The organism is Burkholderia sp. GbtcB21, from assembly GCF_019091065.1.
Lineage (GTDB): Bacteria > Pseudomonadota > Gammaproteobacteria > Burkholderiales > Burkholderiaceae > Burkholderia > Burkholderia pyrrocinia_C.
The window spans coordinates 1-55558 of the sequence record NZ_JAGXKA010000018.1 but is presented as its reverse complement, the minus strand read 5'-3'; the positions used below and the strand labels follow the sequence as shown (position 1 = coordinate 55558).

Sequence of the window (55558 nt, the reverse complement as noted above, 5' to 3'; positions counted from 1 at the left end):
GACGTGCCGCGCGTGCGGCTACCGGCCGCCGCCGACGTCGAGCAGGGCGCCCGTCGTGTAGGACGCCGCGTCGCCGAGCAGCCAGACGATCGCTTCGGCGATCTCGTGCGCTTCGCCCGCGCGGCCGAGCGGCGTCTGCGCGCCGAGGCGGGCAGCACGGCCCGGCTGGCCGCCGCTCGCGTGGATTTCGGTCTCGATCAGGCCGGGGCGCACCGCGTTGACGCGCACGCCGTGCGGGCCGAGTTCCTTCGCAAGGCCGATCGTCAGCGAATCGACCGCGCCTTTCGAGCCCGCGTAGTCGACGTATTCGTTCGGCGAGCCGAGCCGCGAGGCGATCGACGAGACGTTGACGATCGCGCCGCCCTGGCCGCCGCGGTCGGTGGACAGCCGGCGCGCGGCTTCGCGCGCGCACAGGTACGCGCCGAGCACGTTGGTGTCGAACATCCGCCGCAGCCGGTCGGCCGGCATGTCGGCGAGCGGCATCGACGGCGCGACGATGCCCGCGTTGTTGACGAGCGCGTCGAGGCGTCCGAACGCGGCCGCGACGGTGTCGAACATCGCGACGACGTCGGCTTCGTTCGCGACGTCGCCTGCGACGACGCACGCACGGCCACCTGCATCGCGGACGGCCTGCGCGGTGCGTTCGGCTGCCGCCGCGTCGCGCGCGTAGTTGATGCCGACGTCCCAGCCGCGTTCGGCCGCGAGCACGGCGGTCGCGCGGCCGATGCCGCGGCTCGCGCCGGTGACGAGGACGGCCTTGCGGCCGGACGGTGCGGTCATCGCGTGCGGCTCCCGGGGGCGGTTACTTCGCTGCGTCGGGCGCCCACTTGTCGCGGGCGGGCGGTTGATAGCGGCGCAGCCGCTCGATCAGTTCGACCGGTTCCGAATCGACGCACAGCGCGTCGAAATAGGCCGGACGCATGAAACCCTCGTCGACCGTATGACGCAGCAGCGCGATCAGCGGGTCGTAGAACGAATCGATGTTGTAGAGCGCGACGGGCTTGCGGTGGTAGCCGAGCTGCGCCCACGTGTAGACCTCGAAGAGTTCCTCGAGCGTGCCGGCGCCGCCGGGCATCGCGACGAACGCGTCCGAGAGGTCGGCCATCATTTTCTTGCGATGGTGCATGTCGGGCACGACGTGCAGTTCCGACAGCCCCGTATGGCCGACTTCCTTGTCGACGAGCAGTTCGGGGATCACGCCGACCGCACGGCCGCCGGCCGCCATCACTTCGTCGGCGATCACGCCCATCAGGCCGACACGGCCGCCGCCGTATACGAGCGTCAGGCCCGCACCGACGAGCGCGCGGCCGAATGCGCGCGCGGCGTCGGCATAGACGGGCCGCACGCCGGACGACGAGCCGCAGTAAACGCAGACTGCCTTCATTGCTTGGAATCCTTGGCGGGGGCCTGCCCACTGACGACCGGGCTGTCAGCGGGGCGGGGCGAACCGTCGCGCGGCGGCAGGTAGTCGGTGAACTGGCGCTTCGGCAGCTTGCCGGAGACCAGGTCGTCGAACAGCTGGCGCGAACGGCCGCGCAGGTACGGCGCCATCACGGAGATCACGTGCATGCTGACCTGGTGCAGTTCCTCGCGAATCGCGTCCTGGTCGTTGTACTTGCGCGGATGCATCACGTACTGATACGACAGCCAGTACGTCGAAATGACGGCCATGTTGGTGGCGATGACTTCGATCTCGGCGGGCGTCGCGACCATCTCGGCGTCGGACACGAGCAGCTCGCACATCTCGCGCGCGAAGCGCACCTTGTGGCTGATGATCTGCTTGAAGTGCGTCTCGAGCGTGCGGTTGCGGGCGAGCAGGTCGTTGAGGTCGCGATACAGGAACCGGTAGGTCCACATGAAATCGGCCATGTACTGCAGGTACGACCAGGTTTCGTCGATCGTCGGACGATGATCTTCGGGAAAGCGCAGTCGCCGTTCGATCTGCTGCTCGAACTGCGCGAAGATGCTGTTGATGATGTCGTCCTTGTTGCGGAAATGGTAGTACAGGTTGCCTGGACTGATTTCCATTTCCTCGGCGATCGTCGTGGTCGTGACGTTCGGCTCGCCGATCTCGTTGAAGAGTTTCAACGACAACTCGAGAATCCGTTCGCGGGTGCGGCGGGGAGGTTTCGCTTCCATGTCGTCCGGCCCTGTGTGTGCCGGACTGGCGGGCGCTGCAATCGATGCTGCGAGATTCGTCCGGCGCGGGTTGCTGTTCTATGTCTGGCGGACGATTATAAACCGGGGTTTCGCCACATCGGGCGCATTTCGTGATCGCGGCCCCGCGCGACGGATGGTGCAGCGCCGCACGCGGGCGATGCGCGACGCGCGCGGCGGGCCGCCGGCTAGAAGCCGAGCCAGTGCGCGACGACCGGGCCGAGCACGAAGCCCCAGGTCGTCACGCACGCGAACAGCGCGACCGTCACGGCCGCGCTGCCGAGATCCTTCGCGCGTTTGGAAAGTTCGTGGCGTTCGAGCGAGATGCGGTCGATCGCGGCCTCGACGCTCGAGTTCAGCAGTTCGACGATCAGCACCAGCAGCACCGACGCGATCAGCAGCGCGCGCGATGCGGCCGGCACCGGCGCGAACGCGCCGATCGGGAGCATCAGCGCGGCGAGCGTGAGCTCCTGGCGAAACGCGCTCTCCTCGCGGATCGCGACACGAAAGCCGTTCAGCGAATGCTTGAGTGCGTACCATGCGCGCGTGATGCCGCGGTGGCGCTTGTACGGATTCGGCGGCAGCGGCGTCAGTTGATCGTCGGGGCCGAGCGGCTCGGACGCGTGCGCGTCCGTGTCGCCATGCGGCTCTTCCTCGTCGAACGGGCGGTGCCGTTGCTGTGTCGCGGCGGGGGGAGGGGTCTTGTCGTTCAGGTCTCGTTTCAAACGGCGGCACCTTCGGCTGGCGAGTACGCGGTTTTCGGCAGCGGCTTCAGATGCGATGCGAACTGCTCGGATGCCGCGCGCCACGAGAAGCGTTCCGCCCACGCGCGCGCAGTCGTGCGTTCGATCTTCAGCGCTTCGAGGCAGGCTTCCTGCAGGTCCTCGTGCATCGAGCCTGCGTCGCCGCCGCCGAGCACGTCGATCGGGCCCGTGACGGGATACGCGGCAACCGGCGTGCCGCACGCGAGCGCCTCGAGCAGCACGAGGCCGAACGTGTCGGTGCGACTCGGGAACACGAACACGTCGGCCGCAGCATACACCTTCGCGAGTTCGGCCTGTGACAGCACCCCGAGATAGTTCGCCTCCGGATAGCGCGACTTCAGCTCCGCGAGCGCGGGGCCTTCGCCCGCGACCCACTTCGAGCCGGGCAGGTCGAGACGCAGGAATGCCTCGACGTTCTTTTCGATCGCGACACGGCCCACGTACAGGAAGATCGGCCGCGCGGTGTTGAGCACCTTCGACTCCATCGGGCGGAAGATGTCGAGATCGACGCCGCGGGTCCACAGCACGACGTTCGTGAAGCCGAACTTCTCGAGGTCTTCCTTGACGACCGGCGTCGGCGCCATCACCGCGAGCGACGGGCCGTGGAACCAGTGCAGGAAGCGGTAGGTCGCGGCCAGCGGAATGCCGAAGCGCGCCTGCACGTATTCCGGAAAGCGCGTGTGGTATGCGGTCGTGAACGGCAGCTTGTGGGTACGCGCATAGCGTCGCGCGGCGAGGCCGAGCGGGCCTTCGGTCGCGATGTGCAGCGCGTCGGGCGCGAACGCGTCGATCCGCGCGCGCAGCTTGCGATACGGCAGGATCGACAGGCGGATCTCGGGGTAGGTCGGGCAGGGCACCGTGCGGAATTCCAGCGGCGTCAGCAGTTCGACGCGGTGGCCGAGCGCCGTGAGTTCGCGCGACGTGCTCTTCAGCGTGCGCACGACGCCGTTGACCTGCGGTTCCCACGCGTCGGTGACGATCATGATCTTCATCGCGGCATTGTCCTGTAAGTAGGGTTGTGTCAGGCAGTGGCCTTGGCCTTGCGCGACGTGGTCTCCGACGGTGCGGTGCGCATCACCGTCCAGTAGACGATCTTCAGTTCGCCTTCCATCGTTTCGACGAGCGCGGACAGGCTTTCGACCCAGTCGCCGTCGTTGCAGTACAGCACGCCGTCGATATCGCGGATCTCTGCCTTGTGGATGTGGCCGCACACGACGCCGTCGCAGCCGCGGCGGCGCGCCTCGTCGGTCATCACGGTCTCGAACTGCGAGATGAAGTTGACCGCGTTCTTGACCTGGTGCTTCAGGTACTGCGACAGCGACCAGTACTGGAAGCCGAGCCGGCTGCGGATCCGGTTGAACCAGCGGTTCAGCACGAGGATCAGCGTGTAGAGCGTGTCGCCGAGGTACGCGAGCCATTTCGCGTGCTGGATCACGCCGTCGAACAGGTCGCCGTGCACGATCCACAAACGTTTGCCTGCGAGCGTCGTGTGGAACGCCTCGCCGCGCACCTGGATGTCGCCGAACGCGAGGTCGCAGAACTGCCGCGCGCCTTCGTCGTGGTTGCCGGGGATGTAGACGACCTGGGTGCCCTTGCGCGCCTTGCGCAGGATCTTCTGCACGACGTCGTTGTGCGCCTGCGGCCAGTACCAGCCTTTCTTCAACTGCCAGCCATCGATGATGTCGCCGACGAGGTACAGGTATTCCGAATCGTTGTGACGCAGGAAGTCGAGCAGGTACGGCGCCTGGCATCCGCTCGAGCCGAGGTGGATGTCGGACAGCCAGATGGTGCGGTAGCGATGCGCGGACGAGTCGGGGGCGTCGTGCCGCGTGGCGTGCGCGGCAGGCGGTTCTTGCGACGCCAGGCCATCGGTTGCGCCCGAGCCGGACAGGAAAGCGGTGGCGGCGCGAGCGCCGAGCGGGTGACGGAACAGGGAGGTCGCGGACGGTTTCTGGCCCATGCATGACTCGCGCCGATTGACATTACCGGCATTCCGCCATGCGGGCGTGACTGTGCCGTGACAGTCACGAGACGTTCTTATTACGACCTATGCAGGGTGTTTAGCAGTGAATGAAAGGCGTTGTGTAATCTGCCGCACCGAACGGTCGACGGTTGTCCGGCATGCGCGTCAGGCGACGCGGGAAAGGCTTGGGCGAACTGATTTCGTCTGGCGAATGCGGCGCGTCAGCGCGGCATGGCGACGACGCGCGTGCGCGCGATCCGGTCGTGCGGAAACTGGCGGCCGGCATGCAGCCGGGCGGCGCCGGCCCACGCGGCGATCCACGCGGCGGTGAGCGCCAGCGTGACCGGCACCGACAGGCCGAGGAGCGGATGCAGCGCGAGCGGCGGCAGGAACCACAGCCAGCCGAGCGCATAACGCACGAGCGCATGGCCGGCGCTCAGCGGCCGGCCGCTCGACGATTCGAGCCGCAGCCGCCAGGTCTTCATCGGCAGCGTCTGGCCGCCGTGGGTCCAGAACCAGACGAAGTACGCGCCGACGACGAGCGCGATCCACGCGGCGAGCAGGTTGTGATGGACGAGGCCGTTGCGCTGCTGCGTCGCGAGGCTGAACGCAAGCCCCGCGAAGAACACGACGCCGAACAGCAGCACGCCTTCGTAGAGCAGCGCGGCGAGGCGCCGCCGCACCGACGGCGCGGTGGCCGGGGTCTCGGGTGCGCGGGCGTTCGCCACGGCCGCTCAGGAGCCCTTGAACAGCGAAGGCGCGTCGGCGGGCGACACCGGTGCCGCCGCAGCGGGCACCGACGCGGCGCCGGCCGTCGACGACGCGGGCACCGGCGGCACGGAGGCGCTGGCCGACGCGGGCGCCGGTGCGGGGGCTGCCCCGCTTGCCGGGTGCTCGTGCGAATTGACGAGGCGGCGGACGTCACGGTCGGCGACGGTCGGCGGCGCGCTGACGACGCTCGGCCGGCGGCGGCGCTCGGCGGCCGCGAGACGTTCCTTCTGCTCCTCGGGGAGTTGCTGGTAGGCCTTCCACGCGCGCTCGCGCGCCTGCGCGGAAAGCTCCTTCGCGCTCTGGTAGTTTTCGCGCGCGACGCGGCGCTGCTCGGGCGTCATCCGCGCCCATTCGGACATCCGGTCCTGCAGGCGCTTTTGATCATCAGGCGTCAACTTCGCGAAACGTGATGCGATCTTCAGCCATTTGCGCTTGCGGGCGTCGCTGAAGCCATCCCACTGGTCGGCGAACGGCGCGAGTGCCGCGTGCTGCGCCGGCGTGAGGCGCGCCCATGACAGCGGGCCGGTGGCGGCCGGCAGCGGCAGTGGCAGCGGCGGGAGGTCGGCGGTCAGCCCGGCGGCCGATGCGGGCGCGGCAGGGCTGGCGGCCGCGACGGTAGTCGTCGCGGGGGGCGGGTGGAATCGCGAATACGTGGCGACGTAGGAAACGGCGATCGCGATCACGCATCCGAAAAATACGGCCAGGCCGCGCTTCTGACTCACCCGTGCGATCCCCTCGTTATTGTCTGTTAGTGAGCGTGCGAAAGATACGCGTTGAACCCGTGATCGAGATACGCGTTGAGCGGCAGGTCGTCGCTGAGCATCGCCGCGTCGATGTCGGCGAGTTCGGCGGTGCGCTGCATGTCTTCCCAGTAGGCGATGCCGATGAGCCCCGCGAGCAGCAGCGCGAGCGGCCACGCGCGCAGCAGGCGGCGCGCGAACGACGTCTGCGGGCGGCTCGTGGGCGCCGGGCCGTAGGCGCCGGCCGCGCCGGCGAAGGCCGGCACGAACACCGGCGCGGTCGCGGGCTCGGGCTTCTTGCGCGCGAGCGCAGCCCGGCGGGCGACGGCCAGCCGATCGGTGGTCGCGGCAGGCAGTGCGGCCGCGCGCTCGTCCAGCGCGCGGCGCACCTTCAGCGCGAATTCGTGTTCTCGGTTTGCGGGAGCGGAGCTCATAGCGTGATTCCTTTGGCCTTGAGCGCTTGCGCCAGGGTGTGGGTGGCTCGTGAGCAGTGCGTCTTGACGCTGCCTTCGGAGCACCCCATTGCGGCGGCAGTCTCGGCGACATCCATATCTTCCCAATAACGCATCAGGAACGCTTCCCGTTGACGCGCCGGAAGTTTCTGGATTTCTTCGTCGATCAGGGCCAGAACCTGCTCTCTTTCGAGGCGGTGCTCGCTGCTCTCGACGCCCGCGTTATTGTCCGCGGATTCGAGCGTTTCGAGCGGGTCGAAGTCTTCGTCGTCGGTGTTGTTCAGCGACGAGAAGAGCGTGACCCAGGTGTTGCGGACCTTCTGCCGGCGGAACCAGTCGTGGATCGCGTTCTGCAGGATCCGCTGAAAAAGCAGCGGCAGCTCGGCCGCCGGCCGGTCGCCGTATTTTTCGGCCAGCTTGATCATCGCGTCCTGCACGATGTCGAGCGACGCATCGTCGTCACGCACCGCGTACGCAGCCTGCTTGAACGCGCGCCTTTCGACGCCCGCCAGAAAGTCGGCGAGTTCCTTGTCTGATGCCATTCCGTGAAGGTATGCGCTGCGGACCGCTGCGTGGTGTAAAAGGTCGAAAAATTTCGTAAAACCCGCGGATGCTAACAAATTTTCGCGCCGCTTGGCACCGGATTGGGCGCCGCGCGTTGCGCGCGAGCCGCGGCGGCGGGGTGCCGGGCGGCGCGCATGATGCGGTGCGGGATATTTTGCTTGACGACCCAATCACGACCCGCTATCGTCAACGATTCGCAACATGAAGTGATGGTCTCATTTGAGGCTGGCCCAAGAAGCCCGCCCTTCAAACTGGACGCGCCGCTTGAACCCGAGCCACAAGCCCGGCAGAGAGCACCCGATCAATTTTTTGCCGAAAATTCGAAAGGTCAAAATGAACATGCCCAGCGCGGAATTCTCCACGTCGGAACCCCTTTCCCCTCCCGATAGCGACTCCATCGGCGCCACCGTGCTCATGAAGGCACTGGCCGACGAGAACGTCGAATTCATCTGGGGCTACCCCGGCGGCTCGGTTCTCTATATCTACGACGAGCTTTACAAGCAGGACAAGATTCAGCACGTGCTGGTGCGCCACGAACAGGCGGCCGTGCACGCAGCCGATGCGTATGCGCGTTCCACCGGCAACGTCGGCGTCTGCCTCGTGACGTCGGGCCCCGGCGTCACCAACGCGGTGACCGGCATCGCGACGGCATACATGGATTCGATCCCGATGGTCGTGATCAGCGGCCAGGTGCCGACTGCCGCGATCGGCCAGGACGCATTCCAGGAGTGCGACACCGTCGGCATCACGCGTCCGTGCGTGAAGCACAACTTCCTCGTGAAGGACGTGCGCGACCTCGCGGAAACCGTCAAGAAGGCGTTCTATATCGCCCGCACGGGCCGTCCGGGCCCGGTGCTGATCGACATCCCGAAGGACATCTCGAAGACGCCGTGCCAGTACGAGCCCGTCAAGAGCGTGTCGCTGCGTTCGTACAACCCCGTCACGAAAGGCCATTCGGGCCAGATCCGCAAGGCCGTGTCACTGCTGCTGACGGCGAAGCGTCCCTACATCTACACGGGTGGCGGCATCATCCTCGCCGACGCGTCGCGCGAACTGAACCAGTTCGCGGACCTGCTCGGCTACCCGGTCACGAACACGCTGATGGGCCTCGGCGGCTATCGCGCGTCGGACAAGAAATTCCTCGGCATGCTCGGCATGCACGGCACCTACGAAGCGAACATGGCGATGCAGCACTGCGACGTGCTGATCGCGATCGGTGCCCGCTTCGACGACCGCGTGATCGGCGACCCGGCGCACTTCGCGTCGCGTCCGCGCAAGATCATCCACATCGACATCGACCCGTCGTCGATCTCGAAGCGCGTGAAGGTCGACATCCCGATCGTCGGCGACGTGAAGGAAGTGCTGAAGGAGCTGATCGAGCAACTGCAGACGGCCGAGCATGGCCCCGACACCGAGGCGCTCGCGCAATGGTGGAAGGACATCGAGGGCTGGCGCTCGAAGGACTGCCTGAAGTTCGACCGCGAAAGCGAGATCATCAAGCCGCAGTACGTGGTCGAGAAGGCGTGGGAGCTGACGGACGGCAATGCGTTCGTGTGCTCGGACGTCGGCCAGCACCAGATGTGGGCCGCGCAGTTCTACCGCTTCAACAAGCCGCGTCGCTGGATCAATTCCGGCGGCCTCGGCACGATGGGCTTCGGCCTGCCGGCGGCGATGGGCGTCAAGATGGCGCACCCGGACGACGACGTGCTGTGCATCACGGGCGAAGGCTCGATCCAGATGTGCATCCAGGAACTGTCGACCTGCCTGCAGTACGACACGCCCGTGAAGATCATTTCGCTGAACAACCGCTACCTCGGCATGGTTCGCCAGTGGCAGCAGATCGAATACAGCAAGCGCTATTCGCATTCGTACATGGATGCGCTGCCCGATTTCGTGAAGCTCGCCGAAGCGTACGGCCATGTCGGCATGCGGATCGAAAAGACCTCGGATGTGGAGCCGGCGCTGAAGGAAGCGCTGCGCCTGAAGGATCGCACCGTGTTTCTCGACTTCCAGACCGATCCGACCGAAAACGTCTGGCCGATGGTACAGGCCGGCAAGGGCATCACCGAGATGCTGCTTGGATCGGAAGATCTGTAACGGCGCGACGCGCGCTTGAGCCCGATGCGGCCGCCTTCACGAAGGGCGGTGCGGCACGCGGCGGCGCGCGGCGCGAGTGAATCGACACGGACACATTCTGGAAGAAGCGAACATGAGACACATCATTTCCGTCCTGCTGGAGAACGAACCGGGCGCGCTGTCGCGCGTGGTCGGTCTGTTTTCCGCACGCGGCTACAACATCGAAACCTTGACGGTGGCGCCGACCGAAGACCAATCGCTGTCGCGGCTCACCATCGTTTCCATTGGCTCCGACGACGTGATCGAACAGATCACGAAGCATCTGAACCGCCTGATCGAGGTGGTGAAAGTGGTGGACCTGACCGACGGTGCACACATCGAACGCGAGCTGATGCTGATCAAGGTACGTGCAGTGGGCAAGGAGCGCGAAGAAATGAAGCGGATGTCGGACATTTTCCGCGGCCGCATCATCGACGTGACCGAAAAGACCTACACGATCGAATTGACGGGCGCGAGCGACAAGCTCGACGCATTCATCCAGGGGCTGGACGCGAGCGCGATCCTCGAGACCGTGCGCACCGGCAGCTCCGGCATCGGACGCGGCGAGCGCATCCTGAAGGTTTGATGCCGAAATTGCCGAAGAGGCACGCCGGGTGCGCCGTCATGTCCCGGCTCGCAGTACTCCATCCGAACGAATTGTTGAATTTTTGAATTAGCGAAGGAACCCATCATGAACGTTTTCTACGACAAAGACGCCGACCTCTCCCTCATCAAGGGCAAGCAAGTCACGATCATCGGCTACGGCTCGCAAGGCCATGCACACGCGCTGAACCTGAAGGAAAGCGGCGTGAACGTGACGGTCGGCCTGCGCAAGGGCGGCGCGTCGTGGAGCAAGGCCGAAAACGCCGGCCTGTCGGTCAAGGAAGTCGCGGAAGCGGTGAAGGGCGCGGACGTCGTCATGATGCTGCTGCCGGACGAGCAGATCGCCGACGTGTACGCGAAGGAAGTGCACGCGAACATCAAGCAGGGCGCGGCGCTCGCGTTCGCACACGGCTTCAACGTTCACTACGGCCAGGTGATCCCGCGCGCCGACCTCGACGTGATCATGATCGCGCCGAAGGCACCGGGCCACACCGTGCGCGGCACGTACTCGCAAGGTGGCGGCGTGCCGCACCTGATCGCGGTTGCGCAGAACAAGTCGGGCGCGGCACGCGACATCGCGCTGTCGTACGCGGCAGCGAACGGCGGCGGCCGTGCGGGCATCATCGAGACGAACTTCCGTGAAGAAACCGAAACCGACCTGTTCGGCGAGCAGGCCGTGCTGTGCGGCGGTACCGTCGAACTGATCAAGGCTGGCTTCGAGACGCTGGTCGAGGCAGGCTACGCGCCGGAAATGGCGTACTTCGAGTGCCTGCACGAACTGAAGCTGATCGTCGACCTGATCTACGAAGGCGGCATCGCGAACATGAACTACTCGATCTCGAACAACGCCGAGTACGGCGAGTACGTGACGGGCCCGCGCGTCGTCACGGAAGAGACGAAGAAGGCGATGAAGCAGTGCCTGACCGACATCCAGACGGGCGAGTACGCAAAGAGCTTCATTCTCGAGAACAAGGCAGGCGCTCCGACGCTGCAGTCGCGCCGCCGCCTGACGGCCGAGCACCAGATCGAGCAGGTCGGCGCGAAGCTGCGCGCGATGATGCCGTGGATCGCGAAGAACAAGCTCGTCGACCAGTCGAAGAACTAAGCACCGCGTGCTGTTCCGGCCCTTCGAGTGGAGGGTCGGCATCAAAAAGCCGTCCGAAGGCAGCAGTGCCCCGGGCGGCTTTTGTTATGCTACGGGCTTTGCAATTCACCGAACACAGAACGAATCCATGAACTATCCTCATCCGATCATCGCGCGCGAAGGCTGGCCGTTCATCGCGATTGCTGCCGTCATCGCGCTGTTGATCCATGCCGTCGGGGGCTTCGGCTTCGCGTGGCCGTTCTGGCTGCTGCTCGCCTTCGTCGTCCAGTTCTTCCGCGATCCGCAGCGCCCGATCCCGGCGCAGCCGAACGCGGTGCTGTGCCCGGCGGACGGCCGCATCGTCGCGGTCGAGACCTCGCAGGATCCGTACGCGAACCGCGAAGCGCTGAAGATCAGCGTGTTCATGAATGTCTTCAACGTCCATTCGCAGCGTTCGCCGGTCGATGGCGCGATCACCAAGGTCGAGTACTTCCCGGGTGCGTTCCTGAACGCGGCGATCGACAAGGCATCGACCGAAAACGAGCGCAACGCGGTCGTGATCCAGACGGCGAGCGGCAAGACCGTCACCGCCGTGCAGATCGCGGGCCTCGTCGCCCGCCGGATTCTCTGCTACGTGCGTGCCGGCGAACCGCTGTCGCGCGGCCAGCGCTACGGTTTCATCCGCTTCGGTTCGCGCGTCGACGTGTACCTGCCGATCGGCAGCCGCGCGAAGGTGTCGATCGGCGAGAAGGTCTACGCGTCGTCGACGATCCTCGCCGAGCTCGAACAGTAAGCGGCGGGGCGCACGATGGCCGCATTCAAACCGCGCCGGTCGCGCAACGGCACCAGCCAGACGCCACGCCCGTTCCGCCGCAACAAGGGGATGGCGCCCGATCCGGTGCCGATCGAGAGCCGCCGCGCTTCGCGCCAGCGGTTCCTGAAGACGCGCGGCATCTACCTGCTGCCGAACGCGTTCACGACCGCCGCGCTGTTCTGCGGTTTCTTCGCGGTCGTGCAGGCGATGAACGTGCGTTTCGAGATCGCCGCGATCGCGATTTTCGTCGCGATGGTGCTTGATGGGATGGACGGGCGCGTCGCGCGCATGACGCATACGCAGAGCGCGTTCGGCGAGCAGTTCGACAGCCTGTCGGACATGGTGTCGTTCGGCGTCGCGCCCGCGCTCGTGATGTACGAGTGGGTGCTGAAGGATCTCGGCCGCTGGGGCTGGCTCGCCGCGTTCGTCTACTGCTCGGGCGCCGCGCTGCGCCTAGCCCGCTTCAATACGAACATCGGCGTCGTCGACAAACGCTTCTTCCAGGGGTTGCCGAGCCCGGCGGCCGCCGCGCTGATTGCGGGCTTCGTGTGGCTCGCGACCGACAACCGCGTGCCGATGAAGCTCGGCTGGCTGCCGTGGGTCGCGTTCGTGCTGACGATCTACGCGGGCGTGACGATGGTGTCGAACGCGCCGTTCTACAGCGGCAAGGCGCTCGACGTGCGGCACCGCGTGCCGTTCGCGGCGATCCTGCTCGTCGTCGTCGCGTTCGTGCTCGTGTCGTCCGACCCGCCGCTGATGCTGTTCTGCCTGTTCGTGCTGTACGGGTTGTCCGGCTACGTGTTCTGGGCCTACATGGCGATCCGCGGGCGCGCGAATCCGGCGCGCTCGTCGCAGCGCGATCACTGACGCGCGATCTGCCCGAAAACGGCGGCCGCGAGGCCGCCGTTTTCATTTGCCCCTTTTTCAAGCCGGACCGCCGGACTCCCGGGGTGTCGTCCGATTGCGCGCCCAACGGAATGTCGCTATAGTCTTCGGCATGACTGCATTTTCCCGCCTCTCCCTCCTTCTAGCCGGTGCGCCGCTACGCGCGCTAGCTTTGGCGCGCCTGCCGCGCTGACCGTTCTCGCCCTCCGTCAAGCCTCGTCTGTTGTTGAGCGTCGCCAGCGGTGGCGCGATCTCATTACGTTTGACTTCCGTATAAAAAGCCCTGGAGCCCCCCATGACAGACAAGCTGATCATTTTCGATACGACGTTGCGTGACGGCGAGCAATCGCCCGGCGCGTCGATGACGAAGGAAGAGAAAATCCGCATCGCGAAGAACCTCGAGCGGATGAAGGTCGACGTGATCGAGGCCGGCTTCGCGGCCAGCTCGAACGGCGATTTCGACGCGATCCACACGATCGCCGGTCTCGTGAAGGACAGCACGATCTGTTCGCTGGCGCGGGCCAACGACAAGGACATCCAGCGCGCGGCCGATGCGCTGAAGCCGGCCAACAGCTTCCGGATCCACACGTTCATCGCGACGTCGCCGCTGCACATGGAGAAGAAACTGCGGATGACGCCCGACCAGGTGTTCGAGCAGGCACGCCTCGCGGTGCGTTTCGCACGCAAGTTCACCGACAACATCGAATTCTCGCCGGAAGACGGCAGCCGCTCCGACCTGGATTTCCTGTGCCGCGTGCTGGAAGCCGTGATCGCCGAAGGCGCGACGACGATCAATATCGCCGACACGGTCGGCTACGGTGTGCCGGAGCTCTACGGCAACCTCGTGAAGACGCTGCGCGAGCGCATCCCGAACTCGGACAAGGCGATTTTCTCGGTGCACTGCCATAACGACCTCGGGATGGCCGTCGCGAACTCGCTCGCGGGCGTGAAGATCGGCGGTGCGCGTCAGGTCGAGTGCACGATCAACGGTCTCGGCGAGCGTGCGGGCAACACGTCGCTCGAAGAGATCGTGATGGCCGTGAAGACGCGCAAGGATTACTTCGGCCTCGACGTCGGCATCGACACCACGCAGATCGTGCCGACGTCGAAGCTCGTGTCGCAGATCACCGGTTTCGTCGTGCAGCCGAACAAGGCGGTGGTCGGCGCGAACGCGTTCGCGCACGCGTCGGGCATCCACCAGGACGGCGTGCTGAAGGCGCGCGACACCTACGAGATCATGCGCGCGGAAGACGTGGGCTGGTCCGCGAACAAGATCGTGCTCGGCAAGCTGTCGGGCCGCAACGCATTCAAGCAGCGCCTGCAGGAGCTCGGCGTGTCGCTCGACAGCGAAGCGGAACTGAACGCCGCGTTCATGCGCTTCAAGGATCTGGCCGACCGCAAGGCCGAGATCTTCGACGAGGACATCATTGCGATCGTGTCCGAGGAATCGGCATTCGCGCACGAGCAGGAACACTTCAAGTTCGTGTCGTTGTCGCAGCGTTCGGAAACCGGCGAGCAGCCGCAGGCGAAGATCGTGTTCGCGGTCGAAGGCAAGGAAGTGACCGGCGAGGCGCGCGGCAACGGTCCGGTCGACGCGACGTTCAACGCGATCGAAGGCGAAGTCGGCAGCGGTTCCGAACTGCTGCTGTACTCGGTGAACGCAATCACGACCGGCACTCAGGCGCAGGGCGAAGTGACCGTCCGGCTCTCGAAGAGCGGGCGGATCGTCAACGGCGTCGGCACCGATCCGGACATCGTCGCCGCGTCCGCCAAGGCGTACATCTCCGCGCTGAACAAGCTGCATTCGAAGGACGACAAGCTCAACCCGCAGCGCTCGTAAGCGCCGCGCGCTGCGCATCACCGAAACGCCCCGTGCGGCCCTGCGCCGCCGGTGCGTTTTTGCATCTGCCGCTTATTCGGCGGCCGGTGCGCGGAACAGCCAGCGGCGCGCGGCCGGGCGGGGCGCCGGGCTGCGTCGGCGGAACTCGACCGCGATCCCGCGCCGCGGCGCATCGGCGACGAACGCGTCGAGCAGTTCGAGCACGTCGTGATCGATGTAGTCGGCGCGCGTCGCGTCGATGATGACCGCCGCGCGGTCCGGAATGTGCCGCAGGTGGTGCTTGACCTGCACCTTGCCGAGAAACGACACGTCCTTGCGGAACGACAGCAGGTAGTGATCGTCGTGCTGCGCGAGCGTGACGGGGCTCTTCAGGTTCGCGACGGCGACCGCCAGCACGCTGCATGCGAGGCCGAGCGCGATGCCGAACAGCAGGTCGACCGCGAGCACACCGGCGATCGTCGCGGCGAACGGCACGAACGCGGCCGGCCCCTGCTTCATCACCGAGCGGAACAGCGCCGGTTTCGCGAGCTTGAAGCCCGTGTGGATCAGGATCGCGGCGAGGCTCGCGAGCGGGATCAGATTGATCAGGCCGGTGAGCGCAAACACGCTCGCGAGCAGCAGCATCCCGTGGACGATTGCCGACATCCGGCTTTGCGCGCCTGCATTGACGTTGACCGAACTGCGCACGATCACCGACGTGATCGGCAGGCCGCCGAACGCGCCCGCGACGAGATTGCCGACGCCCTGGGCCTTCAGTTCGCGATCGGGCTGGGTCGGCCGGCGCTTCGGGTCGATCTGCTCGACCGCTTCGAGGCTCAGCAGCGTCTCGAGGCTCGCGACGACCGCGAGCGTGATCGCGACGCGCCACACGTCAGGATTCACGAGCTGCGCGAAATTCGGGCCGAGCTCCGCGTGCTTGAGCGATGCCGCGAAAGCCGCGAACGACCCGAGCTCGGGCAGCGTCACGCGATGGGCGGCGCCCGGCGCGACCGACGGCGCGACGAAGCCCAGTACGAGCGTCGCGCCGATGCCCAGCACGACGACCGCGAGCGGTGCGGGCACCGAACGCACCAGCGCGAAGCGGCGCAGCGCGGGCGTGTCCCATGCGATCAGCAGCGCGAGCGATGCGAGCGCGATGGCCGTGGCGGCCCACGCGACCGGCAGGCCCGGCCAGTTCGCAAACGATTGCGCGCCCGAGCCGCCGATGCCGAATGCGAACGGAATCTGCTTCACGATCAGCAGCAGGCCGATTGCGGCAAGCATGCCCTTGATGACGGGCGACGGCACGTAGGCGGCGAAGCGGCCGGCGCGCAGCATGCCGAACCCGAACTGCAGTACGCCGGACAGCAGCACCGCGAGCAGGAATGCGGAGAAGCTGCCGAGTTGCGCGATCCCTTCGACGACGATCACGACGAGGCCGGCGGCCGGCCCGCTGACGGACAGCGACGAGCCGCTCAGCAGCGCGACGACGATGCCGCCGACGATGCCGGACACGAGTCCGGCGAACGGCTCGACGCCGGACGCATTGGCGATGCCGAGACAGAGCGGCAGCGCGACGAGGAAAACGACGATGCCGGCGACGACGTCGCGCGGCAGGGTGGACAGGCGCTCGTTCAGTTTCATGATTGGGGCGATTTCATTGGCGTAGGGGGCGGGGGAATCAGCCGAGCGCGGCGGCCGCAGCGGCCTGCACGGGCTCGACATTGGCAGGCGGCGTCGCGTAGCCGGAATCGAGTTCCTGCAGGCGGCCGTCGGCGAGCGAAAAGATCCAGCCGTGCACGAGCGGCGGTCGTTCCCGGCCGCGCACGATCGGCGACGCGCGCAGCAGCCGTACCTGTTCGAGCACGTTCAGCTCGGCGAGGCGGTCGGCGGCGGCCGTGTCGTCGAGCCCGTCGAGCGTGTCGCGATGGCGCCGCGCGAGCGCGCAGAGCGGTGCGATGCGGCGCGCGACGTGCGGCAGCTCGGACGGCGGCGGCAGCAACGACGCGCGCACGCCGCCGCACCCGTAGTGCCCGCACACGATCACGTGGTCGACCTGCAGCACGCGCACCGCGTACTCGAGCACGCTGGCGGAATTATCGTCGTCGGGATGGAACAGGTTCGCGATGTTGCGATGGACGAACAACTCGCCGGGTGCGCAGTGCGTGATGGTTTCGGCGGGCACGCGGCTGTCCGAGCAGCCGATCCACAGCACGCGCGGATTCTGGCCGCGCGCGAGCGCGTCGAAAAAGCCGGGCGTGTGTTCGCGCGTCTCGCGGGCCCAGGCGATGTTGGCAACCAGCATGCTCTTGGGGCGATTCATGAGGACTCCTTTATGACAAAGGCAAATAAATATCGGCCGAAATGGCGTAATAGGATTCTTTCTGGATTGAAAGGTTCGAATTTCGACTGATATTAGGGGTATGCCCTAGCATTCCGGGGGCATTGAAACAAATTGTTTCAAATTGGATTGGTGTAGTGCATTGCGTGCACCAACCCAACGCATGACATGCGTTGCGCATGCCTGTTTTCGCGCAAAGGCCCGCGTGACGGGGATTTCAGCGTGTTGCCATTGGCATGTCATCGATCGGAAAAGATTTCCGTCGGATTTCCTGGATTAATTGGATAGCGGAAAAAAGGAGTGGCCATTCGCGCAATAATTCGTGAATGGCCATTGTGAAAGTTGCGCGTAAATGCGTAATCGGTCAGAACAGGTTGCGGCGATCGGGGTCGTGCAGCGGGTCCGGCGTTTTCTGCGTGATGCGCAGGATCCCCTGCGGATCGAAGTAGAAGCTGTACATCATGTACCAGACGTTGTCCTCGAGATACCGGTACGTCCATACCTCGCGCTTCATCAGCGGGAAGTAGGACGTCTCGACGGGGCGTCCGAAATTGACGAGGACATCGGTCTTCGTCCACTTGCCGATCTCCGCACGATAGAACTCGCTCGGCTGCAGCACCTGGCGGACGTTGACGATCTTGTGAGACGCGTCGACGTCGGCCGCGATCGTGACCTCGCCCATCGGCTGGGTCGGCCACATCAGCCGCTTGCCGCCGCCGGGCAGGTCGTAGATCTCGCGCGGCGGGCCCATGCGCGCGACGATCGCCGACTCGTCCTGGCCCGCCTGGTATTGCTGCCACGGTTGTGCGCAACCGGCCAGCAGCGTGGCGGCACAGGCGAGCAGCACCGGCAGGCGCGCGGGAATGCGTATGCGCATGGGGATTCTCCAGAATACGGAAACAGGATCCGTTTTATCACGGACGGCGCGCGACGGCACATCGCATCGAAAAAATCGGTACGGATCGCCGGCGCTGTCGCGCTTGCGGTCGGCAGGGGCGCCGGCCTATGATCCGCGCTTCTCGGGCAGATCGAAGGGCAGGTAGCCGATGCAGGGGTGGAAGCGGTGCGCGCTCGCGTTGAGCGCGGGGTGGATGCTGGTGTCGTCCGCGTTTGCCGGCGGCGAGCCGGTGCGGATCGCGCTGATCGAAGGGATGTCGGGCCCGTTCGCGAACGCCGGCGCGGCGGTCGAGCGCAACCTGCGCTTCGGCGTCGAGCAGGTCAACGCGTCGGGCGGCGTGAAGCTGCGCGACGGCGCGCATCCGCTCGAGCTCGTCGTGCTCGACAGCAAGGGCAGCCCGGAGGAGGCGCTCGTGCAGTTGCGCGCGGCTGCGGACCGGCATATCGGTTTCGTCGCGCAGGGCAACAGTTCGGCCGTCGCGGCCGCGCTCGTCGCGGCGCTCGACAAGCTGAACGCACGCGACCCGGATAACCGGATGCTGTTCCTCAACTATTCGGCCGACGATCCGGCGCTGACCGGCGCGCGCTGCAGTTTCTGGCATTTCCGCTTCGACGCGCACGCGGGGATGCGGATGGCCGCGCTCGCTGACGTGATGGCGCGCGACCGCGCGCTGCGCAAGGTCTATCTGCTGAACCAGGACTACAGTTTCGGCCGCGACGTCAGCACGCTCGCGCGGCAGGCGCTGGCCGCGCGGCGCCCGGACGTGACGATCGCCGGCGACGAATTCCACCCGATCGGCCGGATCAAGGATTTCTCGCCGTATATCGCGAAAATCCGTACGAGCGGCGCGGACGCCGTCGTGACCGGCAACTGGGGCAACGACCTCACGCTGCTCGTGAAGGCGGCGCGTGAGCAGGGGCTGAATGCGAAGTTCTATACGTTCTACGGCAACAGCCTCGGCGCGCCGGCCGCGCTCGGCGATGCGGGCGTCGGGCGGGTCGTCGCCGTGGCGGACTGGCACCCGAACGCGGGCGGCGCGAAATCCGACGCGTTCTACCGCGCGTTCCGGACCCGTTTTCCGGCCGCGCAGGACGACTATCCGGTGCGGCGAATGAGCGTGATGATCGAGATGCTGGCCGCCGCGATGACCCGCGCGGGGTCGGCCGACCCCGTCGCGGTTGCGCGTGCGCTCGAGGGCTTGTCGTTCGACGACGGCTTCCACGCGTCGCGGATGCGCGCGCAGGATCACCAGTTGATCCAGCCCCTTTACGTGATGGAGATGGACAAGGCCGGCAAGCCGGGCGTGCGCTTCGACAACGAGGGTTCGGGCTACGGTTTCCGGACGGTGCTCGCGGTGCCGGCGCAGCGCACGGAAATGCCGTCTGCCTGTTCGATGACGCGCCCGTGACAGGGGCGGTAGGAACGGTGTGGAGTTGTGTTACAATGCCCGCCGGTTGTAAGTCACGGCACGGCCATTCTTCCGTGTCCGCCTGTTCAGTTAGTAAGTAGGAAACTAAGGAAATCACATGTCTGTTGCAGATATCAAGAAGTCGGAAGTCGTTGCTCAGTTCGCCCGCGGTACCAACGACACGGGGTCGCCCGAAGTCCAGGTCGCACTGCTGACCGCACGTATCGTCGAACTGACGGGTCACTTCAAGACCCACGCGAAGGATCACCACAGCCGCCGCGGCCTGCTGCGCATGGTTAGCCGCCGCCGCAAGCTGCTCGACTACCTCAAGGGCAAGGATGCCGACCGTTACCGCGCACTGATCGAGAAGCTGGGTCTGCGTAAGTAATCGAGGCGATTGCCGCCAGCAAGATGCCTGTGTCAGTCCGCTGATACAGGCATTTTGTTTTTGCGCGGTGCGTAGCGTCACACGCACCGCAGGCTGTCCTGCACGTTGGTGCCGGATTGCCGGAACGGCTGATACCGGGGTCGGGATTTGTGTCATTCCAGCGCGTCGCTGCCCGAGCGCCGCGCTGGAATGGCATAAAAAACACACCTTGCTCCGGGTGATTCGGTCGGGACGCCGCCGCGCGGGATGGCCCGTGCGGCGAATGAAATGCATGAATTCAAAGGAGCAACCATGTCCATGTTCAACAAGGTCGTGAAGGAATTCCAGTGGGGCCAGCACAAGGTGCGCCTCGAAACCGGTGAAGTCGCTCGCCAGGCAAGCGGCGCCGTGATCGTCGACGTCGAAGACACCGTCGTGCTGGCAACCGTCGTCGGCGCGAAGTCGGCGAAGCCGGGTCAGGATTTCTTCCCGCTGACCGTCGACTACCTCGAAAAGACCTACTCGGCCGGCAAGATCCCGGGCGGCTTCTTCCGCCGCGAAGGCCGTCCGTCGGAGCACGAGACGCTGACGTCGCGCCTGATCGACCGTCCGCTGCGCCCGCTGTTCCCGGAAGGCTTCTACAACGAAGTCCAGGTCGTGATCCACGTGCTGTCCGTGAACCCGGAAATCCCGGCGGACATCCCCGCGCTGATCGGCGCATCGGCTGCGCTCGCCGTGTCGGGCCTGCCGTTCAACGGCCCGGTCGGTGCCGCGCGCGTCGCGTACATCGACAACGCCTACGTGCTGAACCCGACGCGTGACCAGATCAAGGCGTCGAGCCTCGACCTCGTCGTCGCGGGTACGGAACGCGCGGTGCTGATGGTCGAATCGGAAGCCGACCAGCTGTCGGAAGACGTGATGCTGGGCGCCGTGGTGTTCGGCCACGAGCAAATGCAAGTGGCGATCGACGCGATCCACGAACTGGTGCGCGAAGGCGGCAAGCCCGAGTGGGACTGGCAGCCGGCGCCGAAGAACGAGGCGCTGATCGCACGCGTGACCGAACTGGCGCAGAACGACCTGCTCGCCGCTTACCAGCTCCGCGACAAGCAGGCTCGCTCGGCGAAGCTGAAGGAAGTCTATTCGGCGACTTCGGCGAAGCTCGAGGAAGACGCGCTGGCGGCCGGCACGGTTGCTGCCGACAAGGCCACCGTCGGCAACGTCCTGTTCGACATCGAGGCAAAGATCGTCCGTTCGCAGATCCTGAACGGCGAGCCGCGCATCGACGGCCGCGATACGCGCACCGTGCGCCCGATCGAGATCCGCACCGGCGTGCTGCCGCGCACCCACGGCTCGGCGCTGTTCACGCGCGGCGAGACGCAGGCACTGGTCGTCGCGACGCTCGGCACGAAGGGTGACGAGCAGATCATCGACGCGCTCGAAGGCGAGTATCGCGAGCGCTTCATGCTCCACTACAACATGCCTCCGTTCGCGACCGGCGAAACGGGTCGCGTCGGCTCGCCGAAGCGCCGTGAAATCGGTCACGGCCGCCTCGCGAAGCGCGCGCTGGTCAAGTGCCTGCCGAGCGCCGACGAATTCGGCTACTCGATCCGCGTCGTGTCGGAAATCACCGAGTCGAACGGTTCGTCGTCGATGGCATCGGTGTGCGGCGGCTGCCTCGCGCTGATGGACGCCGGCGTGCCGATGAAGGCGCACGTCGCGGGCATCGCGATGGGCCTGATCCTCGAAGGCAACAAGTTCGCGGTGCTGACCGACATCCTCGGCGACGAAGATCACCTCGGCGACATGGACTTCAAGGTGGCCGGCACGGAGCAAGGCGTGACGGCGCTGCAGATGGACATCAAGATCCAGGGCATCACGAAGGAAATCATGCAGGTCGCGCTCGCGCAGGCGAAGGAAGGCCGCATGCACATCCTCGGCAAGATGACGTCGGCGGTCTCGGGTGCGAGCACGCAGCTGTCCGAATTCGCGCCGCGCATGATCACGATCAAGATCAACCCGGAAAAGATCCGTGACGTGATCGGCAAGGGCGGTTCGGTGATCCGTGCGCTGACGGAAGAAACGGGCACGACCATCGACATCTCGGACGACGGCGTCGTGACGATCGCGAGCACGAACAGCGACGGCATGGCCGAAGCGAAGAAGCGCATCGAGAACATCACGGCCGAGATCGAAGTCGGCCAGGTGTACGAAGGCACGGTGCTGAAGCTGCTCGATTTCGGCGCGATCGTGAACCTGCTGCCGGGCAAGGACGGCCTGCTGCACATCTCGGAAATCGTCAACGAGCGCGTGAAGGACATCAATGACTACCTGAAGGAAGGTCAGCAGGTCAAGGTCAAGGTGATCCAGACGGACGAGAAGGGTCGCGTGCGTCTGTCGGCAAAGGCGCTGCTGAATGAAGCAGCGGCAGCGTCGCAGTCGGACGCGCCGCCGCAGCAGTAAGCGGGCAGGCGGACCAACGGCCGGCAGCGCGAAAGCGCGCCGGCCGTTTTTTCTGTAGCATCGTTGTGCGGCGCAGCAGCGCCGGCGAGGCGCCCGTGCCGCGCGCACGGGCGCCATCCGATTCCGATCCTGGAGCCACCGTCACCATGAAAGCCATCGAAATCACCGAATTCGGCGCCCCCGACGTGCTGAAGCTTGCGGAGCGTCCGCGCCCCGAACCGAAGCGCGGCGAGGTGCTGATCAAGGTGGCGGCTTCCGGCGTGAACCGGCCCGACGTATTCCAGCGCAAGGGCGCCTATGCGCCGCCGCCGGGCGCGTCGGATCTGCCGGGCCTCGAGGTCGCGGGCGAGATCGTCGGCGGCGACCTGTCCGATGCCGCGCTGAACCCGTTCGGCCTGAAGCTCGGCGATCGCGTGTGTGCGCTGCTCGCGGGCGGCGGTTATGCCGAGTATGCGGTCGCACCGCTGCCGCAATGCCTGCCGGTGCCCGACGGGCTCACCGATATCGAGGCCGCGTCGCTGCCTGAAACGTTTTTCACCGTGTGGAGCAACGTGTTCGACCGTGCGCAGCTCGGCGCGGGCGAGGGCGGCGAGCAGGAAACGCTGCTCGTGCAGGGCGGCTCGAGCGGCATCGGCGTGACGGCGATCCAGATCGCGCATGCGCTCGGTTTTCGCGTGTTCGCGACGGCCGGCACCGCCGACAAGTGCCGTGCGTGCGAGGCGCTCGGCGCGGAGCGCGCAATCAACTACAAGACCGAAGACTTCGTCGAGGTCGTGAAGTCGCTGACGCACGATCGCGGCGTCGACGTGATCCTTGACATGGTGGCGGGCTCGTACGTGCCGCGCGAGCTGTCCGCGCTCGCGGACGGCGGCCGTCTCGTGCTGATCGCGCTGCTCGGCGGCGCGAAGGCCGACGTCAACCTGAGCGAGATCCTGCGGCGCAGGCTGACGGTCACGGGTTCCACGCTGCGGCCGCGCCCGGTCGAGTTCAAGGCGCGCATCGCCGCGCAACTGAAGGCGCGCGTGTGGCCGCTGATCGCCGACGGCAGCATCAAGCCGGTGATCTATCGTGTGCTGCCGGCCGCGGAAGCCGCGCAGGCGCACGCGCTGATGGAAAGCAGCGAGCATACCGGCAAGATCGTGCTCGATTGGGGTACGAACGCCTGACGGCCCGTGCGGCCGGCCTTGACATGCGCGGTTTGACCGGTTCAAGCCGTGCGCAGTAAAATCGCGGGTTTGCTTCGCCAGATCAAACCTGACGGCCGGTTTCCGGCGCGTTAATGACACAGCGGTGACGAGACAGACACGATGTCGAAACAGAGAACTAAGCGGGTGATCGGCAACTGGAAGATGCACGGCCGGCTGGCCGGCAACCAGGCGTTGCTGAACGAAGTGGTGCAGGGCGCGGGCGCGGTGGCGGCCGAAACGTCGGTCGGCGTGTGCGTGCCGTTCCCCTATCTCGCGCAGGTTCAGGCGCAGCTCGACGGTGGTCGTGTCGCCTGGGGCGCGCAGGACGTGTCCGCGCACGAGCAGGGCGCGTTCACCGGCGAAGTGGCGGCCGCGATGGTTGCGGAATTCGGCGCACGCTATGCGATCGTCGGCCACTCGGAGCGTCGCGCGTATCACGGCGAGCGCAACGAGACGGTCGCGGCGAAGACGCAGCGCGCACTCGCGGCCGGCCTCACGCCGGTCGTGTGCGTCGGCGAGACGCTCGACGAGCGCGAGTCGGGCGCGACCGAACAGGTCGTCGGTGCGCAGCTCGACGCGGTGCTGGCCGTGCTGACGGCCGACGAGGCTGCGCGCATCGTCGTCGCGTACGAGCCGGTCTGGGCGATCGGCACGGGCAAGAGCGCGACGTCGGCGCAGGCACAGGACGTGCACGCGTTCCTGCGTGCGCGTCTCGCGGCAAAGGGCGCGGCTGACGTGTCCGTGCTGTACGGCGGCAGCGTGAAGCCGGACAACGCGGAAGAGCTGTTTGCGCAGCCGGACATCGACGGCGGCCTGATCGGCGGCGCGTCGCTGAAGGCGGAAGATTTCCTGGCGATCTGCCGGGCCGCGCGTTGAGCGGTCTGCGATCGAATTGAACCATGAAGGCGGCCGGTCGATCCGGTCGCCCGATCCAATCGGGTGGGTGTGATGCTGTTATTCAAGACGCTGATTATTGTGGTGCAGGTGCTGTCTGCACTCGGTGTGATTGGTCTCGTGCTGCTGCAGCACGGCAAGGGTGCCGACATGGGCGCTGCATTCGGCAGCGGCGCGTCGGGCAGCCTGTTCGGTGCGACGGGCTCGGCGAACTTCCTGTCGCGCACGACGGGCATTCTCGCGACGATCTTTTTTATCGCGACGCTCGCGCTGACGTACCTCGGTTCGTACAAGTCGACGCCGTCGGCAGGCGTGCTCGGCGCGGCTGCGACCGCACCGGCATCGGCGCCTGCAGCGTCGGCGCCGGCCGTTGCGGCATCCGCTGCTGCGGGTTCGGCTGCAAGCGCGCCGGGCCAGGACGTCCCGAAATAAAAAGTTAAATTTTTTGCGTTTGTGCGTTGAACAATTCTAGAAGTCGGGTTAGAATTTAAGTCTTGAAGCGATTCGCGGGAAACAAGCAGCACAACCCGAGTTGCATGCAGTGCCGACGTGGTGAAATTGGTAGACACGCTATCTTGAGGGGGTAGTGGCGAAAGCTGTGCGAGTTCGAGTCTCGCCGTCGGCACCAAAGTTACTCAATGCCAGCCGCTTCCAGTGGCTGGCATTTTTCATTTCTGGGGTGTCCTTGCGGTTGTCTTGCGATCGCCTGCACTCCGAAATGATTCCTTCCGCCGGAAGTGGTATTCTCCGGACGCTCAGAACCAACCGATAGAGGATTGCCTTGAACCTCGCAGCCTATTACCCCGTTTTGTTGTTCCTCCTCGTGGGCACTGGTTTAGGTATAGCGCTGGTCAGCATCGGCAAGCTCCTTGGTCCCAACAAGCCGGACGTCGAGAAGAACGCACCGTACGAGTGCGGCTTCGAAGCCTTTGAAGACGCCCGGATGAAATTCGACGTCCGGTATTACCTCGTCGCCATCCTGTTCATCATCTTCGATCTCGAAACCGCATTCCTGTTTCCGTGGGGCGTCGCGCTCCGGGACATCGGCTGGCCGGGTTTCATCGCAATGATGATTTTTCTGCTCGAATTCCTGCTGGGCTTTGCCTATATCTGGAAGAAAGGCGGGCTCGACTGGGAGTGATGGGTTAATCGCCGGTTTGCATGGGCGGCCACGCTCGGTCGCTCGTCTGGAGTGGAAAGCAAATGAGTATCGAAGGGGTCTTGAAGGAAGGGTTTGTCACCACGACGGCTGACAAGCTGATCAACTGGACGCGTACCGGCTCGCTGTGGCCGATGACGTTCGGGCTCGCGTGTTGCGCCGTCGAGATGATGCATGCGGGCGCGGCCCGTTACGATCTGGACCGGTTCGGCGTCGTGTTTCGTCCGAGCCCGCGTCAATCGGACGTGATGATCGTCGCCGGCACGCTCTGCAACAAGATGGCGCCTGCGCTGCGCCGCGTGTACGACCAGATGGCCGAGCCGCGCTGGGTGATCTCGATGGGGTCGTGCGCGAACGGCGGTGGTTACTACCACTACTCGTACTCGGTGGTCCGCGGCTGCGACCGGATCGTGCCGGTCGACGTCTACGTGCCGGGCTGCCCGCCCACGGCCGAGGCGCTGGTCTACGGCGTGATCCAGCTTCAGGCGAAGATCCGCCGCACCAATACCATCGCCCGTCAATAAAGCCCCGAGCGTCCCCTCAATATGGCAAGCAAAATCGAGATTCTCAAGGCAAACCTCGAAGCCGCGCTCGGCGCGCGCGTGGTGAGCCTCACCGAAGCGATCGGTGAACTGACGCTCGTCGTGAAGGCGAGCGATTACCTCGAAGTCGCAAAGACGCTGCGCGACGATCCGAAGCTGCGTTTCGAGCAACTGATCGACCTCTGCGGCGTCGACTACCAGACCTTCGGCGACGGCGCCTACGACGGCCCGCGCTTCGCGGCCGTGTCGCACCTGCTGTCGGTCACGAACAACTGGCGCCTGCGCCTGCGTGCGTTCGCGCCGGACGACGATCTGCCGATCGTGGCATCGCTGGTCGACATCTGGAGCTCCGCGAACTGGTACGAGCGCGAAGCGTTCGACCTGTACGGCATCGTGTTCGAAGGCCACCCCGACCTGCGCCGCATCCTCACCGACTACGGCTTCATCGGCCACCCGTTCCGCAAGGACTTCCCGGTGTCGGGTTATGTCGAAATGCGTTACGACCCGGAAGAGAAGCGGGTCGTGTACCAGCCGGTGACGATCGAGCCGCGCGAAATCACGCCGCGCGTGATCCGCGAGGATCGCTATGGCGGTCTGAAACATTAAGGGGGCGTCATGGCAGAAATCAAGAACTACACGCTCAACTTCGGCCCGCAGCACCCGGCAGCGCACGGCGTGCTGCGCCTCGTGCTCGAGCTCGACGGCGAAGTCATCCAGCGTGCCGATCCGCACATCGGCCTGCTGCACCGCGCGACCGAAAAGCTCGCGGAATCCAAGACCTTCATCCAGTCCGTGCCGTACATGGACCGTCTCGACTACGTGTCGATGATGGTCAACGAGCACGGCTACGTGCTCGCGATCGAAAAGCTGCTCGGCATCGACGTGCCGGAGCGCGCGCAGTACATCCGCGTGCTGTTCGACGAGATCACGCGCGTGCTGAACCACCTGATGTGGATCGGCGCGCACGCACTCGACGTCGGCGCGATGGCCGTGTTCCTGTACGCATTCCGCGAACGCGAAGACCTGATGGACGTGTACGAAGCGGTGTCCGGCGCCCGGATGCACGCGGCGTACTATCGTCCGGGCGGCGTCTACCGCGACCTGCCTGACGCAATGCCGCAATACAAGGCGTCGAAGATTCGCAACGAGAAGGCGCTCGCGAAGATGAACGAAGCGCGCAGCGGCTCGGTGCTCGACTTCATCGACGACTTCTTCACGCGCTTCCCGAAGTGCGTCGACGAATACGAAACGCTGCTCACCGACAACCGGATCTGGAAGCAGCGTCTGGTCGGGATCGGCGTGGTCAGCCCCGAACGTGCGCTGCAGATGGGCCTGACGGGCCCGATGCTGCGCGGCTCGGGCATCGCGTGGGACCTGCGCAAGAAGCAGCCGTACGAAGTGTACGATCGCATGGATTTCGACGTGCCGGTCGGCGTGAACGGCGATTGCTACGACCGCTATCTGGTGCGCGTCGAAGAAATGCGCCAGTCGATCCGCATCGCGAAACAGTGTATTGAGTGGCTCCGCAAGAATCCGGGCCCGGTGATGACGGACAATCACAAGGTTGCACCGCCGTCGCGCGTCGGCATGAAGACCAACATGGAAGACTTGATTCACCACTTCAAGCTCTTCACCGAAGGTTTCCATGTGCCGGAAGGCGAAGCGTACGCGGCGGTCGAGCATCCGAAGGGCGAGTTCGGCATCTACCTCGTGTCGGACGGTGCCAACAAGCCGTATCGCCTCAAGATTCGCGCGCCGGGTTTCGCGCACCTGGCGTCGCTCGATGAAATGGCGCGCGGTCACATGATCGCCGACGCCGTCACGATCATCGGTACGCAGGACATCGTGTTCGGCGAGATCGATCGCTAATGGTTGCGCCGCCCGTTTGCTCCGGGCGGCGAGCGGTAAGTCACACGCGATGCGCGCTGAACCGGCGCGACTTCGCAAGCTGTCAACAGAGTGAGCGCCAGGTCTGCCGTCCATGCACCCCAAGTGTGCGGCAGGTTCTTCGTTCGGTAGGAATTGAAAGAGTCGTGTCTGAAAATGATCTCAGCTGAAGGCCTGAAGGAAATCGATCGAGCGTTGACGAAGTATCCCGCCGATCAGAAACAGTCCGCCGTGATGTCGGCGTTGGCCGTTGCTCAGGAAGAGCACGGCTGGCTGTCGCCCGAACTGATGCAGTTCGTTGCGGACTATCTCGGCATGCCGGCCGTCGCCGTGCAGGAAGTCGCGACGTTCTACACGATGTACGAGCTCAACCCGGTCGGCAAGCACAAGATCACGCTCTGCACGAACCTGCCGTGCCAGCTTGGCCCGCACGGCGGCGCGGAAGCGACTGCCGACTACCTGAAACAGAAGCTGGGCATCGGCTTCGGCGAAACCACGCCCGACGGCAAGTTCACGCTGAAGGAAGGCGAATGCATGGGCTCGTGCGGCGATGCGCCGGTGCTGCTGGTGAACAATCACAGAATGTGCAGCTTCATGAGCCGCGAGAAGATCGACCAGCTGCTTGAGGAGCTCTCGAAATGACGTCCCTCCACGACCGTCACATCAAACCGCTGATCCTCGCTGGTCTGAACGGCGAGAACTGGCATCTCGAAGACTACGTCGCGCGCGGCGGCTACAAGCAGCTGCGCCGCATTCTCGAAGAAAAGATTCCGCCCGAGCAGGTGATCGCCGACGTCAAGGCGTCGGGCCTGCGCGGCCGTGGCGGTGCGGGCTTCCCGACCGGCCTGAAGTGGAGCTTCATGCCGCGCCAGTTCCCGGGGCAGAAGTACCTCGTCTGCAACTCGGACGAAGGCGAGCCGGGCACGTTCAAGGATCGCGACATCCTGCGCTGGAACCCGCACGCGCTGATCGAAGGCATGGCCATCGGCGCATACGCGATGGGCATCACCGTCGGCTACAACTACATCCACGGCGAAATCTTCGAAGTGTATCGGCGCTTCGAAGCCGCGCTCGATGAAGCGCGCGCCGCAGGCTTCCTCGGCGACCACATCATGGGTTCCGAATTCTCGTTCCAGCTGCACGCGCACCACGGTTACGGCGCGTACATCTGCGGCGAGGAAACGGCGCTGCTCGAGTCGCTCGAAGGCAAGAAGGGCCAGCCGCGCTTCAAGCCGCCGTTCCCGGCGAGCTTCGGCGTGTATGGCAAGCCGACCACGATCAACAACACCGAGACGTTCGCCGCGGTGCCGTTCCTGCTGTCCATCGGGCCGCAGAATTATCTCGAGATCGGCAAGCCGAACAACGGCGGCACGAAGATTTTCTCGGTGTCGGGCGACGTCGAGCGTCCGGGCAACTACGAAGTGCCGCTCGGCACGCCGTTCGCGACGCTGATGGAGCTCGCCGGCGGGATGCGCGGCGGCAAGAAGATCAAGGCCGTGATTCCGGGCGGTTCGTCGGCACCGGTGATCCCGGGCGACATCATGATGCAGACCGATCTCGACTACGATTCGATCGCGAAGGCGGGCTCGATGCTCGGTTCCGGCGCGGTGATCGTGATGGACGAGACGCGCTGCATGGTGCGCTCGCTGCTGCGTCTGTCGTACTTCTACTACGAGGAATCGTGCGGCCAGTGCACGCCGTGCCGCGAAGGCACCGGCTGGCTGTATCGCGTCGTGAACCGTATCGAGCACGGCGAAGGCCGTCAGGAAGATCTGGACCTGCTGAACTCGGTTGCCGAGAACATCATGGGCCGCACGATCTGTGCGCTCGGCGATGCGGCGGCGATGCCGGTACGCGGGATGCTCAAGCACTACTGGGACGAATTCGCGTACCACGTCGAGCACAAGCACTGCATGGTCGGCGGCCACGCGCACGCGGCTGCGGCCTGAAGCGAACCGGTTGCGGAATTTGAGCGCACGGTCGGGCGAAGGCGCGAACGGGCGGAAATAGGTTAAGGACCATTCACCATCATGGTTGAACTTGAAATAGACGGCAAGAAGGTCGAGGTGCCCGAAGGCAGCATGGTGATCCAGGCTGCGCACAAGGCGGATACGTACATTCCTCACTTCTGCTATCACAAGAAACTGTCGGTTGCGGCCAACTGCCGGATGTGTCTCGTCGAAGTCGAGAAGATGCCGAAGGCCGTGCCTGCCTGCGCGACTCCCGTGTCGGCCGGCATGATCGTCCACACGCAGTCCGACAAGGCCGTGAAGGCGCAGCAGTCGGTGATGGAATTCCTCCTCATCAATCACCCGCTCGATTGCCCGATCTGCGATCAGGGCGGCGAATGCCAGCTGCAGGATCTGGCGGTCGGCTACGGCAAGTCGTCGTCGCGCTACTCGGAAGAAAAGCGCGTGGTGTTCCACAAGAACGTGGGCCCGCTGATCTCGATGGAAGAAATGTCGCGCTGCATCCACTGCACGCGCTGCGTCCGCTTCGGCCAGGAAATCGCCGGCGTGATGGAGTTCGGCATGCTGGGCCGCGGCGAGCACTCGGAAATCACGACGTTCGTCGGCAAGACGGTCGATTCCGAGATGTCGGGCAACATGATCGACCTGTGCCCGGTCGGCGCGCTGACCAGCAAGCCGTTCCGCTACAGCGCCCGGACGTGGGAACTGTCGCGCCGCAAGTCGGTGAGCCCGCACGATTCCGTCGGCGCGAACCTCGTCGTGCAGGTGAAGAACAACCGCGTGATGCGCGTGCTGCCGTTCGAGAACGAAGCGATCAACGAATGCTGGATCTCGGACAAGGACCGCTTCTCGTATGAAGGCCTCAACAGCGAAGAGCGCCTGACGAAGCCGATGCTGAAGCAGGGCGGCCAGTGGATCGAGACCGACTGGCAGACCGCGCTCGAATACGTCGCGAAGGGCCTGAAGGGCATCGCCGCGGATCACGGCGCGAACGCGCTGGCGATGCTCGCGAGCGCGCACAGCACCGCTGAAGAGCTGTTCCTCGTGAAGCAGCTCGCACACGAACTGAAGACGCCGAACGTCGATTTCCGTCTGCGTCAGCAGGATTTCTCGGCGCCGGTGCAGGGCGCGCCGTGGCTCGGCATGCCGATCGCCGACCTGTCGAACGTGGACGCCGCGTTCGTCGTCGGTTCGTTCCTGCGCCGCGACCATCCGCTGTTCGCCGCGCGCCTGCGTCAGGCCGCGAAGAACGGCGCGAAGCTGCACTTCCTGCACGCGACCGGTGACGACGCACTGATCCCGACCGCGCAGCGCATCGTCGCCGCGCCGTCGGCATGGCTCGACGAGCTGGCCGGCATCGCCGCGGCCGTCGCGCAACTGCGCGGCGTCGCGCTGCCCGACACGCTCGCCGGCGTCACCGCATCGCCGGCCGCCCAGGCGGTCGCGCAGTCGCTCGCGAACGGCGAGCGCCGCGCGGTGCTGCTCGGCAACGTCGCGGTCCGCCATCCGGAATTCGCGAAGCTGCACGCGGTCGCCCAGTGGATCGCCGACAACACCGGCGCCACGTTCGGCTTCCTGACGGAAGCGGCTAACACGGTCGGCGCGCACGTCGTCGGCGCGCTGCCGGGCGAAGGCGGCCTGAATGCGCGCGAAGCGTTCGCGCAGCCGCGCAAGGGCTACGTGCTGCTGAACGTCGAACCGGAATTCGACACTGCCGATCCGGCGCAGGCGCTTGCCGCGCTGAACCAGGCCGAGATGGTCGTCGTGATGTCGCCGTTCAAGCACGGCCTCGACTACGCCGACGTGCTGCTGCCGGTTGCGCCGTTCACGGAAACGGCCGGCACGTTCGTCAACGCGGAAGGCACCGTGCAGAGCTTCAACGGCGTCGTGCGCCCGCTCGGCGACACGCGTCCGGCCTGGAAGGTGCTGCGCGTGCTGGGCAGCCTGCTCGGCCTGCCGAACTTCGAATACGAGACGGCGGAAGAAGTGCGTCTCGCGGCGCTCGGCGATGAAGGCGTCGCGGGCCGTCTGTCGAACCAGACGTCGGTCGCGCCGGCGCGCGTCGCGGCGAATGCCGCGAACGGCGGCTTCGAGCGCCTGGCCGATGTGCCGATCTATCACGCCGACGCGCTCGTGCGCCGCGCAGGTGCACTGCACCTGACGGCCGCCGCGAAGGCGGCGAATGCCGCAGCCCTGCCGGCCGCGCTGTTCGACAAGCTGGGCTTGAAGGAAGGCGACGCCGTGCGCGTGCGCCAGGGCGAGCGTGCGGTGCAGTTGCCGGCCGTGCGCGACGCGAATCTTGCGGAGACGGTCGTTCGCGTGTCGGCGGCGACGCCTGCCGGCGCAGCGCTCGGCAGCCTGTCCGGTGAACTGGTGGTGGAGAAGGCGTAAATGAGCTTGTTCGATACGATCAACGCGGGCGGAGCCCAGCTTCTCGGCTTCGCGTGGCCGACGGTGTGGGCAGTCGTGCGCATCCTCGTCGTCTCCGTCGTCATCCTGCTGTGCGTCGCGTACCTGATTCTGTGGGAACGCAAGCTGATCGGCTGGATGCACGTGCGTCTCGGTCCGAACCGCGTCGGCCCCGGCGGCCTGCTGCAGCCGATCGCCGACGTGCTGAAGCTGCTGCTGAAGGAAGTCATTCAGCCGAGCGCCGCCAGCCGCTGGCTGTACCTGATCGCGCCGGTCATGACCGTCGTGCCGGCATTCGCCGTGTGGGCCGTGATCCCGTTCCAGGCTCAGGCCGTGCTCGCGAACATCAACGCGGGCCTGCTGTACGCGATGGCGATCTCGTCGATCGGCGTGTACGCGGTGATCCTTGCGGGCTGGGCGTCGAACTCGAAGTACGCGTTTCTCGGCGCGATGCGCGCCGCGGCGCAGATGGTCTCGTACGAAATCTCGATGGGCTTCGCGCTGGTGCTGGTGCTGATGACGGCCGGCAGCCTGAACATGTCGGAAATCGTCGGTTCGCAGCAGCACGGCTTCTTCGCGGGCCACGGCGTGAACTTCCTGTCGTGGAACTGGCTGCCGCTGCTGCCGGCGTTCGTCGTCTACTTCATCTCGGGCATCGCCGAAACGAACCGTCACCCGTTCGACGTGGTGGAAGGGGAGTCGGAAATCGTTGCCGGTCACATGATCGACTACTCGGGCATGGCGTTCGCGCTGTTCTTCCTCGCCGAGTACATCAACATGATCGTGATCTCGGCACTGGCTGCGACGCTGTTCCTCGGCGGCTGGGATGCACCGTTCGAGTTCCTGTCGTTCATTCCGGGCATCTTCTGGCTGGTGCTGAAGGTCTTTGCACTGCTGTCGGTGTTCATCTGGGTTCGCGCGACGTTCCCGCGCTACCGTTACGACCAGATCATGCGTCTGGGCTGGAAGGTGTTCCTGCCCGTCACGGTGATCTGGGTGGTCGTGGTCGGCTTCTGGATGATGTCGCCGCTCAACATCTGGGTGAAGTAATCGGACGAAATCATGACGGCAATCCAACACTTCTTTAAGACCTTCTTCCTGACCGAGCTGCTGAAGGGGCTCGCGCTGACCGGTCGTTACACGTTCAAGCGCAAGTTCACCGTGCAGTTCCCGGAAGAGAAGACCCCGATCTCGCCGCGTTTTCGCGGGCTGCATGCACTGCGCCGCTACGAGAACGGCGAAGAGCGCTGCATCGCGTGCAAGCTGTGCGAGGCCGTGTGTCCCGCATTGGCGATCACGATCGAATCGGAAACGCGCGCGGACAACACGCGCCGCACGACGCGCTACGACATCGACCTGACGAAGTGCATCTTCTGCGGTTTCTGCGAAGAGAGCTGCCCGGTCGATTCGATCGTCGAGACGCAGATTCTCGAGTACCACGGCGAAAAGCGCGGCGACCTGTATTTCACGAAGGAAATGCTGCTCGCGGTGGGCGATCGCTACGAGAAGGACATCGCCGCGGCGAAGGCTGCCGACGCGCCGTATCGTTGATTGTGTTTGCAGTGCCGGCCCGCAGCATGGGCCGAGCCGCCGCGACGGGTGCGGGCGTCCCGCAAGCCGCGCCTGACTATGGCCTAACGATGAACCGGTAATCATGGAATTCACGACCGTACTGTTCTACATCTTCGCGCTGCTCCTGGTGGTATCAGGGCTGAAGGTGATCACTTCGCGCAACCCGGTGGCGTCTGCGCTTTTCCTTGTGCTGGCGTTCTTCAACGCCGCCGCGATCTGGATGCTGCTGGAAGCGGAGTTCCTCGCGATCCTGCTGGTGCTGGTCTACGTGGGCGCCGTGATGGTGCTGTTCCTGTTCGTCGTGATGATGCTGGACATCAACATCGACTACCTGCGCCGCGACTTCAAGCGCTTCGTACCGATGGCGACCGTGGTCGGCGCGATCATCGTGATCGAGACCGCGCTGATCCTTTGGCGCGGCTACGGCGACACGCACACGGTGCACGCGATGGCGACGGGCGAGATGGCCAACTGGTCGAACACGCGACTGATCGGCAAGGTGATCTACACCGACTACATCTTCGCGTTTGAAATCGCCGGCCTCGTGCTGCTGGTCGCGATCATTGCCGCGATCGGGCTGACCGAGCGCAAGGGCAAGGACAGCAAGCGCCAGCGCGTGTCGGATCAGGTCAAGGTGCGCCGCAACGATCGCGTGCGCCTCGTGAAGATGGAAGCGGACAAGCCGGAGCCGGAAACGGCGCAGAGCGAAGCCGGTACGAGCACCAACGGCTAAGCGGAGGAAAGAAAACCATGTTGACTCTTGCTCACTACCTCGTGCTCGGCGCGATCCTGTTTGCGATCGCGATCGTCGGGATCTTCCTGAACCGCCGCAACATCATCATCATCCTGATGGCGATCGAACTGATGCTGCTGGCGGTGAATACCAACTTCGTCGCGTTCTCGCACTACCTCGGCGATGTGCACGGCCAGATCTTCGTGTTCTTCGTGCTGACGGTCGCCGCAGCGGAAGCCGCGATCGGCCTCGCGATTCTGGTGACCCTGTTCCGTAAGCTCGACACGATCAATGTCGAGGATCTCGATCAGCTCAAAGGTTAATTTCAGGCAACGCTGTTATGTCAACGACACTCAATGAAAACCTGCTGCTGGCGATTCCGCTCGCTCCGCTGGCCGGCTCGCTGATTGCGGGGCTGTTCGGGAACGCAGTCGGGCGCAAGGGCGCACACCGGATCACGATCCTCGGCGTGATGATCGCGTTCCTCCTGTCGGCGAAAGTCTTCGTCGACGTGATGGGCGGCGCGAGCTTCAACGCGACCATCTACGAATGGATGCGGGTCGGCTCGCTGAAGCTCGAAGTCGGCTTCCTGGTCGATTCGATGACCGCGATGATGATGGTCGTCGTGACCTTCGTGTCGCTGATGGTGCACATCTACACGATCGGCTACATGTCGGAAGAAGACGGCTACCAGCGCTTCTTCTCGTACATCTCGCTGTTCACGTTCTCGATGCTGATGCTCGTGATGAGCAACAACTTCCTGCAGCTGTTCTTCGGCTGGGAAGCGGTGGGTCTGGTGTCGTACCTGCTGATCGGCTTCTACTTCACGCGTGAGAGCGCGATCTACGCGAACATGAAGGCGTTCCTCGTGAACCGCGTGGGCGACTTCGGCTTCCTGCTCGGCATCGGCCTGCTGCTCGCGTTCGCAGGCTCGATGAACTACGGCGAAGTGTTCGCGAAGCGCGCGGAGCTCGCGAGCCTGCACTTCCCGGGCACCGACTGGGGCCTGCTGACCGTCGCCTGTATCTGCCTGTTCATCGGCGCGATGGGTAAATCGGCACAGTTCCCGCTGCACGTGTGGCTGCCGGACTCGATGGAAGGCCCGACCCCGATCTCGGCGCTGATTCACGCGGCGACGATGGTGACGGCCGGCATCTTCATGGTGTCGCGCATGTCGCCGCTGTTCGAGCTGTCGGACACCGCGCTGTCGTTCGTCACGGTGATCGGCGCGATCACGGCGCTGTTCATGGGCTTCCTCGGCATCATCCAGAACGACATCAAGCGCGTGGTCGCGTATTCGACGCTGTCGCAGCTCGGCTACATGACCGTCGCGCTCGGCGTGTCCGCGTACCCGGTCGCGCTGTTCCACCTGATGACGCACGCGTTCTTCAAGGCGCTGCTGTTCCTCGCCGCGGGTTCGGTGATCATCGGCATGCACCACGACCAGGACATCCGCAACATGGGCGGCCTGCGCAAGTACATGCCGATCACGTGGATCACGTCGCTGATCGGCTCGCTCGCACTGATCGGCACGCCGTTCTTCTCCGGCTTCTACTCGAAGGATTCGATCATCGAGGCCGTGAAGGAATCGCATCTCGCGGGTTCGGGCTTCGCGTACTTCGCAGTGGTCGCCAGCGTGTTCGTGACGGCGCTGTACTCGTTCCGCATGTACTTCCTCGTGTTCCACGGCGAAGAGCGCTTCCGCAAGCCGAAGCATCCTGAATCGCCGATGGGCATGGCGGCCGCGCACGGTCACGACGATCACGGCCACGGCCATGGTCACGACGACCACGCACACGAACCGCACGAGACCCCGTGGGTCGTGTGGCTGCCGCTCGTGTTGCTCGCGATTCCGTCGGTGATCGTCGGTGCGATCGCGATCGGCCCGATGCTGTACGGCAGCTTCTTCGAACATGGCGTGGCATTCGACAAGGTGATCTTCATCGGCGAAAACCACCCGGGCCTCGAAGAGCTGGGCAAGGAATTCCATGGCTGGGCCGCGATGGGCCTGCACTCGCTGACGACGCTGCCGTTGTGGCTCGCGATCGCCGGCGTCGTGGTCGCGTGGTTCCTGTACCTGAAGCGTCCTGAGCTGCCTGCCGTGATCCGCCGCGCGTTCGGCCCGATCTACACGCTGCTCGACAACAAGTACTACATGGACAAGATCAACGAGGTGGTGTTTGCCAAGGGCTCGGTCGCGATCGGCCGCGGTCTGTGGAAAGAGGGCGATGTCGTCGTGATCGACGGTCTCGTCAACGGCAGCGCCCGGTTCATCGGCTGGTTCGCCGGCGTGATCCGCTTCCTCCAATCCGGTTACATCTATCACTACGCGTTCGCCATGATCATCGGCATGCTGGGGCTCTTGACCCTGTTTGTAACGCTCGGCGGCAAATAAGGCGAGGGGACAAGAACAATGCACGCTTTTCCGATTCTCAGTACCGCGATCTGGCTGCCGATCGTTTTCGGCCTCCTCGTGCTCGCGGTGGGTAACGACAAAAATCCGGGGACGGCCCGCTGGGTCGCGCTGATCGGCTCGCTGCTCGGCCTCGCGGTCACGATTCCGCTGATCACGGGCTTCGACTCGAGCACGGCTGCGCTGCAGTTCGTCGAGAAGTCGACCTGGATCGAACGCTTCGACATCGCGTATCACCTCGGCGTCGACGGTATCTCGATGTGGTTCGTCGTGCTGACCGCGCTGATCACGGTGATCGTCGTGATCGCCGCGTGGGAAGTGATCACCGAGAACGTCGCGCAGTACCTCGCGGCCTTCCTGATCCTGTCCGGGATCATGATCGGCGTGTTCTCGGCGGCCGACGGCCTGCTGTTCTACGTGTTCTTCGAGGCGACCCTGATCCCGATGTACATCATCATCGGCGTGTGGGGCGGCCCGAACCGCGTGTATGCGGCGTTCAAGTTCTTCCTGTACACGCTGGCCGGCTCGCTGCTGATGCTGGTCGCGCTGATCTACCTGTACACGGAAACGCATTCGTTCGACCTCGCGACGTGGCAGAACGCGAAGATCGCGATGACGCCTCAGATCCTGCTGTTCATCGCGTTCTTCCTTGCGTTCGCGGTGAAGGTGCCGATGTGGCCGGTGCACACCTGGCTGCCGGACGCGCACGTGGAAGCGCCGACGGGCGGTTCGGTCGTGCTGGCTGCGATCATGCTGAAGCTCGGCGCGTACGGTTTCCTGCGCTTCTCGCTGCCGATCACGCCTGACGCGAGCCACTTCCTGGCACCCGTCGTGATCACGCTGTCGCTGATCGCGGTGATCTACATCGGCCTCGTCGCGATGGTGCAGGCCGACATGAAGAAGCTGGTCGCGTATTCGTCGATTGCGCACATGGGCTTCGTCACGCTCGGCTTCTTCATCTTCAACCAGCTCGGCGTCGAAGGCGCGATCGTCCAGATGATCTCGCACGGCTTCGTGTCGGGCGCGATGTTCCTCTGCATCGGCGTGCTGTACGACCGCTTGCACTCGCGCCAGATCGCCGACTACGGCGGCGTCGTCAACGTGATGCCGAAGTTCGCGGCATTCGCGATGCTGTTCTCGATGGCCAACTGCGGCCTGCCGGGTACGTCGGGTTTCGTCGGCGAGTTCATGGTGATTCTCGCGGCCGTCCAGTACAACTTCTGGATCGCATTCGGCGCGGCATTCACGCTGATCCTCGGTGCCGCATACACGCTGTGGATGTACAAGCGCGTGTACTTCGGCGCGGTGGCGAACGATCACGTCGCCAAGCTGAAGGACATCGGCCGTCGCGAATTCCTGATGCTGGCCGTGCTGGCCGCGTTCACGATGCTGATGGGCCTGTATCCGAAGCCCTTTACCGACGTGATGCACGTTTCCGTCGAAAACCTCCTCTCCCACGTCGCGCAGTCCAAGCTGCCGCTGGCCCAGTAATCGCGAGCGGAGGAAATCAAGATCATGCAAAACGCTCCTATGAATGTCCTGTTGCCTGACGCGCTGGTGATGGCCGCCATCGTCGTCGCATGGCTGAACGACACCTTTACCGGTGCTTCCGGCCGCCGGCTGACCTATCTGATCGCGGTCGTATCGTCGGTCGTCGCCGGCGTGTGGTTTGCGGTGCAGGCGCTCGACCCGCAGCAGTACTACTTCTTCTCGAAGATGGTCGTCGTCGACTCGTTCGCGAGCACGATGAAGGCCGTCGTGTCGTTCGGTTTCGCGGTCTCGCTCGTCTATTCGCGCAAGTACCTCGAAGATCGCGACATGTTCCGCGGCGACGTGTTCCTGCTCGGCATGTTCTCGCTGCTCGGCCAGCTGGTCATGGTGTCGGGCAACAACTTCCTGACGCTGTACCTCGGTCTCGAACTGATGTCGCTGTCGCTGTACGCGGTCATCGCGCTGCGCCGCGATGCCCCGCAGTCGAGCGAAGCCGCGATGAAGTACTACGTGCTGGGCGCGCTTGCGTCGGGCTTCGTGCTGTACGGCATCTCGATGCTCTACGGTGCGACCGGCTCGCTCGAGCTGGGCGAGGTGTACAAGGCGGTCGGCGGCAACACCGACGCAGCCGTGCTGATGTTCGGCGTGGTCTTCATCGTCGCCGGTATCGCGTTCAAGCTCGGCGCCGTGCCGTTCCACATGTGGGTGCCGGACGTCTACCAGGGCGCACCGACCGCGATGACGCTGTTCGTCGGCGGCGGCCCGAAGGTTGCCGCGTTCGCGTGGGGCCTGCGGTTCCTGGTGATGGGCCTGCTGCCGCTCGCGCAGAACTGGCAGACCGCGCTCGTGATCCTCGCCGCGCTGTCGCTGATCGTCGGCAACATCACGGGTATCGTCCAGCGCAACATCAAGCGGATGCTCGCCTACTCGGCGATCTCGAACATGGGCTTCGTGCTGCTCGGCCTGCTCGCGGGCATCGTGAAGGGCGACGCGGCGGCACCGGCGAACGCATACAGCTCGGCGATGTTCTACGCGATCGTCTACCTGATCACGACGCTCGGCTCGTTCGGCGTGGTGATGCTGCTCGCGCGCCGCGATTTCGAAGCCGAAACGATCGACGACTTCAAGGGCCTCAACAAGCGCAGCCCGGTGTTCGCGTTCGTGATGATGGTCATGATGTTCTCGCTGGCAGGCATCCCGCCGACCGTCGGTTTCTACGCGAAGCTCGCCGTGCTCGAGGCAACCGTCAACGCGGGCCTCACGTGGCTGGCCGTGCTGGCCGTGATCACGTCGCTGTTCGGCGCGTTCTACTACCTGCGCATCGTGAAGCTGATGTACTTCGATGCACCGCAGGATTCGACGCCGATCTCGGGCGATATCTGCAAGCGCACGATCCTCGTGCTGAACGGCCTGGCGGTCGTCGTGCTCGGCCTGATCCCGAGCCCGCTGCTGACGGCGTGCCTGCAGGCGATCCGTCACACGCTGCCGCTGTAATGTCGGCAGCCGGCTGGTTTATCGTGCTGTTGGCGCTCGTGTGCGCCAACCTGCCGTTCCTGAACCAACGCCTCTTCGCCGTCGTGCCGTTCGGCGCGGCGAAGAAGAGTGCGTGGGTGCGGATCGGCGAGCTGATCGTGCTGTACTTCGTGGTCGGCGCGCTCGGCTTCTGGCTCGAGTCGCGTGCCGGCAACCGCTTCGAACAGGGCTGGCAGTTTTACGCGATCACGTTCAGTCTTTTCATCGTGTTCGCGTTTCCCGGCTTCACGTTCCAGTATCTCGTCAAACGACGCTGACGGCTTCGGCCGTCCGTCGTGCTCAATCTTGGAGCCGCCGATGGCCGAACTACCCAATCACGACGCCGCACTGACCGAAACCTGCCTCGAAAGCGAGGCGATCTTCGACGGCTCGTTCCTCAAGCTCAAGCGCGATACCGTCCGTTTGCCGGACGGCAAGAAGGCCACGCGCGAATACGTCCAGCACCCGGGCGCGGTGATGGTGATCCCGCTGTTCGACGACGGCCGCGTGCTGATGGAAAGCCAGTATCGCTACCCGATCGGCAAGGTGATGGCCGAATTCCCGGCCGGCAAGCTCGATCCGGACGAAGGCGCGCTTGCGTGCGCGGTGCGCGAACTGCGCGAGGAAACGGGGTATACGGCGCGCGAATACGTGTTCCTGGCCCGCATTCACCCGATCATTTCCTATTCGACCGAATTCATCGACCTGTATCTCGCGCGCGGGCTGACGGCCGGCGAGCGCAAGCTCGACGAAGGCGAATTCCTCGAAACCTTCACCGCCACGCAATCCGACCTGCAGGAATGGGTGCGCACCGGGCAGATCACCGACGTGAAGACGATCATCGGCACGATGTGGCTCGACAAGGTGCTGTCCGGCACCTGGCCGCTCGGGCCGGTCCTGACGCCCTGAGCGCGGCGTCAGCGGCGTGTGGGGCGCCGCGTTACAATCCGATGACACGGCGCTTTCGCGTCGCGCGATCGTGGTTTAGCACGATCGTTCACAAAACCGCTATTTGCGCTACACTCGTCACACGCCCTGATTCAGCATGAAGGTCCTCGATTTACAGTGCCCGCACGGTCATCGGTTCGAAGGCTGGTTCGCTTCCGCCGATGAATTCGAAGCGCAGTTGTCCCGCAAGCTGGTCGAATGTCCGGTGTGCGGGACGACCGAGGTCAATCGTCTGCCGTCGGCGCCGCGCCTGAATCTGTCAGGCGCGACGCAGGCCCAGCCGGCTGATCCGCGTGCGCTGCAGGCGCAGGTGCTGCGCGCGCTGCGCGAGGTGCTGGAGAAGACCGAGAACGTGGGCGAGCGCTTCGCCGAGGAAGCGCGGCGCATCCATTACAACGAGGCGCCGGCACGCAGCATCCGTGGCGTCACGACACCGGAAGATGCGCAATCCTTGGTCGAAGAAGGCATCGACGTGATGCCGCTGCCGATTCCTGCCGCGCTGAAAGAACCGCTGCAATGACGTACGCAGTGGGTCCTTGCCGGGCCGGACGGCCGCGGCGAGCCTTGCATGGGACCTGAGCAGGTGCTGAAGCGCTAGCTCCGGTCGACCGCGAAGCATGGGACCAGAGTAAGTGCTAAAGCACTAACTCTGGTCGACAGGAGACACTGCGCATGGATCTGGATTATTCCCCCGCCGACGACGCGTTCCGCGTCGACGTCCGCGCCTGGCTCGAGGCCAACCTGCCTCACGCACTGCGCGCCAAAGTACTCGATCACAAACGACTCGACCGCGAGGATTTCGCGAGCTGGCACCGGATTCTCGGCCAGCGCGGCTGGTCCGCGCCTGCGTGGCCGGCCGAATACGGCGGCCCGGGCTGGAACGCGACGCAGCGACATATCTGGGATGAGGAGTGCGCGCGGATCGGCGCGCCGACCGTGCTGCCGTTCGGCGTGTCGATGGTCGCGCCGGTGCTGATGAAATACGGCAGCGAAGCGCAGAAACGCCACTATCTGCCGCGCATTCTCGACGGCTCCGACTGGTGGTGCCAGGGCTATTCGGAGCCGGGTTCCGGGTCCGACCTCGCGTCGTTGCGCACGCGTGCCGAGCGCCAGGGCGACCACTACGTCGTCAACGGCCAGAAGACCTGGACGACGCTCGGCCAGTACGCGGACATGATGTTCTGCCTCGTGCGCACCGATCCGGCCGCGAAGAAGCAGGAGGGCATCTCGTTCCTGCTGATCGACATGAAGACGCCCGGCATCACGGTGCGGCCGATCATCACGCTCGACGAAGACCACGAGGTCAACGAGGTGTTCTTCGAGGACGTGAAGGTGCCGGTCGAGAATCTCGTCGGCGACGAGAACCGCGGCTGGACCTACGCGAAATACCTGCTTGGCCATGAGCGCACCGGCATCGCGCGTGTCGGCGCGTCGAAGCGCGAACTCGCGTTCCTGAAGCGCGTGGCGTCGAACCAGCGCAAGAACGGCAAGCCGTTGCTCGCCGACCCCGTGTTCGCCGCGAAGGTCGCGGCGCTCGAAGTCGAGCTGATGGCGCTCGAGGTGACGGTGCTGCGCGTCGTCAGCCGCGAGACGAGCGGCAAGGGGCCGGGCCCCGAGGCGTCGATGCTGAAGATCAAGGGTACCGAAGTGCAGCAGGCGCTCACCGAGCTGATGTTCGACGCGATCGGCCCGCTCGCCGCACCGTTCGACGTACCGTTCCTCAATGGCGAACGCGAGCACAGCATCGCGGGCGACGACGATGCGGCGCCGCTCGCCGCGTACTACTTCAATTATCGGAAGACGTCGATCTACGGCGGTTCGAACGAGATCCAGAAGAACATCATCGCGCAGATGATTCTGGGCCTGTGAACAGGGTACGGAAGCGGAGACAACCATGGATTTCAGCTTTACCGATGAGCAGCAGCAGTTCGCCGACGCGCTGCGCCGTTATCTCGGCGAGCAATACGGTTTCGATGCGCGCCAGGCGATCGTGCGCAGCGACACGGGCGTGTCGGATACGCAATGGAGCGCGTTCGCCGAGCTGGGGCTGACCGCGCTGCCCGTGCCGGATGCGCAGGGCGGGTTCGGCGGCAGCCCGGTCGACATGCTGGTTGCGATGCAGGAGCTCGGCCGCGCGCTCGTGATCGAGCCGTACTGGGCAACGGCGGTCGGCGTCGAGGCATTGCGCATCGCCGGGTCCGGCGCAGGCGACGATGCCGCATTACTGGGGGCAGTCGCGCAGGGGCAGAAGCGCTTGGCGGTCGCATTCCACGAACCGCATGCGCGTTATGACCTGTTCGAGCTCGATACGCACGCACGCGAGCAGGGCGGCACGCATCGGCTGACCGGCACCAAGTCGGTCGTTCAGCATGGCGCACAGGCGCACGCGTGGATCGTGCCTGCGCGTGTCGACGACGGCGGCATCGGCCTCTTTGTCGTCGAACGCGATGCGGCGAACGCGAAGGTGGTCGACTACCGGACCATCGACGGCCAGCGTGCGGCAACGATCGAGTTCAACGAAACGCCGGCCCGACTGCTGACAGGCGGCGCGCGCGACGCTGCGGCGCTCGAGCAGATTGCCGATTACGCGACGTTCCTGCTGTGCGCGGAAGCGGTCGGCGCGCTCGACGAACTGAATCGCGCGACGGTCGAATACACGAAAACGCGCGAGCAGTTCGGCGTGCCGATTGCGCGTTTCCAGGCACTGCAGCACCGGATGGTCGACATGCTGATCCATGCCGAGCAGGCGCGTTCGCTGACCTACCTGGCCGCGGTGCGCTATGCGGGCGGCGACGCCGATGCGCGACGCAAGGCCGTGTCGGCCGCGAAGGCGCGCGTCGGCGCGGCCGCGCGCTTCGTCGGTCAGCAGGCCGTCCAGTTGCACGGCGGCATGGGCGTGACCAACGAGGTTGCCGCCGCGCACCTGTTCAAGCGGCTGTCGATCATCGAGACGACGCTCGGCGACACCGATCATCATCTTGCCCGCATTGCGGCGCTGCCCGATTTCGCGCAGGCCGACGCGGCATGACGGCGACGCGCGAGCGCGTCAGACAAGGGGACACACAAGTGGGTATCAGTTACGAAGATCTGGTGGTCGGCAGCACCATCGAAGTGGGCAGCTACACGTTCGAGCCCGACGACATCAAGGCGTTCGCGCAGCGCTACGACCCGCAGCCGTTCCACCTCGACGAGGAGGCCGCGAAGGCGTCGCCGTTCGGCGGACTGGTCGCGAGCGGCTGGCACACGTGCTCGGTGTTCATGAGCCTGCTCATCAAGAAGCTCGGGCCGGACTCGACCAGCATGGGCTCGCCCGGCATCGACTCGATCCGCTGGCTCAAGCCGGTGCGCGCCGGCGACACGATCACGATGCACCAGAAGATCCACGACAAGCGCGTCTCGGAGAGCAAGCCCGATCGCGGCATCGTGTCGACGGAGTGGATCGGCATCAACGGTAGCGGCGAGACGGTGATCACCGTGCATTCCAAGGTGATTTTCGGGCTGCGCGATCCGCGAGGCACGAACGCATGACCGACGTGACATTGCCGTTGATCGCGTCGGCGCAGGCGTTGCAGGCACGTATCGGCGAGGAGCCGCTCGCGAGCGGCTGGATCGCGATCGACCAGCATCGCGTCGACGGCTTCGCCGACGCGACAGGTGATCATCAATGGATTCACGTCGATCCCGAACGCGCGCGGCGCGAGTCGCCGTTCGGCGGGCCGATCGCGCACGGGTTCCTGACGCTGTCGCTGATTCCCGCGTTGATGACCGATGCGATGCGCTTCGAGCAGAAGATGGGCGTGAACTACGGACTGAACCGCGTGCGGTTCCTGAAGCCGGTGCCGGTCGGTGTGCGCGTGCGCGCGTTGTTCGCGGTGAAGGAAACCGCCGAGGTCGCGCGGGGCGGCGTGCAGGTGACATGGTCGGTGTCGATCCAGGCCGAGCGTCCCGACGCGCCGTTGCTTGTTTGCGCGGCGGAATTCATCACGCTGCATTACTTCTGACGCGCGGGGCGGCATGCACGGATGCCGCTCCGCCCGTCACGCACGGGTCAGTGCTTCGCGTATTGCATCGCGCCGAACAGCACCTCGCGTGCCTTGTCGTCCTGCAGCGCCTTGCGCATCGACGCGAGTACTTCGACGCCGCGCTGCACGGCCGGTCGCGCGGCGATTGCATCGTGCCAGCGCTTCACGTTCGGCAACTCGTCGAGCACGATGCCCTGGTTCTGCCACGAGCGCGTCCACGGGAACGTCGCAATGTCCGCGATCGTGTACGCGTCGCCCGCGAGATATTCGGATTCGCCGAGGCGCTTTTCCATCACGTTGTACAGGCGCTTCGCTTCGTTCGTATAGCGGTTGACCGCGTATTCGATCTTTTCCGGCGCGTACAGGCGGAAATGGTGCGCCTGCCCGAGCATCGGGCCGATACCGCCCATCTGGAACATCAGCCACTCGAGCGTCGCATAGCGCGCGGCCGGATCGGTCGGCAGGAACTTGCCGGTCTTCTCCGCGAGGTAGATCAGGATCGCACCCGATTCGAACAGAGAGATCGGCTTGCCGCCGGGGCCGTCAGGATCGACGATCGCCGGAATCTTGTTGTTCGGGCTGATCTTCAGGAACTCGGGCTTGAACTGGTCGCCTGCGCCGATATCGACCGGAAGTGCACGGTAGGCGAGGCCCGTTTCCTCGAGCATGATATGTACCTTGTGGCCGTTCGGGGTCGCCCAGCTGTAGACGTCGATCATCGTCAACTCCTTGGTTGCATGCGCGAAAACGGCGCCGGCAGCGCGCCGCGACAGGCGGTCATTAGAGCATGGTTCGACACGGGCCGCTGGCGACGGGAACATGCCCGCCGATGCGTACGCGCAGGCAAACGGGAGATGATCGCCGACGTGCCGACAGTTCCCGGTCGAGCACGGCGGGCGCGCACGGTTCGTGCGGATGGAAGATCCGGTTGTCGAGCCGGTAGTCGCCGTGCACGATCTTCGTCGGACGGCCGTCGTCGGCCGACGCGGATCAGCGCTTGTAGCGCGGCTGGCGTTTCTCGAGAAAGGCGGTGATGCCTTCGAGCCCGTCCGCGTGATGCAGCGAGGCGACGAAATGATCGCGCTCGGTACCGAGATGCGGTTCTAGCGGCTGAGTCGTCGCAACGTCGAGCAGCGACTTGATGCGCGTGAGTGCGTTCGGCGAGATGCCGGCGAGTGCGTCGGCCCATGTCAGCGCGTCGTCCAACGCTGCGCCGGGCACGGCGAGCCGGTTGACCACACCGAGCGCATGCAGGCGTTCGGCCGCGACCGGCTTGCCTTCGAACAGGATCTCGGCCGCGATCGCACGCGGCAGCGCACGCGCGAGGAACCACGAGCCGCCGCCGTCGGGCGTCAGGCCCACGCGCGCGTACGACATCACGAACTTCGCGTCGTGCGCGGCGACGATCAGATCGCACGCAAGCGCGAGCGAGAAGCCCGCGCCGGCCGCGGCGCCTTCGACCGCCGCGATCACCGGCTTCGTCGATTCGCGAATCGCCGTCACCCATGCGCCGAGCTGATCGATGCTGTCGGCCTGGCAGGACGGATCCTTCGAGCGGTTGTCGAGCAGCCGGTTCAGGTTGCCGCCTGCGCAGAAGAAGCGGTCGGCACCCGTCAGTACGACCGCGCGAATCCCGGGATCGCGTTCGGCAGTGGCGAGCGCTTCGACGCCGGCCGCGTACATGTCGGGATGCAGCGCGTTGCGCGCGCCGGGATTGGACAGCGTGAGGACGAGCGTCGAATCGCTCTCGGGCGGCCGCGAGGCCAGCAGTTCAGCACTCATGCGAGCGTGTCTCCATCGGATGGCGAGGCTGCGGCGCTGCGCGCGTCGCGCGGACCGGCAGCGCTGCTGCCGCAGCGGATGTAATGTTGTCGTGACGGACGTGAAACTGTTTTAGACTAGCACGAACGTGCTTTTCAGCGCGATGAATCCCGGTGCGGCCGGCATCGTTGCGGCCGCGCTCTCGCAAGGAAGGAGACTCCGATGCTACAGCTGTGCGGTATTCCGTTGTCCAACTATTACAACAAGGTGAAGTTCGTCCTGCTCGAGCACGACATTCCGTTCGAGGAGTCGGTGTGCAGTTTGCCGATCTGCGATCCGGCCCAGCTCGCCGATTCGCCGCTCGGCAAGATCCCGTTCCTGAAGACCGAAGAGGGCGCGCTGTTCGAGTCGCAGGTGATCATCGAGTACCTGGCGGCGCGCTATCCCGAGAAAGCCATTTTTCCTGCGGGGCCGTTCGCGGCGGCGAAGGTGCGCGAGCTGGTCGAGACACTCGAGCTGTATCTCGAATGGATGGCACGCGAGGTCTATACGGAAGCGTTTTTCGGCGGCAAGGTCAGCGACGGGATGAAGGCGCACGTCGAGAAGCGCCTGCCGCGCGCGATCGATGCGTTCAAGCAGATGACGCAGTTTTCGCCGTACGTGCTCGGCGAGTCGTTCAGCCTCGCGGACATCGCCGCATCGATCCATCTGCCGGTCATCGGGATGGCGACGAAGGCCGTGTTCGGACGCGACTTCCTGCTCGATGCAGGCATCGACTGGAAGGCTCATGCGAAGAAGGTCGGTGAGCGTGCCGCCGCGCAGCGCGTGGCAGCCGATCGCAAGGCGTATGTCGACGCGACGAGCGGTGCGCGTTCGTAAGCGCGATTTCCCGGCAGGGCGGCGCGCGGCCGCCCGCGCGGGACTTACAGTCGGGCGAGCCGTTCGAGTGCGGATGCGAGCGTGCTTTCCTGCTTCGCGAAACAGAAACGCACGACACCCGATTCGTGCGGCTCGTGATAGAACGCCGACACCGGAATGGCGGCCACGCCGATCTCCGACGTGAGCCACTTCGAGAATTCCGCTTCGGGCAGGTCGCTGATCGCCGAGTAATCGACGCACTGGAAGTACGTGCCCGTGCATGGCAGCAGCTTGAAGCGCGTGCGCTCGAGGCCTGCGCGGAAGAAGTCGCGTTTCTTCTGGTAGAAGCCGGCGAGTGTCAGGTACGGTGCCGGGTCGCGCAGGTAATCGGCGAGCCCGATCTGCATCGGCGTATTCACCGTGAATACGTTGAACTGGTGGACCTTGCGGAATTCCGCGGTCAGCGCGGCAGGCGCCGCGACATAGCCGACCTTCCAGCCCGTCACGTGATAGGTCTTGCCGAAGCTCGACACGATGAAGCTGCGTGCGGCGAGTTCCGGATAGCGCGCGACGCTCTCGTGGCGCGCGCCGTCGTAGACCATGTGCTCGTAGACCTCGTCCGACAGGATCAGCACGTTGGTGCCGCGCACGATCTCCTCGAGCTTGCGCATGTCCGCCTCGCGCCACACGGTGCCCGTCGGGTTATGCGGCGTGTTGATCAGGATCATGCGCGTTTTCGGCGTGATCGCGGCCGCGAGACGGTCGAACGGGATCGCGTAGTCGGGCGCTTCCAGCGTGACGAATACCGGCTTGCCTCCTGCGAGTTCGATCGACGGCAGATAGCTGTCATAGGTCGGTTCGACGACGATCACTTCGTCGCCCGGATGCACCGCGCACAGGATTGCCGTCAGCAGCGCTTGCGTCGCGCCTGCCGTCACCGTGATCTCGGCGGCCGGATCGTAGCGCCGGCCGTAGACGTGCGCGATCTTGTCGGCGATCGCGTCGCGCAGCGGTGCGACACCGGCCATCGGCGGATACTGGTTGTGCCCGTTGCGCATCGCGGCCGCGACCGCATCGACGATGCGCGGATCGCAATCGAAATCCGGGAAGCCCTGGCCGAGGTTCACGGCGCCTTTTTCGGCGGCAAGCGCGCTCATGACCGTGAAGATCGTCGTGCCGACATTCGGCAGGCGCGAGGGGAAAACGGGAGTCGTTGGCATGTCTGAAGGAGCGTTCATCGATACGGTCGAAATCGGGTGCCGCCGCGTGCGTCAGGCCGGCGTGGCAGGAGTGGTCGATGCGGCGTCGAGCGCGCAGGCTTCGGCAAACGGCGCGGGTTGCGCGATCCGGAAACCGAAGTCGCGTGCGGTGCGCTTCGCGAGCTTCAGCAGCGCACGGTCTTTCGACACGAGCCACTCGGCCTGCGCGGCTCGGGCGAGTTCGAGAAACTTCTGGTCGTCGCGGTCCTTGCACTTCGGCAGCGGCGGCGCGTCGGCTTCGACGGGCGGCGGCTCGACGAGGCTCGCGAGGCGGGCGACGGTCGCGAGCGCGGCGGCCTTGTCGATCGCACGCGCCTGGAACTGCGGATAATCGAGCACGTACTCGAGTTCGGTCAGGCAGCGGCCGTCGATCACGGCGGCAAGCGCGCCGCGTTCGAGCGCGGCCCGGATCGGGCGCGTAGCGGGGTCGTCGAATACGAGGATGTCGATCCAGACGTTCGAGTCGAGCACGACGCGGTGCGCGACGTGCGGGGCGAGGGAGCTGGTCATTCGTTACAATCGGTGGTTTTCGTCTGACCGCAAGGCACGGCGTGCCAGCGAGCCTCTATGATAATCGTTCTCTCTCCCGCCAAATCCCTCGACTACGATACGCCCGCGCACGTCCAGTCTTACACGAAGCCTGCATTCGTCGACGACGCGTCCGAGCTGATCGACGGCCTGCGCAAGCTTTCGCCGCAGGACATCGCGACGCTGATGGATATCTCCGATCCGCTCGCACGCCTGAACTTCCAGCGCTACGCGGACTGGTCGCCGACTTTTACGCCGGCCAATGCGAAGCAGGCCGTGCTGGCGTTCAACGGCGACGTCTACGAAGGATTCGATGCGAAATCGCTGTCGTCCGCCGATCTCGACTATGCGCAGCAGCACGTGCGCGTGCTGTCGGGCCTGTACGGGCTGCTGCGCCCGCTCGACCTGCTGCAGCCGTACCGGCTCGAGATGGGTACGCGCTTCGCGAACGCGCGCGGCAAGGATCTGTACGCGTTCTGGGGCGACCGCATCACGCGGGCGCTGAACGAGCAGCTCGAGACGCGCAGCGGCTCGGCGCGCGTGCTGGTCAACTGCGCGTCGACCGAATACTTCAAGTCGGTCAAGCCGAAACTGCTGGCCGCGCCTGTCATCACGCCGGTGTTCGAGGACTGGAAGGGCGGCCGCTACAAGATCATCAGCTTCCATGCGAAGCGCGCGCGCGGCCTGATGGCGCGTTTTATCGTCGAGAACCGTATTACCGAGCCGAAGGCGCTGAAGGCGTTTGCGACGGAAGGCTATGCGTTCGACGCGGCCGCGTCGAACGATTCGACTTACGTATATCGCCGGCGAGTCGGCGAGTGACCATGCCGGCCGTTCATGAGATGGCCGGCGCATGCATGAGGCCGGGCAAGCGGTATACCGCCCGTTCCGGTCGACAGCTTTGCATGGGACCTGAGTAAATGCTGAAGCACTAACTCAGGTCGACACTGGAGAAACAGATGACCCTTTCGATCACCAGCAATTTCGACGCAGGCGCAATCGGCGTCGTGTCGTGCGACAGCCCCGCGGCGATTCGGCTGCGCGTGCGCGGCGACAGCCGCTCGGAATTCGCGCAATGGTTTTACTACCGCTTGACGGGCGCGCGCGGCGAGCGGTGCGTGATGACGTTCGAGAATGCCGCCGAATGCGCGTATCCGTCTGGCTGGCGCAACTACAGCGCGGTGGCGAGCTACGACCGGGTCGACTGGTTCCGCGTGCCGACGACGTTCGACGGCAAGACGATGACTATCGACCATACGCCGGAGTTCGACAGCATCTACTACGCGTATTTCGAACCGTACTCGGAAGAGCGTCACGCGGCATTTCTCGGTGCCGTCCAGCAGTTGCCGCAGGCAAGCGTCGTCGAACTCGGCCGCACGGTCGAAGGCCGCCCGATGTCGCTGCTGACGCTCGGCACGCCGGAAACCGACGGCGCGCCGAAGAAGAAAGTGTGGATCATCGCGCGTCAGCATCCGGGCGAGACGATGGCCGAGTGGTTCGTCGAAGGCCTCGTCAAGCGGCTGGCCGGATGGGGCGACTGGGCCGGCGATCCGGTCGCGCGCAAGCTCTACGATCGCGCGACGTTCTACATCGTCCCGAACATGAATCCGGACGGCAGCGTGCATGGCAACCTGCGCACCAATGCGGCAGGTGCGAACCTGAACCGCGAATGGATGATGCCCGATGCCGAGCGCAGCCCCGAGGTGCTGGCCGTGCGCGACGCGATCCACGCGATCGGCTGCGACATGTTCTTCGACATTCACGGCGACGAGGATCTGCCGTACGTGTTCGTTGCCGGTTCGGAGATGCTGCCGAGCTTTACCGAGCAGCAGGGCAAGGAGCAGACCGCGTTCATCGACGCGTTCAAGGTCGCGAGCCCCGACTTCCAGACCGAGCATGGTTATGCGGCGAGCAAGTACAAGGAGGACGCGCTCAAGCTCGCGTCGAAGTACATCGGCCACCAGTTCGGCTGCCTGTCGCTGACGCTCGAGATGCCGTTCAAGGACAACGCGAACCTGCCCGACGAGCGTGTCGGCTGGAACGGTGAGCGCAGCGCGGCGCTTGGCGCAGCGATGCTGGCCGCGATCCTGATGCACGTCGATACGTTCGCGTAGGCGTATCGTCGTCGCATGAAAAAAGCCGGGGCATCTCAGGATGCCCCGGCTTTTTTGCTTCTGTCGTTGCCGCTCCGTCGTATCAGGACTTCTTCGCGGTTTTCTTCTTCACGGCATTCTTCTGGCCGCCTGATTTCTTCGTTGCAACGGCCTTCTTGCCGGTGCGGCCCGATGCCTTCGCTTTTGCCTTGCCCCGGTGCGATTTGCCCTTGAACTTCTTCGTCGAAGACGTGGAGCGCTCGACGCGCGGCTTCAGCGGCGGAACGGGGTCGTTCCAGCTGAACGCGAGCATTTGCTGGCCGACATAACCGCAACGGAATTTCAGCGGCGTCGGGTCGCTGCCGTCGCTGTGGGCGCCGAGTCCGTCGACCGTGACGATGTTGTCGACCTTCACGCGCTGCTTGCCCTGGTCGAACGAGTCGTTCCACGGCGTGATCGTCGCGTTGCCGCTGTCGAATGCGTTCGGCGCGAAGTCGACGCGGTCGAAGGCCGACGACGTGCTGGCGATGAAGCTGCCGTGCGCCGCACAATCGGCCGCGAGCGGATCGGCATGCATTTCGTTGACGAATTTGTTGATCAGTTCGGAGCGCTGATCGAGCAGGTCGGCGAATACCGGTGTCGGAAGCGCAAGCGACAGGCCCGCGACACAGGCTGCCAGCTTGCCGAGCGCCCGGAGAATCCGGAGCGAGGCAGGTGAGCTGTCCATCTGGTTATTGGTGAGGAGCGAAGGAGACATCGGGCACGTATAGATGCCCGATTGAGAACAGGAGTTCAATCTTAGCGTAAAAAAGTTGTGCGGCAGTAGATGGCGTATTCTCCCGCGCTGCGGAAAATGTCGCCGGCACGTGCTGACGGTGCCTCGATCCGAAGGAGTTTCAGGCGCGCGGGCCGCCGAGGCGATAGCGCCGGACGTCGAAGGTCGTGACCCACGCAGGGCGATAGACGGCGATGAGCGCAGTCGCCATGCCGGTGAACCACGCTTCGCCGAGCGCGAGCAGCGCGGTGTTCAACAGATAGCCGGCAGGAATCACGACAGGCACGCCATCCGCGAGGGCGAGCTGGACGCCGGCTGCTGCTGCTGCGACCGCGATGATCGCGATGGCCGGCGACAGGAATCCCTGGCCGATGATGAACGACGCGAGGTTATGCGGCAGCCATGCGAGCGCGGCGCGCTGCAGCAACGCCGACACGGCGACAGGCAGCGCGCCGTAGATCAGATAGGTCAGGCCAATGCCCTGCCACGGCGCGTCGAAGATGATCGCGGCCACCGCCGTGACGGCGCCCATCGCAATCAGCGCGAGCGTCCAGTCGAACAGTGTGACGAGCAGCGTTGCGCCCAGCAGATGCATGACGATGCCATCATCGAGCCACGCATTCGAGGCCCAGAGGACCGCGATTGCGGTGACGAGCGCGAGCCACACGTGCTGGAGCGTGGTGTCCTGGAGGCGCACGAAGGGGCGATTCCAGATCGCGAGCGTGAGCAGGGCCACGGCGGCGATCCAGCCACCGATGCCAACCCAGAGCGGAAGCGGTGTGAAAAGAAAACCCATGCGTTCATATTACTCGTTGAGCATCAAAGGTGGGAATCCGCACATGTCGACCGTCGCAATATCGAGACTGTCTGCTAGCGCTCGCGCCGGAACCGTGCCCGCGGCTCGGCCGCGAGCGGCAGATCCTGCGTGCCGGCATGCGCGGCTGGCAACGGGTACCGATGATCGTTCCGTGGCGTGCGTAGTGGAACGGTGCCGCGCTCGCCGATGGCCGGTTTGCGCGTGCGGTTGCGATTCGCCAGCAGCACTTCGAGGTGCGGCGACAGCCAGCCGTTGTAGATCGCGACCGCGGCGGCGCGGTTGACGGCACCAAGCTGCTGGAAAATGCTGGCAAGGTGGATTTTCACGGTGCCTTCGCTGATGCCGAGCGTGCGGGCGATCATCTTGTTCGTGCTGCCCATGTGGACGAAGCGCATGATCTGCGCTTGCCTCGGCGACAACAGGCCGCTCGGCGGGCGGCGGGGCAGCGATCCGGCGAGTGACTGGAAATGGGCCTCGTGGCGCGCTGCGGCTGTGGAGGGCAGCAGGCGGAGCGCGATCGGCGGGATGTAGTGTCCGCCCAGCAGCACCATCTCGAGCGCACGCACGATCAGGTACGGCCGCGTGGAATGCGGGATCACGCCTGCGACGCCATAGTTGAAGAAGCGCTGGATGGCCTCCGGCGAGGCTTCGTCGATCATTACGGCCGCGGGCGTCGGCGAGCAGGCGCTGCAAAGTGCCTGCAGCTCGCTTAGCCGGCCGACGTCCAGCCAGTCGATCACGACGAGGTCGAAACGCTGGGTGCGCAGCAGCCGGCGCGCCTGGAAGCTGTCGGGTGCATCGTTGATGCTGGCGTGGCGGTCGATCTGTCGCAACAGGGCCTTCAGTCCGTCACGCCGTTCGGCGTCTGAGTAAAGCACCAGGAACCGCATATTCAACCTCCGTAAGGGTGGGTCATTGATCTGCTGTCGGGCATGCGTTGGCCCCGATAATGACAAAGACCTTACACGATGTCTGCTTGGCTGAAAGGCTTAGGAAAAGTCTGAAATTTTGAGCGACGGAATATAGGACAAGAAAAAAGCCGCTCCGGCGGGAACCGGGAGCGGCTTCGGGAGGGCAGGCCGTTCGGGCCTGCTGCGAGAGGTTAGTGGAAGTGCGGCTGGGCGGGCGAGGCGTCTTCCGGCATTTCCGCGTGGACGATTTCGCCGAGCGGATCTGCGTAAAGCGGCACGCCGCAGTCGTCGCAGTATTCGGGTTCGAAGCGGCCCGCGTGCCGTCGGACGTCGGTTACACCGCATTCCTTCAACAGGCTGACGATTTCCTCGAGCGGCCCTTCGATCGGCGCCTCGCCTTCGAGCGTCGCGCTGTCGATCGACACGTCGCCGTTTTCACGGCCGTAGAGCGGCCACACGACGCCGTAGATTACGTCGTTGCTCGCACGCCGAGTGAAGCCGACACGATACTCGTCGATACGGCGTTCGCCGAAGCCGGCGACCACCGCGCGCAGCTCCTGCGGTGCCGTACCAAGTGTGTCGAAAAGATAACGAATGGCGGTTCGCACCGTGTGTGGACGAATGCGTTCGTCCGCATCGCGGCAGGCCGAGTAGTACGCGTCCGGAAGCAGGCACTCGAACTCGCATCCAGGCAGCGCGATCGACAGATTCGGGCCGCCCTGGGCCGTCCATTGTTCGAGGCACTGACCGCGCTCGATTCGGCTACCGCCTTCTTCTTCCTGCCAGCGGAACAGCGGCGCGCCGGCGGGCGCAGCGACGACGGCGAGCAGGAAGCGCGGGTCGGCCAGGATTGGCGAGGTTTCGGGCAGGTCACCGAAGCTGAGCTTGGGCGTGTGCTGGCCGATCGCCGCATGCGCGAGCTGCTGGGCAAGACGGTAGGTCTCGACGTGATGCCGCGGTAACTGGTCGATGCTGTAGAGGAACGGGGCAAGCCCGACGAGCGTGCCGTTCGCAAGGACATGAGCCTGCAGGTGCGTTCGCAGCGCGTCGGCCACGTCGCCCTTGAGCGGGCCCGACGGAATCATGTAGCGCGTCCATGCGAGAACCGGGACGGCGACCAGCAGCGCATCGTACGGCTGGCCGTCGTGCTCGATCACCATCGACTCGCTGTGGGTCTCGGCCATGTCGGCGAGTGCGCCGTAGGCGTCGGGGTGATTCTGCTGCAGATGGTCGAGGGCTGCGTCGAGCGTAGTCTGGTTGCCGTTGCGGACTATCTTGGCGAGCAGCGCGTCGAGCTTCGCTTCCCAGAAGCGATCCTCGATGCGGCTGCCCGAGGCGAAGAGCGCAAGCGACAGACCGACCAGTTTGTCGGCATCGGGGGGGAGGCGTTTGGCGATTCGCTGGCGCATATTAAAGACGTATATAGAAAGGGGCGAAGAACCTCACATTCTAGTCCGTTCTTTGCACCATAAGCGGTCTTGTGCCCTGGCATGGCCGGACGGCCGAATTGCGGCTTTTGTAAAAAAGTTGCATCGAACCCCTTGCGCGATCGACGCGGGGTGCATAGAATCACGCCTCTTTCGCGCTAACGGAAACGCGGCGCGGGAGAGGG

57 protein-coding genes and 1 tRNA gene are annotated in these 55558 nt (G+C 65.0%); 37 read left to right on the top strand and 21 right to left on the bottom strand.

Annotated elements, in window-relative coordinates; translation table 11 throughout:
- Window positions 1-18 precede the first annotated feature (18 nt).
- From KVT39_RS30870 to KVT39_RS30825, 10 genes are all read right to left on the bottom strand, one after another.
- Window positions 19-780, bottom strand: coding sequence for an SDR family oxidoreductase (locus KVT39_RS30870; RefSeq protein WP_034184864.1), 762 nt, complete (start codon window positions 778-780; stop codon window positions 19-21).
- A gap of 22 nt (window positions 781-802) precedes the next feature.
- Window positions 803-1384: a TIGR00730 family Rossman fold protein gene (locus tag KVT39_RS30865; RefSeq protein ID WP_034184865.1), complete on the bottom strand. Its 582-nt coding sequence runs from the start codon at window positions 1382-1384 to the stop codon at window positions 803-805.
- Window positions 1381-2139, bottom strand: a complete 759-nt coding sequence (locus KVT39_RS30860) for a TetR/AcrR family transcriptional regulator (RefSeq protein WP_034184866.1) — start codon at window positions 2137-2139, stop codon at window positions 1381-1383. Before KVT39_RS30860 ends, KVT39_RS30865 begins: the two co-directional genes overlap by 4 nt.
- A 206-nt stretch (window positions 2140-2345) precedes the next feature.
- Window positions 2346-2882, bottom strand: coding sequence for a diacylglycerol kinase (locus KVT39_RS30855; protein ID WP_034184867.1), 537 nt, complete (start codon window positions 2880-2882; stop codon window positions 2346-2348).
- A complete protein-coding gene (locus KVT39_RS30850) occupies window positions 2879-3913 on the bottom strand; it encodes a glycosyltransferase family 1 protein (RefSeq protein ID WP_034184868.1) in 1035 nt (344 codons plus the stop codon). The genes KVT39_RS30855 and KVT39_RS30850 overlap by 4 nt, the downstream gene beginning before the upstream one ends.
- A 29-nt stretch (window positions 3914-3942) precedes the next feature.
- Window positions 3943-4881: a UDP-2,3-diacylglucosamine diphosphatase gene (locus KVT39_RS30845; protein WP_217590892.1), complete on the bottom strand. Its 939-nt coding sequence runs from the start codon at window positions 4879-4881 to the stop codon at window positions 3943-3945.
- Window positions 4882-5105: 224 nt separating this feature from the next.
- Window positions 5106-5612 (bottom strand): RDD family protein, encoded by a 507-nt coding sequence (locus tag KVT39_RS30840; RefSeq protein WP_034184870.1) that lies wholly within the window; start codon window positions 5610-5612, stop codon window positions 5106-5108.
- A gap of 6 nt (window positions 5613-5618) precedes the next feature.
- Window positions 5619-6377 carry a DUF3106 domain-containing protein gene (locus tag KVT39_RS30835; protein WP_034184871.1) on the bottom strand — a complete coding sequence of 253 codons (759 nt, stop codon included), beginning with the start codon at window positions 6375-6377 and terminating at the stop codon, window positions 5619-5621.
- Window positions 6378-6403: 26 nt separating this feature from the next.
- Window positions 6404-6829, bottom strand: coding sequence for a DUF3619 family protein (locus KVT39_RS30830; protein WP_034184872.1), 426 nt, complete (start codon window positions 6827-6829; stop codon window positions 6404-6406).
- A complete protein-coding gene (locus tag KVT39_RS30825) occupies window positions 6826-7389 on the bottom strand; it encodes an RNA polymerase sigma factor (RefSeq protein WP_034184873.1) in 564 nt (187 codons plus the stop codon). The genes KVT39_RS30830 and KVT39_RS30825 overlap by 4 nt, the downstream gene beginning before the upstream one ends.
- Before the next feature lie 355 nt (window positions 7390-7744).
- Between KVT39_RS30825 and KVT39_RS30820 the strand changes: the two genes are divergently transcribed.
- The 6 genes from KVT39_RS30820 to KVT39_RS30795 all read left to right on the top strand — a co-directional run bounded on the left by KVT39_RS30820 (window position 7745) and on the right by KVT39_RS30795 (window position 14752).
- Window positions 7745-9508, top strand: coding sequence for an acetolactate synthase 3 catalytic subunit (locus tag KVT39_RS30820; RefSeq protein ID WP_105390977.1), 1764 nt, complete (start codon window positions 7745-7747; stop codon window positions 9506-9508).
- 112 nt (window positions 9509-9620) lie between these two features.
- On the top strand, window positions 9621-10112 hold the full coding sequence (gene ilvN, locus KVT39_RS30815; RefSeq protein ID WP_006750445.1) for an acetolactate synthase small subunit: 492 nt from the start codon (window positions 9621-9623) through the stop codon (window positions 10110-10112).
- Between the two features lie 105 nt (window positions 10113-10217).
- Window positions 10218-11234 (top strand): ketol-acid reductoisomerase, encoded by a 1017-nt coding sequence (gene ilvC, locus KVT39_RS30810; protein ID WP_034184875.1) that lies wholly within the window; start codon window positions 10218-10220, stop codon window positions 11232-11234.
- 127 nt (window positions 11235-11361) lie between these two features.
- Entirely contained in the window at window positions 11362-12006 is a 645-nt protein-coding gene (locus KVT39_RS30805) for a phosphatidylserine decarboxylase (RefSeq protein WP_034184876.1), read from the top strand.
- A gap of 15 nt (window positions 12007-12021) precedes the next feature.
- A complete protein-coding gene (pssA, locus tag KVT39_RS30800) occupies window positions 12022-12894 on the top strand; it encodes a CDP-diacylglycerol--serine O-phosphatidyltransferase (protein WP_034184877.1) in 873 nt (290 codons plus the stop codon).
- Between the two features lie 313 nt (window positions 12895-13207).
- Complete coding sequence (locus KVT39_RS30795; RefSeq protein ID WP_034184878.1) at window positions 13208-14752, top strand: 2-isopropylmalate synthase; 1545 nt, start codon at window positions 13208-13210, stop codon at window positions 14750-14752.
- A gap of 72 nt (window positions 14753-14824) precedes the next feature.
- On the opposite strand, the gene KVT39_RS30790 is transcribed toward KVT39_RS30795, so the two are convergent.
- The 3 genes from KVT39_RS30790 to KVT39_RS30780 all read right to left on the bottom strand — a co-directional run bounded on the left by KVT39_RS30790 (window position 14825) and on the right by KVT39_RS30780 (window position 17949).
- Window positions 14825-16375 (bottom strand): SulP family inorganic anion transporter, encoded by a 1551-nt coding sequence (locus KVT39_RS30790; RefSeq protein WP_131947255.1) that lies wholly within the window; start codon window positions 16373-16375, stop codon window positions 14825-14827.
- Between the two features lie 37 nt (window positions 16376-16412).
- Window positions 16413-17054, bottom strand: coding sequence for a carbonic anhydrase (locus KVT39_RS30785; RefSeq protein WP_034184880.1), 642 nt, complete (start codon window positions 17052-17054; stop codon window positions 16413-16415).
- Window positions 17055-17436: 382 nt separating this feature from the next.
- On the bottom strand, window positions 17437-17949 hold the full coding sequence (locus KVT39_RS30780) for a hypothetical protein (RefSeq protein WP_217590891.1): 513 nt from the start codon (window positions 17947-17949) through the stop codon (window positions 17437-17439).
- Window positions 17950-18118: 169 nt separating this feature from the next.
- Here KVT39_RS30780 and KVT39_RS30775 point away from each other — a divergent pair, with 169 nt between their 5' ends.
- The 28 genes from KVT39_RS30775 (at window position 18119) to KVT39_RS30640 (ending at window position 44923) form a co-directional block, all read left to right on the top strand.
- Window positions 18119-19378: a branched-chain amino acid ABC transporter substrate-binding protein gene (locus KVT39_RS30775; RefSeq protein ID WP_217590890.1), complete on the top strand. Its 1260-nt coding sequence runs from the start codon at window positions 18119-18121 to the stop codon at window positions 19376-19378.
- Window positions 19379-19496: 118 nt separating this feature from the next.
- Window positions 19497-19766, top strand: a complete 270-nt coding sequence (gene rpsO, locus KVT39_RS30770; protein WP_006398792.1) for a 30S ribosomal protein S15 — start codon at window positions 19497-19499, stop codon at window positions 19764-19766.
- A 291-nt stretch (window positions 19767-20057) separates the two neighbouring features.
- Window positions 20058-22205: a polyribonucleotide nucleotidyltransferase gene (gene pnp / locus KVT39_RS30765; RefSeq protein ID WP_217590889.1), complete on the top strand. Its 2148-nt coding sequence runs from the start codon at window positions 20058-20060 to the stop codon at window positions 22203-22205.
- Between the two features lie 146 nt (window positions 22206-22351).
- Complete coding sequence (locus KVT39_RS30760) at window positions 22352-23371, top strand: NAD(P)H-quinone oxidoreductase (RefSeq protein ID WP_034184884.1); 1020 nt, start codon at window positions 22352-22354, stop codon at window positions 23369-23371.
- A 141-nt stretch (window positions 23372-23512) separates the two neighbouring features.
- Window positions 23513-24268 (top strand): triose-phosphate isomerase, encoded by a 756-nt coding sequence (gene tpiA, locus KVT39_RS30755; RefSeq protein WP_034184885.1) that lies wholly within the window; start codon window positions 23513-23515, stop codon window positions 24266-24268.
- Between the two features lie 72 nt (window positions 24269-24340).
- On the top strand, window positions 24341-24718 hold the full coding sequence (gene secG / locus KVT39_RS30750) for a preprotein translocase subunit SecG (protein WP_034184886.1): 378 nt from the start codon (window positions 24341-24343) through the stop codon (window positions 24716-24718).
- 111 nt (window positions 24719-24829) lie between these two features.
- A tRNA-Leu gene (locus tag KVT39_RS30745) sits at window positions 24830-24914 on the top strand.
- A gap of 153 nt (window positions 24915-25067) precedes the next feature.
- On the top strand, window positions 25068-25427 hold the full coding sequence (locus KVT39_RS30740) for an NADH-quinone oxidoreductase subunit A (RefSeq protein WP_006398798.1): 360 nt from the start codon (window positions 25068-25070) through the stop codon (window positions 25425-25427).
- Between the two features lie 62 nt (window positions 25428-25489).
- Window positions 25490-25969 (top strand): NADH-quinone oxidoreductase subunit B family protein, encoded by a 480-nt coding sequence (locus tag KVT39_RS30735; RefSeq protein WP_006398799.1) that lies wholly within the window; start codon window positions 25490-25492, stop codon window positions 25967-25969.
- Window positions 25970-25990: 21 nt separating this feature from the next.
- Window positions 25991-26593 (top strand): NADH-quinone oxidoreductase subunit C, encoded by a 603-nt coding sequence (locus KVT39_RS30730; RefSeq protein ID WP_034184887.1) that lies wholly within the window; start codon window positions 25991-25993, stop codon window positions 26591-26593.
- 9 nt (window positions 26594-26602) lie between these two features.
- Window positions 26603-27856: an NADH-quinone oxidoreductase subunit D gene (locus KVT39_RS30725; protein ID WP_034184888.1), complete on the top strand. Its 1254-nt coding sequence runs from the start codon at window positions 26603-26605 to the stop codon at window positions 27854-27856.
- Window positions 27857-28030: 174 nt separating this feature from the next.
- Window positions 28031-28516 carry an NADH-quinone oxidoreductase subunit NuoE gene (gene nuoE / locus KVT39_RS30720; RefSeq protein ID WP_006756903.1) on the top strand — a complete coding sequence of 162 codons (486 nt, stop codon included), beginning with the start codon at window positions 28031-28033 and terminating at the stop codon, window positions 28514-28516.
- Window positions 28513-29823, top strand: a complete 1311-nt coding sequence (gene nuoF, locus KVT39_RS30715; protein WP_034184889.1) for an NADH-quinone oxidoreductase subunit NuoF — start codon at window positions 28513-28515, stop codon at window positions 29821-29823. Before nuoE ends, nuoF begins: the two co-directional genes overlap by 4 nt.
- Before the next feature lie 81 nt (window positions 29824-29904).
- Complete coding sequence (nuoG, locus tag KVT39_RS30710) at window positions 29905-32235, top strand: NADH-quinone oxidoreductase subunit NuoG (protein WP_034184890.1); 2331 nt, start codon at window positions 29905-29907, stop codon at window positions 32233-32235.
- Complete coding sequence (gene nuoH / locus KVT39_RS30705; protein ID WP_034184891.1) at window positions 32236-33303, top strand: NADH-quinone oxidoreductase subunit NuoH; 1068 nt, start codon at window positions 32236-32238, stop codon at window positions 33301-33303.
- Window positions 33304-33315: 12 nt separating this feature from the next.
- Window positions 33316-33804 carry an NADH-quinone oxidoreductase subunit NuoI gene (gene nuoI / locus KVT39_RS30700; RefSeq protein WP_006478270.1) on the top strand — a complete coding sequence of 163 codons (489 nt, stop codon included), beginning with the start codon at window positions 33316-33318 and terminating at the stop codon, window positions 33802-33804.
- A gap of 103 nt (window positions 33805-33907) precedes the next feature.
- On the top strand, window positions 33908-34558 hold the full coding sequence (locus KVT39_RS30695) for an NADH-quinone oxidoreductase subunit J (protein ID WP_034184892.1): 651 nt from the start codon (window positions 33908-33910) through the stop codon (window positions 34556-34558).
- Window positions 34559-34575: 17 nt separating this feature from the next.
- Complete coding sequence (nuoK, locus tag KVT39_RS30690) at window positions 34576-34881, top strand: NADH-quinone oxidoreductase subunit NuoK (protein ID WP_004185739.1); 306 nt, start codon at window positions 34576-34578, stop codon at window positions 34879-34881.
- Window positions 34882-34898: 17 nt separating this feature from the next.
- On the top strand, window positions 34899-36953 hold the full coding sequence (gene nuoL, locus KVT39_RS30685; RefSeq protein ID WP_034184893.1) for an NADH-quinone oxidoreductase subunit L: 2055 nt from the start codon (window positions 34899-34901) through the stop codon (window positions 36951-36953).
- Between the two features lie 18 nt (window positions 36954-36971).
- Entirely contained in the window at window positions 36972-38462 is a 1491-nt protein-coding gene (locus KVT39_RS30680; protein ID WP_217590888.1) for an NADH-quinone oxidoreductase subunit M, read from the top strand.
- A 39-nt stretch (window positions 38463-38501) separates the two neighbouring features.
- Complete coding sequence (nuoN, locus tag KVT39_RS30675; protein WP_034184895.1) at window positions 38502-39956, top strand: NADH-quinone oxidoreductase subunit NuoN; 1455 nt, start codon at window positions 38502-38504, stop codon at window positions 39954-39956.
- Window positions 39956-40252 (top strand): DUF2818 family protein, encoded by a 297-nt coding sequence (locus KVT39_RS30670; RefSeq protein ID WP_034184896.1) that lies wholly within the window; start codon window positions 39956-39958, stop codon window positions 40250-40252. The genes nuoN and KVT39_RS30670 overlap by 1 nt, the downstream gene beginning before the upstream one ends.
- Window positions 40253-40292: 40 nt before the next feature.
- The gene (locus KVT39_RS30665) at window positions 40293-40883 is read left to right on the top strand and encodes an NUDIX domain-containing protein (RefSeq protein ID WP_034184897.1); all 591 of its coding nucleotides are present in this window, start codon (window positions 40293-40295) and stop codon (window positions 40881-40883) included.
- A 136-nt stretch (window positions 40884-41019) separates the two neighbouring features.
- The gene (locus KVT39_RS30660) at window positions 41020-41442 is read left to right on the top strand and encodes a DUF1178 family protein (protein WP_131947260.1); all 423 of its coding nucleotides are present in this window, start codon (window positions 41020-41022) and stop codon (window positions 41440-41442) included.
- Between the two features lie 152 nt (window positions 41443-41594).
- Window positions 41595-42791 (top strand): acyl-CoA dehydrogenase family protein, encoded by a 1197-nt coding sequence (locus KVT39_RS30655; protein WP_034184899.1) that lies wholly within the window; start codon window positions 41595-41597, stop codon window positions 42789-42791.
- 25 nt (window positions 42792-42816) lie between these two features.
- A complete protein-coding gene (locus tag KVT39_RS30650) occupies window positions 42817-43950 on the top strand; it encodes an acyl-CoA dehydrogenase family protein (RefSeq protein WP_217590887.1) in 1134 nt (377 codons plus the stop codon).
- A 38-nt stretch (window positions 43951-43988) separates the two neighbouring features.
- Window positions 43989-44450 carry a MaoC family dehydratase gene (locus KVT39_RS30645; protein ID WP_034184920.1) on the top strand — a complete coding sequence of 154 codons (462 nt, stop codon included), beginning with the start codon at window positions 43989-43991 and terminating at the stop codon, window positions 44448-44450.
- A complete protein-coding gene (locus KVT39_RS30640) occupies window positions 44447-44923 on the top strand; it encodes a MaoC family dehydratase (RefSeq protein WP_131947263.1) in 477 nt (158 codons plus the stop codon). Before KVT39_RS30645 ends, KVT39_RS30640 begins: the two co-directional genes overlap by 4 nt.
- A gap of 47 nt (window positions 44924-44970) precedes the next feature.
- Here KVT39_RS30640 and KVT39_RS30635 read toward each other — a convergent pair whose 3' ends face one another.
- Together KVT39_RS30635 and KVT39_RS30630 are read right to left on the bottom strand one after the other, a co-directional pair.
- Window positions 44971-45663, bottom strand: a complete 693-nt coding sequence (locus KVT39_RS30635) for a glutathione binding-like protein (protein ID WP_034184921.1) — start codon at window positions 45661-45663, stop codon at window positions 44971-44973.
- Window positions 45664-45934: 271 nt separating this feature from the next.
- Window positions 45935-46726 carry an oxepin-CoA hydrolase, alternative type gene (locus KVT39_RS30630; RefSeq protein WP_217590886.1) on the bottom strand — a complete coding sequence of 264 codons (792 nt, stop codon included), beginning with the start codon at window positions 46724-46726 and terminating at the stop codon, window positions 45935-45937.
- A gap of 201 nt (window positions 46727-46927) precedes the next feature.
- On the opposite strand from KVT39_RS30630, the gene KVT39_RS30625 reads away from it, so the two are divergent.
- The gene (locus tag KVT39_RS30625; RefSeq protein WP_131947265.1) at window positions 46928-47584 is read left to right on the top strand and encodes a glutathione S-transferase; all 657 of its coding nucleotides are present in this window, start codon (window positions 46928-46930) and stop codon (window positions 47582-47584) included.
- A 44-nt stretch (window positions 47585-47628) separates the two neighbouring features.
- On the opposite strand, the gene KVT39_RS30620 is transcribed toward KVT39_RS30625, so the two are convergent.
- Window positions 47629-48801: a pyridoxal phosphate-dependent aminotransferase gene (locus KVT39_RS30620; RefSeq protein ID WP_217590885.1), complete on the bottom strand. Its 1173-nt coding sequence runs from the start codon at window positions 48799-48801 to the stop codon at window positions 47629-47631.
- Window positions 48802-48834: 33 nt separating this feature from the next.
- Window positions 48835-49332, bottom strand: coding sequence for a putative toxin-antitoxin system toxin component, PIN family (locus KVT39_RS30615; protein ID WP_034184905.1), 498 nt, complete (start codon window positions 49330-49332; stop codon window positions 48835-48837).
- Window positions 49333-49389: 57 nt separating this feature from the next.
- Between KVT39_RS30615 and yaaA the strand changes: the two genes are divergently transcribed.
- Window positions 49390-50172 (top strand): peroxide stress protein YaaA, encoded by a 783-nt coding sequence (gene yaaA / locus KVT39_RS30610; protein WP_105393868.1) that lies wholly within the window; start codon window positions 49390-49392, stop codon window positions 50170-50172.
- Window positions 50173-50309: 137 nt separating this feature from the next.
- Entirely contained in the window at window positions 50310-51464 is a 1155-nt protein-coding gene (locus KVT39_RS30605; protein ID WP_217590884.1) for a M14-type cytosolic carboxypeptidase, read from the top strand.
- 82 nt (window positions 51465-51546) lie between these two features.
- Here the strand turns inward: KVT39_RS30605 and KVT39_RS30600 are convergent, their stop codons facing one another.
- The 4 genes from KVT39_RS30600 to KVT39_RS30585 all read right to left on the bottom strand — a co-directional run bounded on the left by KVT39_RS30600 (window position 51547) and on the right by KVT39_RS30585 (window position 55355).
- Window positions 51547-52200 (bottom strand): BspC domain-containing protein, encoded by a 654-nt coding sequence (locus KVT39_RS30600; protein ID WP_105393866.1) that lies wholly within the window; start codon window positions 52198-52200, stop codon window positions 51547-51549.
- 139 nt (window positions 52201-52339) lie between these two features.
- Window positions 52340-53014: an energy-coupling factor ABC transporter permease gene (locus KVT39_RS30595; protein WP_217590883.1), complete on the bottom strand. Its 675-nt coding sequence runs from the start codon at window positions 53012-53014 to the stop codon at window positions 52340-52342.
- 74 nt (window positions 53015-53088) lie between these two features.
- The gene (locus tag KVT39_RS30590) at window positions 53089-53925 is read right to left on the bottom strand and encodes a response regulator transcription factor (protein WP_034184910.1); all 837 of its coding nucleotides are present in this window, start codon (window positions 53923-53925) and stop codon (window positions 53089-53091) included.
- A 212-nt stretch (window positions 53926-54137) separates the two neighbouring features.
- Window positions 54138-55355, bottom strand: a complete 1218-nt coding sequence (locus KVT39_RS30585) for a DUF2863 family protein (RefSeq protein WP_072440672.1) — start codon at window positions 55353-55355, stop codon at window positions 54138-54140.
- Window positions 55356-55558 lie beyond the last annotated feature (203 nt).

What these genes read in the sequence shown, in the direction of transcription:
- nuoI (WP_006478270.1), top strand. Translation starts at nt 33,316, where the DNA reads ATGACGGCAATCCAACACTTCTTTAAGACCTTCTTCCTGACCGAGCTG.
- KVT39_RS30605 (WP_217590884.1), top strand. Translation starts at nt 50,310, where the DNA reads ATGACCCTTTCGATCACCAGCAATTTCGACGCAGGCGCAATCGGCGTC.
- KVT39_RS30630 (WP_217590886.1), bottom strand. Translation starts at nt 46,726, where the DNA reads ATGAGTGCTGAACTGCTGGCCTCGCGGCCGCCCGAGAGCGATTCGACG.
- yaaA (WP_105393868.1), top strand. Translation starts at nt 49,390, where the DNA reads ATGATAATCGTTCTCTCTCCCGCCAAATCCCTCGACTACGATACGCCC.
- KVT39_RS30695 (WP_034184892.1), top strand. Translation starts at nt 33,908, where the DNA reads ATGGAATTCACGACCGTACTGTTCTACATCTTCGCGCTGCTCCTGGTG.
- KVT39_RS30640 (WP_131947263.1), top strand. Translation starts at nt 44,447, where the DNA reads ATGACCGACGTGACATTGCCGTTGATCGCGTCGGCGCAGGCGTTGCAG.
- nuoN (WP_034184895.1), top strand. Translation starts at nt 38,502, where the DNA reads ATGAATGTCCTGTTGCCTGACGCGCTGGTGATGGCCGCCATCGTCGTC.
- KVT39_RS30585 (WP_072440672.1), bottom strand. Translation starts at nt 55,355, where the DNA reads ATGCGCCAGCGAATCGCCAAACGCCTCCCCCCCGATGCCGACAAACTG.
- nuoF (WP_034184889.1), top strand. Translation starts at nt 28,513, where the DNA reads ATGACGTCCCTCCACGACCGTCACATCAAACCGCTGATCCTCGCTGGT.
- KVT39_RS30830 (WP_034184872.1), bottom strand. Translation starts at nt 6,829, where the DNA reads ATGAGCTCCGCTCCCGCAAACCGAGAACACGAATTCGCGCTGAAGGTG.
- KVT39_RS30635 (WP_034184921.1), bottom strand. Translation starts at nt 45,663, where the DNA reads ATGATCGACGTCTACAGCTGGGCGACCCCGAACGGCCACAAGGTACAT.
- ilvN (WP_006750445.1), top strand. Translation starts at nt 9,621, where the DNA reads ATGAGACACATCATTTCCGTCCTGCTGGAGAACGAACCGGGCGCGCTG.
- KVT39_RS30650 (WP_217590887.1), top strand. Translation starts at nt 42,817, where the DNA reads ATGGATTTCAGCTTTACCGATGAGCAGCAGCAGTTCGCCGACGCGCTG.
- KVT39_RS30735 (WP_006398799.1), top strand. Translation starts at nt 25,490, where the DNA reads ATGAGTATCGAAGGGGTCTTGAAGGAAGGGTTTGTCACCACGACGGCT.
- ilvC (WP_034184875.1), top strand. Translation starts at nt 10,218, where the DNA reads ATGAACGTTTTCTACGACAAAGACGCCGACCTCTCCCTCATCAAGGGC.
- KVT39_RS30670 (WP_034184896.1), top strand. Translation starts at nt 39,956, where the DNA reads ATGTCGGCAGCCGGCTGGTTTATCGTGCTGTTGGCGCTCGTGTGCGCC.
- pssA (WP_034184877.1), top strand. Translation starts at nt 12,022, where the DNA reads ATGGCCGCATTCAAACCGCGCCGGTCGCGCAACGGCACCAGCCAGACG.
- secG (WP_034184886.1), top strand. Translation starts at nt 24,341, where the DNA reads ATGCTGTTATTCAAGACGCTGATTATTGTGGTGCAGGTGCTGTCTGCA.
- KVT39_RS30780 (WP_217590891.1), bottom strand. Translation starts at nt 17,949, where the DNA reads ATGCGCATACGCATTCCCGCGCGCCTGCCGGTGCTGCTCGCCTGTGCC.
- KVT39_RS30870 (WP_034184864.1), bottom strand. Translation starts at nt 780, where the DNA reads ATGACCGCACCGTCCGGCCGCAAGGCCGTCCTCGTCACCGGCGCGAGC.
- KVT39_RS30620 (WP_217590885.1), bottom strand. Translation starts at nt 48,801, where the DNA reads ATGAACGCTCCTTCAGACATGCCAACGACTCCCGTTTTCCCCTCGCGC.
- nuoH (WP_034184891.1), top strand. Translation starts at nt 32,236, where the DNA reads ATGAGCTTGTTCGATACGATCAACGCGGGCGGAGCCCAGCTTCTCGGC.
- KVT39_RS30845 (WP_217590892.1), bottom strand. Translation starts at nt 4,881, where the DNA reads ATGGGCCAGAAACCGTCCGCGACCTCCCTGTTCCGTCACCCGCTCGGC.
- KVT39_RS30655 (WP_034184899.1), top strand. Translation starts at nt 41,595, where the DNA reads ATGGATCTGGATTATTCCCCCGCCGACGACGCGTTCCGCGTCGACGTC.
- KVT39_RS30595 (WP_217590883.1), bottom strand. Translation starts at nt 53,014, where the DNA reads ATGGGTTTTCTTTTCACACCGCTTCCGCTCTGGGTTGGCATCGGTGGC.
- nuoL (WP_034184893.1), top strand. Translation starts at nt 34,899, where the DNA reads ATGTCAACGACACTCAATGAAAACCTGCTGCTGGCGATTCCGCTCGCT.
- nuoG (WP_034184890.1), top strand. Translation starts at nt 29,905, where the DNA reads ATGGTTGAACTTGAAATAGACGGCAAGAAGGTCGAGGTGCCCGAAGGC.
- KVT39_RS30825 (WP_034184873.1), bottom strand. Translation starts at nt 7,389, where the DNA reads ATGGCATCAGACAAGGAACTCGCCGACTTTCTGGCGGGCGTCGAAAGG.
- nuoK (WP_004185739.1), top strand. Translation starts at nt 34,576, where the DNA reads ATGTTGACTCTTGCTCACTACCTCGTGCTCGGCGCGATCCTGTTTGCG.
- KVT39_RS30865 (WP_034184865.1), bottom strand. Translation starts at nt 1,384, where the DNA reads ATGAAGGCAGTCTGCGTTTACTGCGGCTCGTCGTCCGGCGTGCGGCCC.
- KVT39_RS30760 (WP_034184884.1), top strand. Translation starts at nt 22,352, where the DNA reads ATGAAAGCCATCGAAATCACCGAATTCGGCGCCCCCGACGTGCTGAAG.
- KVT39_RS30600 (WP_105393866.1), bottom strand. Translation starts at nt 52,200, where the DNA reads ATGTCTCCTTCGCTCCTCACCAATAACCAGATGGACAGCTCACCTGCC.
- KVT39_RS30850 (WP_034184868.1), bottom strand. Translation starts at nt 3,913, where the DNA reads ATGAAGATCATGATCGTCACCGACGCGTGGGAACCGCAGGTCAACGGC.
- KVT39_RS30785 (WP_034184880.1), bottom strand. Translation starts at nt 17,054, where the DNA reads ATGAATCGCCCCAAGAGCATGCTGGTTGCCAACATCGCCTGGGCCCGC.
- rpsO (WP_006398792.1), top strand. Translation starts at nt 19,497, where the DNA reads ATGTCTGTTGCAGATATCAAGAAGTCGGAAGTCGTTGCTCAGTTCGCC.
- pnp (WP_217590889.1), top strand. Translation starts at nt 20,058, where the DNA reads ATGTCCATGTTCAACAAGGTCGTGAAGGAATTCCAGTGGGGCCAGCAC.
- KVT39_RS30775 (WP_217590890.1), top strand. Translation starts at nt 18,119, where the DNA reads ATGCAGGGGTGGAAGCGGTGCGCGCTCGCGTTGAGCGCGGGGTGGATG.
- KVT39_RS30730 (WP_034184887.1), top strand. Translation starts at nt 25,991, where the DNA reads ATGGCAAGCAAAATCGAGATTCTCAAGGCAAACCTCGAAGCCGCGCTC.
- KVT39_RS30590 (WP_034184910.1), bottom strand. Translation starts at nt 53,925, where the DNA reads ATGCGGTTCCTGGTGCTTTACTCAGACGCCGAACGGCGTGACGGACTG.
- nuoE (WP_006756903.1), top strand. Translation starts at nt 28,031, where the DNA reads ATGATCTCAGCTGAAGGCCTGAAGGAAATCGATCGAGCGTTGACGAAG.
- KVT39_RS30660 (WP_131947260.1), top strand. Translation starts at nt 41,020, where the DNA reads ATGAAGGTCCTCGATTTACAGTGCCCGCACGGTCATCGGTTCGAAGGC.
- KVT39_RS30680 (WP_217590888.1), top strand. Translation starts at nt 36,972, where the DNA reads ATGCACGCTTTTCCGATTCTCAGTACCGCGATCTGGCTGCCGATCGTT.
- KVT39_RS30665 (WP_034184897.1), top strand. Translation starts at nt 40,293, where the DNA reads ATGGCCGAACTACCCAATCACGACGCCGCACTGACCGAAACCTGCCTC.
- KVT39_RS30790 (WP_131947255.1), bottom strand. Translation starts at nt 16,375, where the DNA reads ATGAAACTGAACGAGCGCCTGTCCACCCTGCCGCGCGACGTCGTCGCC.
- KVT39_RS30625 (WP_131947265.1), top strand. Translation starts at nt 46,928, where the DNA reads ATGCTACAGCTGTGCGGTATTCCGTTGTCCAACTATTACAACAAGGTG.
- KVT39_RS30615 (WP_034184905.1), bottom strand. Translation starts at nt 49,332, where the DNA reads ATGACCAGCTCCCTCGCCCCGCACGTCGCGCACCGCGTCGTGCTCGAC.
- tpiA (WP_034184885.1), top strand. Translation starts at nt 23,513, where the DNA reads ATGTCGAAACAGAGAACTAAGCGGGTGATCGGCAACTGGAAGATGCAC.
- KVT39_RS30795 (WP_034184878.1), top strand. Translation starts at nt 13,208, where the DNA reads ATGACAGACAAGCTGATCATTTTCGATACGACGTTGCGTGACGGCGAG.
- KVT39_RS30725 (WP_034184888.1), top strand. Translation starts at nt 26,603, where the DNA reads ATGGCAGAAATCAAGAACTACACGCTCAACTTCGGCCCGCAGCACCCG.
- KVT39_RS30820 (WP_105390977.1), top strand. Translation starts at nt 7,745, where the DNA reads ATGAACATGCCCAGCGCGGAATTCTCCACGTCGGAACCCCTTTCCCCT.
- KVT39_RS30805 (WP_034184876.1), top strand. Translation starts at nt 11,362, where the DNA reads ATGAACTATCCTCATCCGATCATCGCGCGCGAAGGCTGGCCGTTCATC.
- KVT39_RS30860 (WP_034184866.1), bottom strand. Translation starts at nt 2,139, where the DNA reads ATGGAAGCGAAACCTCCCCGCCGCACCCGCGAACGGATTCTCGAGTTG.